Origin of the sequence: Streptomyces sp. NPDC059906, assembly GCF_042730645.1 — a bacterium.
Taxonomy (GTDB): Bacteria; Actinomycetota; Actinomycetes; order Streptomycetales; family Streptomycetaceae; genus Streptomyces; species Streptomyces rubrogriseus.
In genome coordinates this window covers 1-57,671 of the sequence record NZ_JBHWKU010000002.1, presented here as the reverse complement: position 1 = coordinate 57,671, position 57,671 = coordinate 1, and the positions used below count along the sequence as shown (strand labels likewise).

The 57,671-nt window shown below is 71.8% G+C and carries 43 protein-coding genes, 2 rRNA genes and 2 pseudogenes (1 of these 47 running past the window's edge); 28 read left to right on the top strand and 19 right to left on the bottom strand.

The features are described 5' to 3' along the window. The 5 genes from ACFV9J_RS03140 to ACFV9J_RS03120 form a co-directional block, all read left to right on the top strand. Positions 1 to 732: the end of a CDP-glycerol glycerophosphotransferase family protein gene (locus tag ACFV9J_RS03140; protein ID WP_385349033.1), read on the top strand. 1,554 nt of this gene lie to the left of the window's left edge; 732 of the gene's 2,286 nt are visible here — the last part of the coding sequence; its start codon lies beyond the left edge, outside the window; its stop codon occupies positions 730 to 732. 40 nt (positions 733 to 772) lie between these two features. Next, complete coding sequence (locus tag ACFV9J_RS03135; RefSeq protein ID WP_385349030.1) at positions 773 to 2,992, top strand: CDP-glycerol glycerophosphotransferase family protein; 2,220 nt, start codon at positions 773 to 775, stop codon at positions 2,990 to 2,992. A 7-nt stretch (positions 2,993 to 2,999) separates the two neighbouring features. Further along, on the top strand, positions 3,000 to 5,237 hold the full coding sequence (locus ACFV9J_RS03130) for a CDP-glycerol glycerophosphotransferase family protein (protein WP_385349027.1): 2,238 nt from the start codon (positions 3,000 to 3,002) through the stop codon (positions 5,235 to 5,237). Beyond that, positions 5,234 to 6,577, top strand: coding sequence for a hypothetical protein (locus ACFV9J_RS03125; protein ID WP_385349024.1), 1,344 nt, complete (start codon positions 5,234 to 5,236; stop codon positions 6,575 to 6,577). The genes ACFV9J_RS03130 and ACFV9J_RS03125 overlap by 4 nt, the downstream gene beginning before the upstream one ends. A gap of 130 nt (positions 6,578 to 6,707) precedes the next feature. Beyond that, positions 6,708 to 8,261: a hypothetical protein gene (locus ACFV9J_RS03120; RefSeq protein WP_385349021.1), complete on the top strand. Its 1,554-nt coding sequence runs from the start codon at positions 6,708 to 6,710 to the stop codon at positions 8,259 to 8,261. Positions 8,262 to 8,282: 21 nt separating this feature from the next. On the opposite strand, the gene ACFV9J_RS03115 is transcribed toward ACFV9J_RS03120, so the two are convergent. Then, positions 8,283 to 8,696, bottom strand: a complete 414-nt coding sequence (locus ACFV9J_RS03115) for an organic hydroperoxide resistance protein (protein WP_385349018.1) — start codon at positions 8,694 to 8,696, stop codon at positions 8,283 to 8,285. Positions 8,697 to 8,834: 138 nt separating this feature from the next. Between ACFV9J_RS03115 and ACFV9J_RS03110 the strand changes: the two genes are divergently transcribed. Beyond that, positions 8,835 to 9,365, top strand: a complete 531-nt coding sequence (locus ACFV9J_RS03110; protein WP_385349015.1) for a MarR family winged helix-turn-helix transcriptional regulator — start codon at positions 8,835 to 8,837, stop codon at positions 9,363 to 9,365. Positions 9,366 to 9,442: 77 nt separating this feature from the next. After that, positions 9,443 to 10,423, top strand: a complete 981-nt coding sequence (gene galE, locus ACFV9J_RS03105) for a UDP-glucose 4-epimerase GalE (protein WP_385349012.1) — start codon at positions 9,443 to 9,445, stop codon at positions 10,421 to 10,423. Positions 10,424 to 10,435: 12 nt separating this feature from the next. Here galE and ACFV9J_RS03100 read toward each other — a convergent pair whose 3' ends face one another. Then, entirely contained in the window at positions 10,436 to 10,873 is a 438-nt protein-coding gene (locus tag ACFV9J_RS03100; RefSeq protein WP_385349009.1) for a glutaredoxin domain-containing protein, read from the bottom strand. Then, positions 10,870 to 11,481: a DinB family protein gene (locus ACFV9J_RS03095; RefSeq protein WP_385349007.1), complete on the bottom strand. Its 612-nt coding sequence runs from the start codon at positions 11,479 to 11,481 to the stop codon at positions 10,870 to 10,872. Before ACFV9J_RS03095 ends, ACFV9J_RS03100 begins: the two co-directional genes overlap by 4 nt. An 85-nt stretch (positions 11,482 to 11,566) precedes the next feature. Here ACFV9J_RS03095 and ACFV9J_RS03090 point away from each other — a divergent pair, with 85 nt between their 5' ends. From ACFV9J_RS03090 to tgmC, 7 genes and pseudogenes are all read left to right on the top strand, one after another. After that, on the top strand, positions 11,567 to 12,394 hold the full coding sequence (locus ACFV9J_RS03090; protein ID WP_385349004.1) for a M55 family metallopeptidase: 828 nt from the start codon (positions 11,567 to 11,569) through the stop codon (positions 12,392 to 12,394). Between the two features lie 126 nt (positions 12,395 to 12,520). Further along, positions 12,521 to 13,722, top strand: a pseudogene (locus tag ACFV9J_RS03085) (helix-turn-helix domain-containing protein). A gap of 301 nt (positions 13,723 to 14,023) precedes the next feature. After that, complete coding sequence (locus ACFV9J_RS03080; RefSeq protein WP_385349001.1) at positions 14,024 to 14,413, top strand: ATP-binding protein; 390 nt, start codon at positions 14,024 to 14,026, stop codon at positions 14,411 to 14,413. After that, positions 14,410 to 15,135: a hypothetical protein gene (locus ACFV9J_RS03075; RefSeq protein ID WP_385348998.1), complete on the top strand. Its 726-nt coding sequence runs from the start codon at positions 14,410 to 14,412 to the stop codon at positions 15,133 to 15,135. Before ACFV9J_RS03080 ends, ACFV9J_RS03075 begins: the two co-directional genes overlap by 4 nt. Before the next feature lie 49 nt (positions 15,136 to 15,184). Continuing rightward, positions 15,185 to 15,445 (top strand): putative ATP-grasp-modified RiPP, encoded by a 261-nt coding sequence (gene tgmA / locus ACFV9J_RS03070; protein ID WP_385348995.1) that lies wholly within the window; start codon positions 15,185 to 15,187, stop codon positions 15,443 to 15,445. After that, positions 15,445 to 16,410 (top strand): ATP-grasp ribosomal peptide maturase, encoded by a 966-nt coding sequence (tgmB, locus tag ACFV9J_RS03065; RefSeq protein WP_385348992.1) that lies wholly within the window; start codon positions 15,445 to 15,447, stop codon positions 16,408 to 16,410. The genes tgmA and tgmB overlap by 1 nt, the downstream gene beginning before the upstream one ends. Then, entirely contained in the window at positions 16,407 to 17,573 is a 1,167-nt protein-coding gene (gene tgmC / locus ACFV9J_RS03060; RefSeq protein ID WP_385348990.1) for an ATP-grasp peptide maturase system methyltransferase, read from the top strand. Before tgmB ends, tgmC begins: the two co-directional genes overlap by 4 nt. Positions 17,574 to 17,897: 324 nt before the next feature. Here tgmC and ACFV9J_RS03055 read toward each other — a convergent pair whose 3' ends face one another. Then, positions 17,898 to 19,028, bottom strand: a complete 1,131-nt coding sequence (locus ACFV9J_RS03055; RefSeq protein WP_385348987.1) for an FAD-dependent oxidoreductase — start codon at positions 19,026 to 19,028, stop codon at positions 17,898 to 17,900. Here ACFV9J_RS03055 and ACFV9J_RS03050 point away from each other — a divergent pair. Further along, a complete protein-coding gene (locus ACFV9J_RS03050; RefSeq protein WP_385348984.1) occupies positions 18,957 to 19,976 on the top strand; it encodes a GNAT family N-acetyltransferase in 1,020 nt (339 codons plus the stop codon). The genes ACFV9J_RS03055 and ACFV9J_RS03050 overlap by 72 nt on opposite strands. Here the strand turns inward: ACFV9J_RS03050 and ACFV9J_RS03045 are convergent. After that, the gene (locus ACFV9J_RS03045) at positions 19,963 to 20,358 is read right to left on the bottom strand and encodes a GNAT family N-acetyltransferase (protein WP_385348980.1); all 396 of its coding nucleotides are present in this window, start codon (positions 20,356 to 20,358) and stop codon (positions 19,963 to 19,965) included. The genes ACFV9J_RS03050 and ACFV9J_RS03045 overlap by 14 nt on opposite strands. 43 nt (positions 20,359 to 20,401) lie before the next feature. On the opposite strand from ACFV9J_RS03045, the pseudogene ACFV9J_RS03040 reads away from it, so the two are divergent. Then, positions 20,402 to 20,877: pseudogene (locus tag ACFV9J_RS03040) on the top strand (hypothetical protein). Between the two features lie 85 nt (positions 20,878 to 20,962). Here ACFV9J_RS03040 and ACFV9J_RS03035 read toward each other — a convergent pair. Next, positions 20,963 to 21,595 carry a TetR/AcrR family transcriptional regulator gene (locus ACFV9J_RS03035; protein WP_385348978.1) on the bottom strand — a complete coding sequence of 211 codons (633 nt, stop codon included), beginning with the start codon at positions 21,593 to 21,595 and terminating at the stop codon, positions 20,963 to 20,965. Between the two features lie 172 nt (positions 21,596 to 21,767). On the opposite strand from ACFV9J_RS03035, the gene ACFV9J_RS03030 reads away from it, so the two are divergent. From ACFV9J_RS03030 to ACFV9J_RS03015, 4 genes are all read left to right on the top strand, one after another. Next, positions 21,768 to 22,724, top strand: coding sequence for an ABC transporter permease (locus ACFV9J_RS03030; RefSeq protein WP_385348975.1), 957 nt, complete (start codon positions 21,768 to 21,770; stop codon positions 22,722 to 22,724). Beyond that, positions 22,717 to 23,628 (top strand): ABC transporter ATP-binding protein, encoded by a 912-nt coding sequence (locus tag ACFV9J_RS03025; protein WP_385348972.1) that lies wholly within the window; start codon positions 22,717 to 22,719, stop codon positions 23,626 to 23,628. Before ACFV9J_RS03030 ends, ACFV9J_RS03025 begins: the two co-directional genes overlap by 8 nt. Positions 23,629 to 23,755: 127 nt before the next feature. Then, complete coding sequence (locus ACFV9J_RS03020; protein ID WP_385348970.1) at positions 23,756 to 26,008, top strand: CDP-glycerol glycerophosphotransferase family protein; 2,253 nt, start codon at positions 23,756 to 23,758, stop codon at positions 26,006 to 26,008. Then, positions 26,005 to 27,720 carry a glycosyltransferase family 2 protein gene (locus tag ACFV9J_RS03015; protein ID WP_385348967.1) on the top strand — a complete coding sequence of 572 codons (1,716 nt, stop codon included), beginning with the start codon at positions 26,005 to 26,007 and terminating at the stop codon, positions 27,718 to 27,720. The genes ACFV9J_RS03020 and ACFV9J_RS03015 overlap by 4 nt, the downstream gene beginning before the upstream one ends. A gap of 217 nt (positions 27,721 to 27,937) precedes the next feature. Here the strand turns inward: ACFV9J_RS03015 and ACFV9J_RS03010 are convergent, their stop codons facing one another. The 3 genes from ACFV9J_RS03010 to ACFV9J_RS03000 form a co-directional block, all read right to left on the bottom strand. After that, on the bottom strand, positions 27,938 to 32,899 hold the full coding sequence (locus ACFV9J_RS03010) for an NAD-glutamate dehydrogenase (protein WP_385348964.1): 4,962 nt from the start codon (positions 32,897 to 32,899) through the stop codon (positions 27,938 to 27,940). A 502-nt stretch (positions 32,900 to 33,401) separates the two neighbouring features. Then, on the bottom strand, positions 33,402 to 34,073 hold the full coding sequence (locus ACFV9J_RS03005; RefSeq protein WP_385348961.1) for an HAD family hydrolase: 672 nt from the start codon (positions 34,071 to 34,073) through the stop codon (positions 33,402 to 33,404). 58 nt (positions 34,074 to 34,131) lie between these two features. Next, the gene (locus tag ACFV9J_RS03000; RefSeq protein WP_385348958.1) at positions 34,132 to 34,635 is read right to left on the bottom strand and encodes a DUF6912 family protein; all 504 of its coding nucleotides are present in this window, start codon (positions 34,633 to 34,635) and stop codon (positions 34,132 to 34,134) included. A gap of 1,128 nt (positions 34,636 to 35,763) precedes the next feature. On the opposite strand from ACFV9J_RS03000, the gene ACFV9J_RS02995 reads away from it, so the two are divergent. After that, entirely contained in the window at positions 35,764 to 36,147 is a 384-nt protein-coding gene (locus tag ACFV9J_RS02995; protein WP_385348955.1) for an Rv3235 family protein, read from the top strand. A 127-nt stretch (positions 36,148 to 36,274) separates the two neighbouring features. Here ACFV9J_RS02995 and secA read toward each other — a convergent pair whose 3' ends face one another. Beyond that, positions 36,275 to 39,118 (bottom strand): preprotein translocase subunit SecA, encoded by a 2,844-nt coding sequence (gene secA / locus ACFV9J_RS02990; protein WP_385348952.1) that lies wholly within the window; start codon positions 39,116 to 39,118, stop codon positions 36,275 to 36,277. Between the two features lie 280 nt (positions 39,119 to 39,398). On the opposite strand from secA, the gene ACFV9J_RS02985 reads away from it, so the two are divergent. Beyond that, a complete protein-coding gene (locus ACFV9J_RS02985; protein ID WP_385348949.1) occupies positions 39,399 to 39,974 on the top strand; it encodes a GNAT family N-acetyltransferase in 576 nt (191 codons plus the stop codon). Positions 39,975 to 40,059: 85 nt separating this feature from the next. Beyond that, positions 40,060 to 41,235, top strand: a complete 1,176-nt coding sequence (locus ACFV9J_RS02980; RefSeq protein ID WP_385348946.1) for a winged helix-turn-helix domain-containing protein — start codon at positions 40,060 to 40,062, stop codon at positions 41,233 to 41,235. Positions 41,236 to 41,279: 44 nt separating this feature from the next. On the opposite strand, the gene ACFV9J_RS02975 is transcribed toward ACFV9J_RS02980, so the two are convergent. The 7 genes from ACFV9J_RS02975 to mtnA all read right to left on the bottom strand — a co-directional run bounded on the left by ACFV9J_RS02975 (position 41,280) and on the right by mtnA (position 50,155). After that, positions 41,280 to 42,038: a response regulator gene (locus ACFV9J_RS02975; protein WP_385348943.1), complete on the bottom strand. Its 759-nt coding sequence runs from the start codon at positions 42,036 to 42,038 to the stop codon at positions 41,280 to 41,282. Between the two features lie 228 nt (positions 42,039 to 42,266). Next, positions 42,267 to 42,959 (bottom strand): ribosome hibernation-promoting factor, HPF/YfiA family, encoded by a 693-nt coding sequence (gene hpf, locus ACFV9J_RS02970; protein ID WP_016326377.1) that lies wholly within the window; start codon positions 42,957 to 42,959, stop codon positions 42,267 to 42,269. Between the two features lie 313 nt (positions 42,960 to 43,272). Beyond that, positions 43,273 to 44,235, bottom strand: a complete 963-nt coding sequence (locus ACFV9J_RS02965) for a ComF family protein (protein ID WP_385348939.1) — start codon at positions 44,233 to 44,235, stop codon at positions 43,273 to 43,275. Between the two features lie 169 nt (positions 44,236 to 44,404). Then, entirely contained in the window at positions 44,405 to 46,252 is a 1,848-nt protein-coding gene (locus ACFV9J_RS02960; protein WP_385348937.1) for an LpqB family beta-propeller domain-containing protein, read from the bottom strand. Further along, entirely contained in the window at positions 46,242 to 48,317 is a 2,076-nt protein-coding gene (gene mtrB, locus ACFV9J_RS02955) for a two-component system sensor histidine kinase MtrB (protein ID WP_385348934.1), read from the bottom strand. The genes ACFV9J_RS02960 and mtrB overlap by 11 nt, the downstream gene beginning before the upstream one ends. Before the next feature lies 1 nt (position 48,318). Next, positions 48,319 to 49,008 (bottom strand): two-component system response regulator MtrA, encoded by a 690-nt coding sequence (gene mtrA, locus ACFV9J_RS02950; RefSeq protein WP_003975799.1) that lies wholly within the window; start codon positions 49,006 to 49,008, stop codon positions 48,319 to 48,321. A gap of 4 nt (positions 49,009 to 49,012) precedes the next feature. Next, the gene (mtnA, locus tag ACFV9J_RS02945) at positions 49,013 to 50,155 is read right to left on the bottom strand and encodes an S-methyl-5-thioribose-1-phosphate isomerase (protein ID WP_385348929.1); all 1,143 of its coding nucleotides are present in this window, start codon (positions 50,153 to 50,155) and stop codon (positions 49,013 to 49,015) included. Between the two features lie 140 nt (positions 50,156 to 50,295). On the opposite strand from mtnA, the gene ACFV9J_RS02940 reads away from it, so the two are divergent. From ACFV9J_RS02940 to ACFV9J_RS02920, 5 genes are read left to right on the top strand one after another with little or no spacing between them, the layout of a single operon-like run. After that, positions 50,296 to 51,702: a glycerophosphoryl diester phosphodiesterase membrane domain-containing protein gene (locus ACFV9J_RS02940; protein WP_385348926.1), complete on the top strand. Its 1,407-nt coding sequence runs from the start codon at positions 50,296 to 50,298 to the stop codon at positions 51,700 to 51,702. Between the two features lie 34 nt (positions 51,703 to 51,736). After that, on the top strand, positions 51,737 to 52,459 hold the full coding sequence (locus ACFV9J_RS02935) for a DUF4129 domain-containing protein (RefSeq protein ID WP_385348923.1): 723 nt from the start codon (positions 51,737 to 51,739) through the stop codon (positions 52,457 to 52,459). After that, the gene (locus ACFV9J_RS02930; RefSeq protein ID WP_385348920.1) at positions 52,456 to 53,673 is read left to right on the top strand and encodes a DUF4350 domain-containing protein; all 1,218 of its coding nucleotides are present in this window, start codon (positions 52,456 to 52,458) and stop codon (positions 53,671 to 53,673) included. Before ACFV9J_RS02935 ends, ACFV9J_RS02930 begins: the two co-directional genes overlap by 4 nt. Further along, positions 53,673 to 54,662 carry an AAA family ATPase gene (locus ACFV9J_RS02925; protein ID WP_385350076.1) on the top strand — a complete coding sequence of 330 codons (990 nt, stop codon included), beginning with the start codon at positions 53,673 to 53,675 and terminating at the stop codon, positions 54,660 to 54,662. Before ACFV9J_RS02930 ends, ACFV9J_RS02925 begins: the two co-directional genes overlap by 1 nt. Further along, on the top strand, positions 54,662 to 55,972 hold the full coding sequence (locus ACFV9J_RS02920; RefSeq protein WP_385348917.1) for a DUF58 domain-containing protein: 1,311 nt from the start codon (positions 54,662 to 54,664) through the stop codon (positions 55,970 to 55,972). Before ACFV9J_RS02925 ends, ACFV9J_RS02920 begins: the two co-directional genes overlap by 1 nt. A 106-nt stretch (positions 55,973 to 56,078) precedes the next feature. Here ACFV9J_RS02920 and rrf read toward each other — a convergent pair. Then, a 5S ribosomal RNA gene (gene rrf / locus ACFV9J_RS02915) occupies positions 56,079 to 56,195 on the bottom strand. A gap of 84 nt (positions 56,196 to 56,279) precedes the next feature. Then, positions 56,280 to 57,671 (bottom strand): 23S ribosomal RNA (locus ACFV9J_RS02910); the annotation flags it as partial.

Sequence of the window (57,671 nt, the reverse complement as noted above, 5' to 3'; positions counted from 1 at the left end):
GGCCAGCCGCGCACCGACGTCCTCCAGCGGGCGACGGCCGCGGACGTGGCCCGGCTGCGCGAGACCCTCGGCGTCCCCGAGGGCACCGTCGCGATCCTGTACGCGCCCACCCACCGCGACTACCGGCGCACCCAGCACTCCGCCCTGGACCTGGAGCGCGTCGTGCGCCGCCTCGGCCCGCGCTTCGTGGTGCTGGCCCGCGCCCACCCCCGGCACGGCGGCCCGCTCGCCACGTCCGCCGGCCGGGTGCTGGACGTCAGCGACCACCCGCACGTGGAGTCGCTGTGCCTGGCCTCGGACGCCCTGGTCACCGACTACTCGTCGCTGATGTTCGACTACGCGGGCCTCGACCGCCCGATCGTGGTCCACGCCGCCGAGCGGGAGGCGTACGAGGCGGCCCGGGGCACCTATGTCGACCTGCGTTCCTTCCCGCCGGGTGCGATCGCGCGGGACGAGGACGAGCTGATCGGCGTGTTCGCGAGCGGCGACTGGGCGGGCACCCGGTCGGCGCGGCTGCGGGCCGCCTTCCGCGAGCGGTTCTGCCCCTACGACGACGGCCGCGCCGCCGAGCGCGTCGTACGCCGGGTGGTGCTGGGCGAGACGGACCTGCCGCCGGTCGTCCCGCTCGCCCGGCGCGGCCCCGCGCCCTCCCCTGCCGCGGCTCTCGCGCGGGCCCCGCTGACCACGGTGCCGCCACCGGCGGGTCCGCGCACCGTCACCGACAGCCTCTGAACCCGAGAGCCCGAGACAAAGACCCGAGAGAAAGAGCAGTATGCCCCGCTTCAGCATCATCGTCCCGTCCCATGGGGTCGCGGGGCGGCTCTCCCAGGCACTGGACTCGGTCCTCGGCCAGTCCTTCGGCGACTTCGAGCTGATCCCGGTCTGCGACGGCCCGGATTGCGCCGCGGCGGACGTCGCCGGGGAGCACGCCGAGCGGGACTCCCGGGTGACGCCCGTGCACTCGCCGCCGACGGCCGGTCTGGCCGGGGCGCGCAACGCCGGGATGCGGGCGGCGACCGGCGCGTACCTGCTGTTCCTCGACGGCGACGACGCCCTCGTGCCGGGGGCGCTGGCGGCCCTGGACGCACGCCTCGCGGACACCGGCGGTGTCGACGTCATGTACTTCGAGTACGAGCGGGTGCCCTGGTGGGAGGGCGAGACCACCAACCCGGCCGCGCCGCTGCTGGCGAAGACCCCGGACGGCGCCTTCGCCCCCGACCGCGCCCCGCACCTGACCGGCGTGCACCTGCCCGCGTGGAGCGCGGTGCACCGCCGTACCTTCCTCACCGAGCGCCGGCTGGACTTCCCCGGGGGCCACTTCACGGACGTCGGCTTCGGCGCCCGGGTCGCTGCGCGCGCCGAGCGGGTGGCGGTGCTGCGCGAGGTGGTCGTACGGCACCGGGTGCGGCGCCAGGGCAACCGGCTGAACCTGCCCGGCGAGCACCACGCGGACCTGCTCGACCAGGCCGAACTCGCCCTCGCGCACGCCGTCGAGCGGGGCCTGCCGCCCGAGCGGCGCGGCCTGCTGTTCGAGCAGCTCTTCGCGGCGGTCCTGAAGACGGCCACCCACCCCCGGCGCCTGACCCGGCGGGGGCGCCGCGCCTTCTACCGCCGGGCCGGCCGCCTGTACCGGCGTCACCGCCCCGCGGGCTTCCGGCCGCCGGGCGGACGGCTCGGCGTGCAGCACCGGCTGCTGGCGTCGGGGTCGTACACCGCCTTCCGCGCGCTGCGCGCCGCCAACCGGACGGCGACCGGCGTCCTGCGCCGCCTGCCGTGGCCGCGCGGGCTGCGCACCCGCCTGCGCTACCGCCGCCACCTGCGCCGCCCGCTGGATGCGAACCTCGTCGTGTACTGCGCCTACTGGGGCCGCGGTTACGCCTGCAACCCGGCCGCGATCCACGCCAAGGCCCGCGAACTCGCCCCGCACCTCAGGTCGGTGTTCCTGGTCGAGCCGGACCAGGCGCACACCCTGCCGGACGGCGTCGACCACGCGGTCGTCGGCAGCCACCGGTACTGGGAGGTGCTGGCCCGCGCCACGTACCTGGTGAACAACGCCAACTTCGCCGAGGGCGTGGTCAAGCGCCCCGGCAGCGTGCACCTGCAGACGCAGCACGGCACGCCGCTGAAGACGATGGGCGTGGACCAGTCGACGTACCCGGTGGTGGCGGCGGCCACCGGCAGCTTCACCAAGCTCCTCGCCCGCGTGGACCGCTGGGACTTCAACCTCTCCGCCAACCGGCACTCCACCCAGATGTGGGAGCGCGCCTTCCCCGGCTCCTACGAGCACCTGGAGTACGGCTACCCGCGCAACGACGTCTACTGCACGGCGACCGCCGGGGACGTGGCCCGGGTGCGGCGCGAACTGGGCGTCCCGGAGGGGAAGACGGCGGTCCTGTACGCGCCCACGCACCGGGACTGGGAGACCGGGTTCGGCGCGGGCGGCCTGGACCTGGAGGCGTTCTGCGAGGCGGCCGGCGAGGACGTCGTGGTGCTGCTGCGCGCCCACTACTTCTACGACCGGGGCGGGAGCCGGGAACGCACCGGCCGGGTCGTCGACGTGACCGGGCACCGCTCCTCGGAGGACGTGTGCCTGGCCGCGGACGCGCTGGTCACCGACTACTCCTCCATCATGTTCGACTACGCCAACCTGGACCGCCCGATCGTCGTGTACGCCGACGACTGGGACGTGTACCGGGAGACCCGCGGCGTCTACTTCGACCTGATGGCGGCACCCCCGGGACCGGTGGCGCGCACGTCCGAGGAGCTGGCCCGCGTCTTCGCCGACGGCACCTGGGCGGGCCCGGAGTCGACGGCGCTGCGGGCGGCCTTCCGGGAGCGGTTCTGCGAGTTCGACGACGGCCGGGCCGCCGAACGCGTCGTGCGCCGGGTGCTGCTCGGCGAGCCGCCCGAGGCGCTGCCGCCGGTGCTCCCGCTCGCGGAGCGCGTCCCGGCCCCCGCCGCCGCCACCCACGAGAGCCTCGCAAGGAGCTGACCCCGCCGTGCCCCGCTTCAGCGTCATCGTCCCCTGCTTCAAGGTGCAGGGCTTCCTGCGCGAGTGCCTCGACTCGGTGCTGGACCAGTCCTTCCGGGACATCGAGGTGATCGCCGTCGACGACTGCTCCCCGGACGGCTCCGGCGCGATCCTGGACGAGTACGCCGCCCGCGACGACCGGGTGCGGGTGCTGCACCTGGCGGAGAACGCCGGCCTCGGCCGGGCCCGCAACGCCGGGCTGCCGCACGCCACCGGCGACTACCTCTTCTTCCTCGACAGCGACGACACCCTCACCCCGGGCGCCCTGCGCGCGATGGCCGACCGGCTCGCGGAGACGGACGGCCCGGACGTGCTGGTCTTCGACTACGCGCGCACCTACTGGTGGGGCGGCACCCGGCGCAACGTCCTGGCCCGGGTGCTCGCGGAGGCGGGCGACGGCACGTTCACGGCGGCCGGGCATCCCGAGATCCTCGACCTGCTGATGGTCGTGTGGAACAAGGTCTACCGCCGCGACTTCGTCGAGCGGGAGGGCCTCACCTTCCCGCCGGGCTACTACGAGGACACGCCCTGGACCTTCCCGGTCATGTTCAGCGCGGAGCGGATCGCCGCGCTGGACCGCATCTGCCTGAACTACCGCCAGCGCCGCCAGGGCAACATCCTGTCCACGACCAGCCGCAAGCACTTCGACGTCCACGCGCAGTACGAGCGGGTCTTCGCCTTCCTGGACGCCCGTCCGGAACTGGCGGCCAGGTGGCGGCCGTTCCTGCACGCCAAGATGGGCGAGCACTGCCTGGACATCCTGTCCAAGCCGGACCGGCTGCCGCCCTGTGACCGGGCCGAGTTCTTCCACCGCACCGCCGGGATGTTCCGCGCCCACCGGCCCGGGGACGCGGCGGTCCCGGCCGAACTCCGGGTGCTGGAGGGGTCGTACGCCGCCTACCGGGTGCGCCGGGAGTCCGGGCGGGCGGCACGGGAGCTGGAGCGCCGGACCCGGCCGGCGCGTACCGCGGCCGCCGGGCGGCTGCGCCGGGCGGCGAGCACCCTGCACGTGCGCCGTCCCCTCGACCCGGACCTCGTCGTGTACTCGGCGTTCTCCCACCGGGGCGTGCTCGGCGACCCCGCCGCGATCCACCGCGCGGCCCGTGAACTCGCCCCGCACCTGCGCGGGGTGTGGGTGGTGCGGGACGAGGAGAGCGCGGCGGACCCCGCGCTGCTGCCGCCGGGCACCGAGCACGTGGTCCTGGGCAGTGCCGCCTACCGGCGGGTGACCGAGCGGGCGGCGTTCTTCGTCAACAACGTCAACTGGCCCGGCACGGTGGCCAAGCGGCAGGGCACCGTCCACCTCCACACCCACCAGGGGACGCCGCTCAAGCGCATGGGCGTCGACCTGCTGGACCGGCCCGGCGCCCGGCACGGGCTGGACGTGCCGCAGATGCTGCGCCGCGCCGACCGCTGGGACCACAGCCTGGTCGCGAGCCGGTACGCGGAGCGGGTCTGGGAGCGGGCCTACCCCTGCCACTTCACGTCCGCGCGCACCGGCAGCCCGCGCAACGACGCCCTGGTCAACGCCGGTCCCGAGGACGGGCGGCGGGTCCGCGAGCGGCTCGGTGTCCCCGACGGCCACACCGTCGTGCTGTACGCGCCGACCCGCCGCGAGTACCGGCGCGGCGGGCTCGTCGAGCGCCTCGACGTGGCCCGGCTCGCCGCCGACCTGGGCGAGGGCCACACCCTGCTCGTCCGCCTGCACCCGTCCCTCGCCACCGGTCCGGCGCGCGGCCTGGGCCTCGCGGAGCTGCACCGGCGGGGCGTGGTGGTCGACGCGACGGACGAACCGCACGTCGAGGACCTGATGCTCGCCTCGGACCTGCTGATCACCGACTACTCCGCCCTGATGTTCGACTACGCCGTCCTGGACCGCCCGATCCTGATCCACGCCGAGGACTGGGGCCCGTACTCGGCGGCCCGCGGCACGTACTTCGACGTCACCGAGGAGGCACCCGGGCACGTCTCGCGCTCCTACCGGGAGCTGGCGTGGCTGCTGGCGTCCGGGGCCTGGCGGGACGAGGAGGCGGCACGGCTGCGGGCGTCCTTCCGCGCCCGGTACTGCGAGTACGAGGACGGGAGGGCCGCCGAACGGGTGGTGCGGACGCTGCTCCTGGGCGAGCCGATGCCCGCGGCGGAGCCCTCCGGCGTCCCCGGCTCCCGCGCCGTCCCGTCCGGACGCGACCTGCTGCCCTCCACATGAGACCCGGCAGCCGGGTGAGCGGTCGGGTGCCGGGGGCTCCGGGGGTGCTGGGGGTGCTGCTCCTGGCCGCCGTGTTCGCCGCCCTCCAGCTGGCGAACGTCACCGGCCGGGACACCCCCGACACCAGGAACTACCTCTCGTACGCCCTGAGTCTGACCGGTGAGAGCAAGCACGCGGCGGCGACGGCCACCATCGACTACGTGTGCGCGGGCCGGGCGGAGCGGGCCCGCCGGGACCAGAGCGTGCACGTGGTCCGCTTCCACCGCCCCGACCCCACCGCCGGGGTGTTGGCCGAGTGCCGCGAGCAGGAGTGGGCGGCGGTCCGGCCGCGGCTGGCGGCCGGGCAGACCGGCGGGCACACCGTGCCGTTCATGTCGGAGCGCTTCATGGCGATCTTCGAGGCGCGGCCGGGCTATCCGGCGTTCCTGGTGCCGTTCGTCCTGGCCTTCGGGGTGACGTGGGGCCTGTGGACGGCGGGCGTCGTCGTGGCGTGCGCGGGCGGCGTCCTGGTCCTCCTGATCCTGCGGACCCTGTCGGTGCCGGTGCCGCTCGCGCTGGCCGGGCAGGCGCTGTACTACGTGCTGCCGTGCGGGACGACCGCGATGCGCCCGATGACCGAGGGCCTGCTGATGGCGCTGACCCTGGCGGCGGTGTGGGGCTGCGCGCTGGTGCTGCGGGCGGGCCGCACCCGTGCCGGGCTGCTGCTGGTGGCCGGGGCGCTGCTCGCCCTGTTCACGGTCAAGCACTCCCAGGCGCTGTTCCTCGGCCTGTGCCTGGCGGCGGCCGGCGGGGTGATCGCCCTGCGGCGGTACCGGCGGCGGGCTCGGCGGCTGCGAGGCCGGGGCGGTCCGGCCTCCCGGGAGGTGTCGGCGCTCGCGGCCGTCGGCCTGGCCGGTGCGGTCGCGACCCTGCTGCTGGCGCGGCTGCTGCACTACCCGTCCGAGGCGGACAGCCTCCAGGACCTGCTCACCGATCACTTCAACCGCCCCGACCGGAAGCATCCGTGGCCGGAGTTCTGGCAGTTGCAGGGCAACTTCTGGGTGGAGTGGCTGCGCCGGCAGGCGTGGCAGCCGCTGTTCGTGGCGGCGCTGGCCGCCGGGGCGTGGGGCGCGCTGCGGCGCGGGGGTGCGGTCGGCGGCTTCCTGGTGGCGGCGGCGTGCACCGGGCTCCTCACCCAGGCCGGGCACCCGGACATCAACATCTGGGGCGAGCGGCTGATCGTGCTGGCGTGGCTGCTGCCGGTGGTGGGGGTGCCGCTGCTGCTGGAGCCGGTGGTGCGCGGCGGGCGGGTGCCGCTGCCGGCGCAGGAGCAGCGGGACCGGGCGGGCGCGGTCGGCTGAGCGTCCCGGGCGTCCTGGGTGTCCCGGGCGTCCGCCGCCCGGGTGACTTGGACCGGTGAGCGATTGGCGGGGGTGACCCCACCGGGAACATACGCCAAATGTCCCGAATGCCCCACACCTCCTCTGCTTCGTGAGCGCCGACGTCCTCGTCCGGCGGCCCGTGCGCGGTGCGACGGCACTGCGCGGCGGACGCGCCTGGCGCCCCACCCCCTACCAGGTCGCCGGATTCCTCTTCTTCCTCGTGCTGACGCTGGCGTACTGGGCGGTGCCGCTGTGCTGCGACGCGGGCCAGCACGCCGCCGTCGTCGAGCGGCTGAAGGCGGACCTGCTCCACCCGCGTCACCCGATGGCCGACCTGCCGGGCGCGGGCAGCGCGTACTACTCGCCGTACGCGGTGGCCGAGGGCGTGTTCGCCCGGCTGACGGGGCTGGGCGGCTGGGAGGTGGTGCGGCTCGCCGGGCCGCTGAACCTGTTGGTGCTGCTGACCGGCCTGAACCGCTTCGTCCGGGTACTGACCCCGCGTCCGTGGGCGCCGGTGCTGGCACTGGGCGCGATGACCCTGCTCTGGGGCACGGAGCGGGCCTGGTGGAGCGGCTACCTCGGGCTGATGTCGATGACGGGCAACCTCGGCTACCCGTCGACCTTCGCGATCGGGCTGACCTTCTGGGCCTGGGCGCTGACCGGGGCGCGGGCACGGGACGGGCGCCGGGTGCGGTACGTGGGGCCGAGCGGACTGCGCGGCCTGCCCGGATACGGGGCGCTGGGCGTCCTGTACGGCCTGATCCTCCTCGTCCACCCGATCACCTCGGTGGCGGCGGCGCTCGGCGCGGTGGCGCTGGTGGCCGGATGGCAGCGCGGGTGGCGCGGGCCGGTCGTGGGGCGGTGGGCGCTGACCGGCGCCGTGGCGGTGGGGGCGGCGGCGGCCTGGCCGTACTTCGACGTGTTCGCGCTGGCCGGCGACGACAGCATCGATGCGATGCACCGGGTCCTGTACCTCGACCTGCCCGGGGAGTTCTGGCTGGCCCTGCTCGGCCTGCCGGCCCTGTGGGCGCGCGGACGCCGCTCGCGCCGGGACCCGCTGGTGCTGATGTTCGCGCTGGACTGCGCGGTGGTGGCGTACGGCTGGTTCAGCGGGCACTACACCTACGGCCGGATCCTCGGGCTCACGCTGGTGCCGTTGCAGTTCGCCCTGGCGGTGGAGCTGGCCGCGCCCCGGCCGTGGGGGCGGTGGCGGGCCGTGCTGGGCTGGACCGCGACCGCGGGCGCCCTGCTGGGGTTCCTCGCGGTCCACGCGGGGGCGGTGGTGCCGCGGGCGCTGGACCCGGTCGGCTTCGAGCAGCCGCCGGACTGGCCGACGTACACGTGGGCGGCGCGGCACATCGGCCCCGGCGAGGTCGTGATCACCGACGGCTACTACGCCGGGCACGCCATCGCCGGGTACGGGCCGAACCTCGCGGCGCCCGCCTGGCCGGACCCGGCACTGGACGAGCGGGAGCGCGGGCGGCGGGTGGCCGACGTCAAGGCGTACCTGGCGCCCGGCTCGACCCGCGCCGAGCGCGCCGCGGTCGTCCGCCGCTACCACGTCCGCTGGCTGCTGCTGACGCGCTGGCACCCGGTGCCCGAGGAGGCGGTGGTGGTGGCGTGGAGCGAGCGGACGGGGGAGGTGCTGGCGCGGGTCGGGTGAGCGCTTGTGGTGCGAGCGTGACTACTCGATGACGAGGTCGACCGGGATGTTGCCGCGGGTGGCGTTGGAGTAGGGGCAGACCTGGTGGGCCTGCTCGACCAGCTTGCGGCCGGTCTCCTCGTCGAGGCCCTCGGGCAGCTCGACCCGGAGGGTGACGGCGAGCGCGAAGCCCTCGCCCTGCTTGCCGATGCCGACCTCGGCGGTCACCGCGGCGTCGCTGACGTCGACCTTCGCCGCCCGGCCGACCACGCCGAGGGCGCTGCCGAAACAGGCCGCGTACCCGGCGGCGAAGAGCTGCTCGGGGTTGGTGCCCTGCCCGTTGCCGCCCATCTCGACGGGGACGCCGAGGGCGAGGTCGAGCGTGCCGTCGGAGCTGACGGCACGGCCGTCGCGGCCGTGGGTGGCGGTGGCGGCGGCGGTGTAGAGCGCGTCCATGGGAGAACCGTCCCTTTCAGGAGTTCGGGAGGGGCCTGTGTGCCCGACAGCCCCAAGTAGAGCACGCCATTTGATTGCACGCAACTAGATTGTGCACAACTAAATAGCGGACAAGGTCGGTCGGCTACCCTGGAGCGCATGACCACGCCCGCGACCGAGCCCGAGGCGGCGCCTGCGGCGGAGCCCGCAATGGAGCCCGCGGCGGAGCCCGCAACCGACTGGCTCCGCCTGGACCAGCAGATCTGCTTCTCGCTGAGCGCCGCGTCGCGCGCCTTCGGCAGCGTCTACCGCGTGGTCCTCAAGGATCTGGGGCTCACCTACTCCCAGTACCTGGTGCTGCTGGTGCTGTGGGAGCACGGCGAGCTGCCCGTGAAGAGGCTCGGCGAGCACCTCCGTCTCGACTCCGGCACGCTGTCGCCGCTGCTCAAGCGGCTGGAGGCGGCCGGTCTGGTCCGGCGCGAGCGCAGCACGCGCGACGAGCGGTCGGTGGAGGTGCGGCTGACCGAACAGGGCACGGCGCTGCGCGGGCGGGCCGTCGAGGTGCCCCGCCGGATCGCCGCGGCGACCGGCCTGGACCTGGCCGAGGTCCAGGGCCTGCGCGCCCGCCTCGACCGGCTCACGGCGGCGCTGGACGGGTACGGCACCGGTCCGGCACCCGAACCGTCCTGAGGGGTGCGGCCGCCCGGCGGGCGCCGCGATGACGGATCATGGCTACCAAGGACCACCGAACGAAGGGGACAGCCGCAATGACCTGGCTGATCACCGGCGGCGCCGGATACATCGGGGCGCACGTCGTACGGGCGATGACCGAAGCGGGCGAGAAGGCCGTGGTCTACGACGACCTGTCCACGGGGATCGCCGAGCGCGTGCCCGACGGTGTGCCCCTGGTGGTGGGCTCGGTCCTGGACGGCGAGCGGGTCGCCCGCGCCCTGGCCGACCACTCCGTCACCGGCGTGGTGCACCTGGCCGCCAAGAAGCAGGTCGGCGAGTCGGTGGACCTGCCGCTGCACTACTACCGGCAGAACGTGGAGGGCCTGCGCGTCCTGCTGGACGCGGTCACCGCGGCCGGGGTCCCGTCCTTCGTCTTCTCCTCCTCCGCCGCGGTGTACGGCATGCCCGACGTCGACCTCGTGACCGAGGAGACGCCCTGCGTGCCGATGTCGCCGTACGGCGAGACCAAGCTGGCCGGCGAGTGGCTGGTCCGGGCCACGGGCAAGGCGACGGGCCTCGCCACGGCCTCCCTCCGGTACTTCAACGTGGCGGGCGCGGCGGGCCCGGACCTGGCCGACACCGGCGTCTACAACCTCGTCCCGATGGTCTTCGAGAAGCTCACGGAGTCCGCGGCCCCCCGGATCTTCGGCGACGACTACGCGACGCCGGACGGCACCTGTGTGCGCGACTACATCCACGTCGTCGACCTGGCCGAGGCCCACGTGGCCGCGGCCCGCGCCCTCCAGTCCTCCCCCGGCCGCACCCTCACCCTCAACATCGGCCGCGGCGAGGGTGTCTCCGTCCGCGAGATGATCGACCGCATCAACGCCGTCACCGGCTACGACCAGCCCCCGACGGTGACCCCGCGCCGCCCCGGCGACCCGGCGCGCGTCGTCGCCTCGGCCGACCGCGCCGCCGTCGAACTGGGCTGGAAGGCCAAGTACGACGTCGAGGACATGATCACGTCGGCGTGGGCGGGCTGGGTACGGCTGCACCCGGAGGCGGCGCGGGACTGACGCCCCGGGGCGTCACCGGGTCGAGGAGACCTGCTCGCGCACCCAGGCCGGGGCGGGATTGGTGTAGGCCCGGCCCGCCACGAGCAGCGTGGGCACGGTCTCGTTGCCGCCGTTGACCTCGCGCACCGCTGCCGCCCCGGCCTCGTCCCGCCAGATGTCGACCCAGTGCAACCGCCGCGCGCTGCGCCCCAGCCGGAGGCGCAGCCGCAGGCAGTAGGTACAGCCCGGCCGCCAGTACACCACCGGCCGCCCGTCCGCGGCACTGCGCCGCCGCGCCTCCAGCGCACCGACAGACCTGGGGAACACCAGGGGCGAGGTCAGCCCGGCCAGCAGCACGAACACCACCAACAGCACGGCACCCGTCCCCGGGCGCCCCTGCACGATCGGCCCGGTCGCGGCCCCCGCCCCGGCGATCAGCAGCAGCACCGGGCCCGTCCACGCCCGCCTCATCGGGCCCGCCCCGGGGTCCCGCGGTGCCCGGCTTCCCGAGCGGCGTGCTCGACCCGGTCCCGGTACGTCTCCCACCACGCCGCGTCGGCCGACGGCACACCCGCGTTGTCCTCGCGCATGCCCACGGCACCGTCCGTCAGCTCCCGGACGATGTCGGCATGACCGGCGTGCCGGTGGGTGTCGGCGATCACGCGGGTGGCGGCATGGTGCAGGGTCACCTCGTCCTTCCCCTCGTCCCACCAGGGCACCCTGCCGACCGTGTCGAGCGCCAGCGCGTCGATCGTGGCGTCCGCGTGGACCCACGCCCGGCGGTACAACTCCACGACGAACGCGCGCGACTCGTCCGCGGTGACCCACATGTCCGCGTTGGGCTCGGCACCGTCCGCGAGCCAGGGCAACGGCTCACCGGACGGCCGCCCGAAGGTGTCGCCGAGATAGCCCAGTTCCACGGTGGCAGCATGCTTCACCAGCCCGAGGAGGTTGGTACCGGTCGGCGTCGCCGGACGCCGTACGTCGTACTCCGAGAGCCCTTCGAGCTTCCAGAGCAGGGCGTCGCGGGCGGACTGGAGGTAGAAGCGGAGATCGGCCTTGGGATCTGTCGGGGTCATGGGGCCAGTTTCCCGCTCCTGTCCGGAACCGTCGATCACTTGGGCAATGTCGTCGAAGTGACGAATCTTCAGAGGAGCTGGCCCAGTGCGGATCTACCTCAGTGTGGACATGGAAGGCATAACAGGGCTCGTCGACGCCGACGACGTCCAGCCCGACGGCCGGGACTACGAACGCGGTCGCCGGATGATGGCGGAGGACGTCAACGCCGCCGTCCGAGGAGCGCTCACAGCCGGTGCCACGCACATCACCGTGAACGACGCGCACGGCCCGATGCGCAACCTCCTGCCGGAGGCGCTGCACCCGGCCGCCCGCCTCGTCCGGGGCAAGCCGAAGAACATGGGCATGCTCCACGGTCTGACCGGCGCGTACGAAGCCGTGGTCTGCGTCGGTTACCACTCCCGGGCCGGTGCGCTCGGTGTGCTGAGCCACAGTTTCATGGGGCACGAGATCGAGGACATGTGGCTCGACGGCCGACCGGTGGGGGAGATCGGTCTCGCCCACGCGACGGCGGCCGCTCTCGGTGTTCCGGTCGCGGTCCTCACCGGCGACGACCGGGCCTGCGAGGAGATGACGGAATGGGACCCCTCGGTCAGCACCGTGGCCGTGAAGTACGCCCACGACCGTTTCGCTGCCGAACTACGTCCGGCGGACGAGGCGCGTAAGGCGATCGAGGAGGCCGTTTCCACCGGCCTGGCCGGATCGAGGCTCCCGGCGGCGAATCCGGACCCGGCCGTCCTCACGGTCCGATGGCAGTCGGCCTCAGTGGCCTCGGCACTTCAGGGAATCCCCGGGGTCACCGCCAAGGACTCCCGGACCGTGCAGGCACAGGGCGCGCTGCCCGGCCTCTACCGTCAGTTCGGAGTCTGGATGCGGGTGGCGGCTTCCATGACCAACCAGCAACCGTATTGCTGACCACAGTGCACGGACCATGGCCGGAGCCCACAGACGAATCCCGCTCCCACAGGAGCGGGATTCGTCCGCGCCCCGCGTAGCCGACCGCGGGTACCGTTCTGGTGTCGAAGCAGAACAGGAGCCAGTATGCACGCCCTGCCTGAAGACCACACCGGCGTCCGGCTCGCGCGCCTGCGCCGAGAGCGCCACCTCACTCAAAGGGCCCTGTCGGACCTCGCAGCGGTCCCCTACAGCACACTGACGAAGACGGAACAGGGAGTTCTGCCCGCCACTCCGCACGTCGTCGCCGCGTGCGCACGAGCCCTGCGCGTGGAGGTCGCCACGATCATGGGGCAGCCCAGCCCTACGCGAGTGAGCTGCGCGCCGATGAACTTGACGTCCTGATAAGGCCGATTCGGGAAGCGCTGGACGTCTACGACCTCGGCCCGGACCCGGACATTCGGCCTCGTCGTCCCGAAGAGTTGCTGGACGAGGCGGAGGCGCTGTGCGCCGCGGTCCGCGCGGGCGAGATCAAGCGAGCCGCGAACGACGTTGCCGGCCTCATCGAAGAGGGAACGACCGCGGCTCACGACAACGCCACCACCGAGGGCTGGCTCACCCTCGCGTCTCTTTACCGGACTGCCTACGACGTCGCCGCCAAGCTCGGCTTTCCAGACTTGGCGCAGCTGTCCCTGACCCGCATGGATTGGGCCGCACAGCGCGGATCCGATGCGGTCCTCGGCGGCATGTACCAGTACCTTCGCGCGCTCACCTACTTGCGGGAGGGCAAGTACCGCACGGGGCGACGGCTCGTGTCGATGGGTCTGTCGACACTGCAGCAGGCGGAGGAGTCCCGGGAACTGCAGGTTGTCAGGGGACAAATGCACCTCGGCGCGGCGGTCATGGCCGGCCGGGCGCACAACGAGCACCAGGCACTTGAGCATCTGAGCGAAGCCGAGCGGATCGCAGCCGGGACGGGTGAGTCGGTCCAGGTGCACTGGCTCGCCTTCGGACCGACCAACGTCCGAGTCCATCGGGTCTCCGTCCTGGCCGAACTGGACAAGTACGGTGAAGCTGTCGAAGCGGGGGGCAGACTGTCCATCCCGCGCGACTGGCCCAAGTCGCGGACCAGCCACCACTTCGCGGAAGTCGCGCGTGCCCAGATGTGGACGGGCAAGACCGACGCATCGTTCAAGAGTCTGCTCATGGCCAGGAGAACGGCCCCGCAACAGGCCAAGTACCACCCCACCGTGCGAGAGACCTATGCCGGTCTGGAAGGCGCGCGCCGTCGGCTCCCCGACAGCTTCCTGTCGTACGGCGCTTGGCTGGGCACTTCTGCATCACACTGAGCCACTCCGGGACGCAACGTCATCCTTTGGCCCCCGCTGTCACCAACGCGTGGTAACTGGCGCCTAGTTGCGTCGGCACCATGTCGTCACTGCCCGCTTCGACATGGAGCCGACCATGACGATGACATCTGTGACGGCCCAGGAGCGCACCTGTCGACGCGCTCCTGCGGACGTCATCCCGAAGCCGTGCCCCACCACGGCCCAACGCCCGGACGGGGAGGTGATGAGCGAGCGTTTAGAAGTACCCCCCTGTCGAGGAGTGGAACTGCTCCGCCGTGAGGACGCATGCCGAGTGGGTGCCATGCGCCGGATCGCAGCGGCGCGGCTGCGGTACTGCGGATTGCAGGCGATGACGGACGACGTCGTGGTCATCGTCTCTGAGCTGCTGACCAACGCACTGCTGCACAGCGGTGCCACGACCATCAGGCTGACCATCACCTTCGAGAACTGTTCGCTGCACATTGCAGTGCACGACGGCATGCCTGGCCGGGCCACGCCAAGAGCAGCGGACGACAGCGACAGCGAGTCCGGGCGGGGCCTGGTTCTCATCAACGCCCTTGCCACGGAAGCCGGCGGTGAGTGGGGAACCGCCGACGACGGCGCAGAGACCTGGTGCCGTCTCCCCGTTTGCGCCGAGGAGCGGCCGTGGACTCCCACCGCCATCGCCAGGTGCCCCCAGGAGGCGACGTGATCGTGCCCCCCCTCCCGTACAGCCCGTTCGGACGGACGAGCAGGACTCCCAGCCCCCCGCGTGCCTCGTCCGAGTACGGCCTGATCCCCTTCGTCACACAGCGGGAAGGGGAGGACGAGGCGCCGGACAACCTCGTCATTCTCGAGAACACTCCTGGGCGGTTCCGCCTCTACTACTCCGACGAGGACCCCGCCCAGGACCGGGACATGCGCGGCGTGCTGGTGACGCGCTGCTCGTTCAACCCCGTCGACAACGACGGCCGTATGACGGGGAAGCCTCTGTGGAAGATGATCCATCCCCACCGGCAGATCATGACAATGCAGAACATGCGCTGTCAGGTCTGCGCCGGACCCGCTCGCACCCGCCTCGGCTACATCTTCCTCTTCGCCCCGAAGGACCTGGCCCCCGATACATCGCACGTTCTGACGAACCAGCCACCCGTCTGTCCGAAGCATGCCCGCGCAGCAGCTGCGCTCTGCCCACCCCTCGGAACCGACCCAACGGTATTCCTGACCCAGAGCGCTCCCCTCTACGGCGTCCACGGCACGCTCTACGGCCCGGGTGCCGAAGGGGTGCTTGCGGTGGACCGGCCGGTCGATCCGCTGCCGTACGGACACCGGGACCTGCCGCGCTTCCTCGCATCGCAGGTGATCCGCCGTCTCGGGTCCTACAGGGCCGTCGGCCTCGGACAACTGCTCCACAGTCTGGCCACGTCCGGCTGAGCACCACCCAAGCGCCCTGCGCCTCACACACCACACACAAGGAGTCCTTGTGACAACCACCGCAACGCAACCCGTCCCGCGTCCCCCTTGGGGCACGGCCCGGCTCTCGCCGTACCCGACCACCATCCACCGCCCGCACACCACAGTCGTCATCGACCCGCGCACACAGCTCGGGGCCTACCGCGACCGTTGCGGAAATGTGGTCGAGATGGGCAAGCACGGCACCAGTTCCGGCACCGAGACATCGACGGTCACGAACTCCGACTCCGCGAACGACCAGGGTCACGACCAGGACAGCCAGCAGGACTGATGGCCGCGCCTGAGAAGAGTCCCGTTCTGGTGGCCACTGATGCGGACGACATCACCGCCGACATGGTGATCACCGAACTGAACCGGCGGGGAGTACCGGTGGTCAGGTTCAATCCAGCGGACATCGGCACGAACCTCACGCTTTCTGCTCGTTTTGGCGCTTGCCCGGCCCTCCTGGCCGGGCAGGTCCGCACTGCGTCGAGGACTGTCGACCTGACCGATGTGCGAGCGGTGTACTGGCGCCGCCCCACGTGGCCCGCCTTCCCGCACCACAATGACGATGACGCGCGATTCGCCTCCGCCCAGGCCCGTCATGGCCTCGGTGGCGCTCTCTACTCTCTTGAGGGCCCGTTGTGGGTCAACCACCCGCTCCGGAACGCCGCCGCCGACTACAAACCCGTTCAATTCGCAGCCGCGGGGCGGCTCGGCCTCGCCGTACCGCCCACGCTCGTCACCAACGACACCGACGAAGCTCGACAATTCATCACCAGTCACGGCGATGTCATCCACAAGACGCCCAGGTGGACCCCGTACCGGCGAGGCGGCGTGCCCGTGACCGGGTGGACAGAGCCGGTCACTGCTGCCGAGATCGACGACGGCGTGAGCGTCACGCCCCATCTGTTCCAGGTCTGTGTGGACAAGGTCGCCGACGTACGGGTCTTGGTGGTGGGCCCCCAGGTCTTTGCAGTACGGATCGAGTCCGGCCTGCTGGACTGGCGCAAGGACTACTCCGCTCTGTCCTACACGGTTGTGGACCTGCCCAGCCAGGTGGAGACGGCACTTCACGCCTTTCTGGGCCACTTCGGGTTGGTGTCGGGGAGCTTCGATCTGGCAGTGGACCGGGAGGGTACTCACTGGTGGCTGGAGCTGAACCCGAACGGCCAATGGGCGTGGCTGGAGGAGGAGACCGGACTACGAATGTCCGCCGCATTCGCCGACCTGCTGACACGAGGAGAAGCCCCGTGACCGATACCGCGCCCGAACGCCGTGTCCTCGCCGACCGGCTGGAGAAGGCCGGCGCCCTCCGGACGCCCCATTGGCGGGCTGCGGTGGAATCCGTACCGCGGGAGCTGTTCCTCCACCCCGGCGTCTTCCTGCCAGTGGACGGTGGCCGCTGGCAGCCGGTCAACGCGCTGGGAACCGCTCCGGCGGAATGGACACGCATCGTCTACCGCAACGAGTCCCTGACGACTCAACTCGACGGCCATCTGACCACCGACCAGACCGATGAACCGGTGACAGGCGTACCCACGTCGTCATCCACCATGCCGACCACCGTGATCGGCATGATCGAGGAACTGGGCGTGGAGGAAGGACATCACGTACTGGAGATCGGCACGGGAACCGGATACTCCTCGGCACTGATGTGCCATCGCCTCGGCGAGGACAACGTGACAACCGTCGAAGTGGATCCGGACATTGCGGCCCGTGCGGACCTGGCACTCGAAACTGCCGGATATTCGACGTGGACCGTCACCGGGGACGGGCTCCTCGGCCACCCGACCCGCGCGCCGTACGACCGCGTCATCGCGACCTGTGCCGTCCGCCGCATCCCCCACACCTGGATCAGGCAGACCAAGCCGGGCGGAATCATCCTGGCCACTCTCGGCTCCTGGCCCTACGGCACCGGTCTCGCGAAGGTCACCGTCGGCGAGGGCGGCATCGCCGAGGGACGGATCATCGGCCGCTCGTCCTTCATGCAGGCGCGTTCGCAGTTCACCGCACCGGTGTCCGGCGATCTGTCGGCGCGGACGGCGTACGCCGACAGCGAGCGGGGAACGAAGCTACCGCCCACGATGCTGCACGAGTGGATGCCGGCCTTCCTCACTCAGCTCGCCGCTCCGGGGGCGCAGTTCATCCGGGCTGTGACGAGTAAAGGCAACCCACTCCTCTACGTCTTCGACCCTGATCGCGAGTCCTTCGCCGAATTCATCGCGAACGACACAGAATGGACAGTCCGCCAAGGTGGCCCCATCTCGCTGTGGGACGACATCGAACAGACGCTCGTCGCGTGGCGGGAGGCCGGGAGCCCCGACATCAGCGCCGTAAGGCTTCGCATCACCGAGCAGTCCCACACGTACTGGATCGGCGGGAGACCGGCGCTGCGCTGGCAGCATCGCGTCGTCTGACGATTGGATCGGTAGGAAGATGACCCGATGAACAGCGGAGGCTGTTTCACCGGCGTTCTCGGACTCGTCAGTAACTCGTCAATAATCTGGCGCGCGAGGGCAGGCTTTCGGACGAACAGGAGTCGTTCCGCCGCAGCAACAACAGCCGGTACGACTCCGCGTATGCCGACCCCTCGACCATCGCCCCCACCGTCTACGAGGACGAGGTGCAGGTCGTAGTCGTGCCATACGCACCGGATTCCGCCTCGGCGGATCAGGATTGACCGCTGCGCGGCACCCGCAAGTCCCACCGGGCGGCAACCTGGTGGGACTTGCGGGTGCCGGCTACCGACCCTGCTCGGTGATCATCTCGAGCATGGCCCGGGCCGTGTTGTTCTCGGAGTCGATGCCGTGGATCTCGGCGCCCTCGAAAGTGACGGCCTCGGCGCTGCGGGCGAACATGGCCTGCTCGTGCTCGGTGAGCGCGGCCTCGACGTCGCGGGGGTGGGCGGCGAGGGCCTTGGCGAGTTCGGCGCCGTCGAGCATGGCCAGGTTGGCGCCCTCGCCGTTCGGAGCCGCGAGGTGGGCGGCGTCGCCGATCAAGGTCACGCCCGGCGTCCGCTCCCATCGGTGCTCGGCCGGGAGCGCGTAGTGCGGGCGCAGCACAGGCGCCGTGTCGGCGTCCGTGAGCAGCGCGGTCAGCTCCGGCGCCCAGCCGTCGAACTCCCGCGCGATGCGGGCGGCCGCGGCGGAGGGGTGGGTGAAGTCGATGGCGGCGAACCACTCCAGCGGCCTGGACAGCGCCACGTAGGCGTGCAGCGTGTCGCCGCTCTCCCGGTGGGCGAAGATCTCCTTGCCCGGCGAGGGCGCGACCATCGACCCGCCGCCGACCATTTTCGCGGTGCCGGTGTGCCGGGTGTCGGCGTCGAACAGGTAGGTCTCGACGAACGACGTACCGACGTACTCGGGTGCGGCGTCCGACAGCAGCGCCCGGACCCGCGACCATGCACCGTCCGCGCCGACCAGCAGACTCGTGACCGCAGTACCGCCGTCGGCGAAGGTCACCTCGTGACGGCCCTCGGCGAGGGCCCGGGCACCGCTGGCCTTGCGCCCCCACTGGACCGTGCCGGCCGGGAGCGATTCGAGCAGGACGCGCCGCAGCTCCGCGCGCTGCACCTCGGGGCGTCCGCCCGTGCCGTCGTCGGCCATCTCGTGCAGGACCGTCCCGTCCTGTTCGACGAGCCGCATCGTCTGACGGCCCTCGATGACGACGGCGCGGAACTCGTCCATCAGGCCGGCCGCCTCCAGGGCGAGCTGCCCGTTGTGGTCGTGGATGTCGAGCATCCCGCCCTGCGCGCGTACCGCGGGGGATGATTCGGCCTCGTGGACGGTGACCGGGATGCCATGGACGTGCAGGACGCGAGCCAGTGTGAGTCCGCCGAGTCCGGCACCGATGATCGTGACGGGAGTGCGCATGGTGGCTCCTCGGGATCGGGGCCGCCCGGTGCTCCGCGGCGGCCGTCTCCGACAAGCTGCCAGGCCGCTCCGACACGGCTCCGACACCGGAACGACAACCACCGACAGCTGACCGACAGACGACGGCTCCCCACTCGGAAGCGCGACGGCCGGGGATGCGCTGACGTGCCGTCGACGCCCTCGGGGACGGCGAGCCCGAGCAGCCGGGCCACGGTGTCCACCGGCTCTTCCCGACTGCGGTCCGCCGCGACCCGCGCCCAGATTCCCCTCAGCACGTCCACGCCGTCGGCCAAAGGGCGTACCTCGGCCCAGAGGTCAGCAGTCCCGTCGGCACAGGGCTACCGTCTCTTCATGAACAAGGGCACCCTCACTGGCCGGACCGTCCGCCTCGTCCCACTCTCCGTGGACCACGCCGCTCCGCTCTTTCCTTCCGCCTCGGACCCGGAGGTGTGGCAGTGGATGCCCAGGCCGCGTCCCGAGTCTCTGACAGAGATGCGGACCATGCTCCGAGCGATGTTGGAGGACCCGGCACGTCAGTGCTTCGCCGTCCAACGCCTGGACGACGAAGCGGTGATCGGCTCGACCAGTCTGTACGAGCTCGACCTGGCACAGGGCCGTGCCGAGATCGGGGCAACATGGTTCGACCGCTCCTGCTGGGGCGGCCCCTTCAACGCCGAGTCCAAGCTCTTGCTGTTCAGTCACGCGTTCGACACCCTCGGCCTCGCCAGAGTCGCCCTGCGTACGGACAACCTCAACGAGCGGTCCCAGAAGGCTTTGACCCGCCTGGGCCTCGTCTACGAGGGGACACTGCGCAGCCACATGGTTCGCCACGACGGCACGCGTCGCGACTCGCTCTACTACAGCCTGCTCGCGGACGAGTGGCCGTTGGTCCGCGACGAGCTGCTCGCCAGGATCGCGGTCAAGGGGCGGCACGTCACAGGGCAATGAGCCCGGCCGACGTTTCCCTGAAGCCGCATGCGTCGAGGTAGAACGGGCGCAGGTCGTCCTCGAAGTCGACGTGCAGCCATTCGCACGCCGCCGCCCGGGCCTGCTCGGCGGCGACCGCGACCAGGTGGGCGCCGACTCCGCGTGACCGGCAGTGCCGGGCGACCACCGTGTCCAGGAGGAAGGCGTGTGCTCCGCCGTCCCAGGCGACGTTGACGAAGCCGACCAGCGAGCCGTCCTCCCAGGCGCAGACCCAGCCGAGGCTGTGCCGCTCCAGCTGGGTCCGCCAGTCGGCCCCGTCGGGCGGGTGGCCGAAGCCGTCGGCGTGCAGCGCGCCGAGGAGCACGTTGTCGACGTCTCCCCGCCACCGGTAGGTGATCGTCACGGTCCGATCGTAGGCCGACCCGGTCATGACGCACACTGCCGACATGGACCAAGAAGCTGGCACCTACGACCTGTTACTCCTCGGCGGCGGCTCCGGCGTCGGCAAGAGCACCGTCGGCTGGGAGGTGTCCGCGCTGCTGCGGGCGGCCGGAACAGCGCACTGCCTGACCGAGGGGGACGGCATGGACCAGATCCATGGGCGAACTACGCGGCGCTCGGTCAGCGCCGGCTGCTCTACACCACCACCGTGAGCATCCTCGAGGCGCCGATGATCGGGCGGGCCATGGGCGGGGACGAGGTCAGGGTCACCTGCGTGCTGCTGACCGCCGACGAGGCCACCGTGCGGCAACGGCTCGCCGTGCGCGAGACCGGATCGCAGCTCGGCGTCCACATCGAGCGGAGTCTGCGCATGGCGCGGCGGCTGGCCGAGGAGGCCCCCGTGGGCACGGTGCGGGTACCCACTGACGGCCGGGCGGTGCCGGACATCGCGACGCAGGTCGTCCGGCTCGCCGGCTGGTGAGGGGGGGGGCGAGCCTGCCCTCGATCCGCCCGGCGCCGACCGGTCAGAGCGCATGGAGCCCCTCGATCCGCTCGGCGCCGACCGCTCAGAGCGCCTTGAGCCCCTCCGCCGTGGCCCGGGCCAGCGATCCCAGGTAGCCCTTGGGCGGCTTCGCCCCGCGGACGACCACCGAGCGCCAGTACAGCGGGCCCGAGATCAGGTCGAGGGCCAGGTCGGTGTCGAGGCCGGGGCCCAGCTCGCCGCGTTCGGCCGCCGCCGCGAGGATCTTGCTGGCGACGCCGTCCTGGCCATCCCGCAGGGTCTTCTGCAGCGCCTGGGCGATGTCGGCGTTGCGGGCCGCCTCCGCCTGGAGGTCGGGGATGATCTGCGAGGCCACCGGGTGGCGCAGGGCACGGGACGTCACCTCGTACAGCAGCCGCAGGTCCCCCTCCAGGGAGCCGGTGTCCGGCGCGGGCAGGCCCTGCACGGCGAGCGCGGAGACGATGTCGAGCACCAGGTGCAGCTTGGAGCGCCAGCGCCGGTAGACGGCGGTCTTGCCGACCCTCGCGCGGCGCGCGATGCCCTCGATGGACATGCGGGCGTAGCCCACCGCCGCCAGCTCCTCGAAGACCGCCGCGCGAATGGCCTCGGTCACGTCCTCGCGGAGCACCGCCGCCCCGGCGGGGGCCCGGCGGCGCGGGCGCGGCGTCGGCTCGTCGGCGGCGGCGTTGGTCGTCATGCGGGTCAAGCATAGGGCGTCACGACGAAACGGTTGCGTTCCGGCGTTGCCACGGCCTACGCTCACGTCACGACGATACGGTGCCGTCCCGACGTAGATGAACACACACGGTCACCCAGGTGAACGACGGGCGTCGCCCTCTCGCCCCCTCCCCCGAGCGAAAGCACCGGATGTGAGCCAGGTCCTCGACCCCCCTCCCCCGACCCGGGCATCGACCCAGGCCGGCCCCCGCACCAGCGAATCCGGCCCCGCCGCCGAGACCGACCTCGCGGCGCTCGCCGCCCGGCACGGACTGACGGTCAGCGGTGCCCGCCCCTCCCTGCCCCAGTACGTCCGCGACCTGTGGGCGCGCCGGCACTTCATCGGCGCCTTCTCCACCGCCAAGCTCACCGCCCAGTACAGCCAGGCCAAGCTGGGCCAGGTCTGGCAGGTGATGACGCCCCTGCTCAACGCGGCGGTGTACTACTTCATCTTCGGCATGCTGATGAACACGAGCCGGGGCGTGGAGGACTTCGTCCCGTTCCTGGTCACCGGCGTGTTCGTGTGGACGTTCACGCAGAGCTCGATCATGGCGGGCACCCGCGCCATCTCCGGCAACCTCGGCCTCGTGCGCGCCCTGCACTTCCCCCGCGCCGCGCTGCCGGTGTCGTTCTGCCTCCAGCAGCTCCAGCAGCTGCTGTTCTCGATGGCCGCGCTCCTCGTGATCCTGCTGGCCTTCGGCGTGCCGCCCGCCCCGTCCTGGGTGCTCGCCCTCCCGGCGCTGGTGCTGCAGTTCCTGTTCAACACGGGCGTGGCGATGGTCATGGCCCGGGTGGGCTCGAAGATCCCCGACATGGCCCAGCTGATGCCGTTCCTGCTGCGCACCTGGATGTACGCCTCGGGCGTCATGTTCAGCATCGAGCACATGACCGGCCCGGACAGCGGCCTGCCGTCCTGGGTCGGCACCGCCCTCCAGCTCAACCCCGCCGTCGTCTACATCGACCTGATGCGCTTCGCCCTGATCGACACCTTCGGCTCGAGCCAACTGCCGCCCCATGTGTGGGCGCTCGCGGTGGGCTGGGCCCTGGTCGCCGGGATCGGCGGCTTCATCTACTTCTGGAAGGCCGAGGAGACGTACGGTCGTGGCTGACACCCCCGCTGACAACAGTCCCGCTGACAACAGTCCCGCTGACAACACCCCCGCCGAGCGCGTGCCCACCGTCGTCGTCGACGGCGTCGACATCGTCTACCGGGTCAACGGCACCGGCGCCGGACGCGGTACCGCGACCGCCGCCCTCAACCGCATCCTGCGCCGCAAGAAGACCGAGAAGGCCGCGGGCGTGCGCCGGGTGCACGCCGTGAAGAACGTGTCCTTCGTGGCGTACCGGGGCGAGGCCATCGGCCTGATCGGCACCAACGGTTCGGGCAAGTCGACGCTGCTCAAGGCGGTCGCGGGCCTGCTTCCCGTGGAGAACGGCCGCATCCACACCGACGGGCAGCCCTCCCTGCTCGGCGTCAACGCCGCCCTGATGAACGACCTGACCGGCGAGCGCAACGTGTACCTCGGCGGTCTGGCGATGGGCATGTCCCGCGCCCAGGTCAAGGAGCGGTACCAGGAGATCGTCGACTTCTCCGGGATCAACGAGAAGGGCGACTTCATCACCCTGCCGATGCGCACGTACTCCTCCGGCATGGCGGCCCGCCTGCGGTTCTCCATCGCCGCCGCCAAGGACCACGACGTCCTCCTCGTCGACGAGGCCCTGGCCACCGGCGACCGCTCCTTCCAGAAGCGGTCCGAGCAACGCATCCGGGAGCTGCGCAAGCACGCCGGCACGGTGTTCCTGGTCAGCCACAGCAACAAGTCCATCCGCGACACCTGCGACCGGGTGCTGTGGCTGGAGCGCGGTGAACTGCGGATGGACGGGCCCACGGAGGAGGTCCTCAAGGAGTACGAGAAGTTCACCGCGGGCCCGGGCCCGGCGGCGAAACCCAAGCCGCAGGCCAAGGCCGCGCCGAACGCGCCGAAGGCACCGAAGGCGCCGACAGCCGCGTGAGCGCAGCGTCCCGTCGCCCGGGAGGCGTACTCACAATTAACCCTTTTGCCCGATTGATGTCACGATGACCGAATAGCAGTCGACCACAGGAGTGCTCCGGGAGCGAGAAGGCGAAGGAGTCCCCGCGATGTCCGTCACCGCGATGCCCGAGACGGCCCCCGAGACGGCCCCCGACCTCAGCGTCATCGTCCACGGCCGCAACGTCCAGGACCACCTGCCCGCCCTCCTCGACTCCCTGGACGCCCATCCCCTCACCGGCGTCGAGGTGATCGTCGCCGCCGTCGGGGACTGGGCGCGGGAGGTCGCCGAGCGGCACGCCCCCGCCTTCACCGTGCTGCCCCTGCCGGACGGAGCCGGTGACGCGGCGGCCCGTTCGGCGGGGGCGGCCCGGGCGCGGGGCCGGTGGCTGCACTTCGTGCACGCCAAGGACGGGCTGCCCGTCGGCGCCCCGCCCGCCGTCGCCGAGCGCGCCGGTGCCCTCCCCGACGCCGTGGAGGTGCTGCTCCTCGACCACGTCCGCAGCTCCTGGCGGGTCTCGGGTCTGCCCTCCCCCGACGGCCCCCGCCTCGCCCGCGCGGGCCGCGCCGTGGAGGGCCTGGCCCTCGACGACCGCGCGGGGCTGCTCCGCCTCACCCCGCTGCTCGGCAACCGCGCCGTGCGCGCCGGCTTCTGGCGGGCCCACGAACGGCTCCTGACCACCGAGGACGAGCCCTTCGCCGCGTACGCCGCGCTGCTGCTCGCCGACCGCGTCGCCTGCCTGCCCCTCCCGGCGTACGAGGACCGCGGGCTGCGCCCCGAGAGCCTGCCGCCGCCCACAGCCGCGCAGCGGTACGCGCTGGTCGACCGCTACGAGGCGCTCCTGGGCCTCACCGCCGGCCGGCCCGCCGTCCACGGCGTCCTGTACGACCTGATGATCCGCGACTGCCTGCACACCTTCGCCCGCGCCGGAATGCCGGACGACGTGGCGCGGGAGTTCTTCCACCGGGCGTCGGTGACCGCCCGGCGCCACCGCCCCGAAGGGCTGAGGCGCCGGGCCGGACTGGAGGGCGTACGCCGGTCGCTGCTGGAGGAGGGCGCCTACGGCCGGTACCGCGCCCTCCAGACCGCCAGCCACGCCCGCCGCGGGGTGCGCTCCGCCGCGCGCACCGGCAGACGCCGGGCCGGTACCCGGCTGCGCACCCTCCAGTACCGCGCCGCCCTGGCCCGCCCCCTCGACCCGCACCTCGCGGTCTTCTCGGCGTACTGGAACCGCGGGGTGGCCTGCAACCCGGCCGCGATCGCCGCCAAGCTCGCCGAACTCGCCCCGGGCGTCCACCCGGTGTGGGTGGTCACGGCGCAGGGCGCGGCCCTGCTGCCGCCCGGCACCGACCACGTGGTGCCCGGCACCCGCCGCTACTGGGAGGTGCTGGCCCGCGCCAAGTACCTGGTCAACAACGTCAACTTCCCGGACGCGGTGGTCAAACGCCCCGGCACCGTCCACCTCCAGACCCACCACGGGACCCCGCTCAAACGCATGGGCGTGGACCAGCTGCCGTACCCGGCCGCCGCCCACGGCCTGGACTTCCAGGCGCTGCTGGAGCGCGTCGACAAGTGGGACTTCAGCGTCTCGGCCAACAGCCACTCCACCCGCATGTGGCAGGGGGCCTACCCGTCCCGCCACCTCTCCCTCGACCACGGCTACCCGCGCAACGACGTGTACTACACCGCCGGTCCCGCCGAGGTCCGCGCGGCCCGCGAGCGCCTCGGTATCGCGCCCGGCCGCCGTGCGGTCCTGTACGCACCTACCCACCGCGACTACGAGGCCGGCTGGACCCCGCGCCTGGACCTCGCGGCCCTCGCCGACCGGCTCGGTGAAGAAACGGTTCTGCTGGTGCGCGCCCACTACTTCTACGACAGCGCCGCCGCCCCCTCGGCCCCGCTGGCCGGCCTGCGCCGCACCGGCCGCCTCGTCGACGTCTCCTCCTACGAACCCGTCGAGGAGCTGTGCCTGGCCGCCGACGCGCTGGTCACCGACTACTCGTCGATCATGTTCGACTACGCCAACCTCGACCGCCCGATCGTCGTCCACGCCGACGACTGGGAGACCTACCGCACCACCCGCGGCGTCTACTTCGACCTGATGGCCGAGGCCCCCGGGCCAGTCGCCCGCACCCAGGCGGAGCTGACGGAGATCCTCACCTCCGACGCCTGGCACGACGAGCGCGCGACGAAGGCCCGGACCGCCTTCCGGCGCCGGTTCTGCGAGTACGACGACGGCCGCGCCGCCGAACGCGTCGTGCGCCGGGTCTTCCTCGGCGAGGACGAGCGGACGCTGCCCCCGGTCCTGCCGGTCGAGGACCGCACCCCGGCCCCGAACCCCGAGGAGGCGGCCTCGTCATGAGGACAGCCACGAGCACGAGCCCGGCCACGGGCACGCTCCTCCCTTTGGAGATCCCGGACGTCACCGTCACGGTCATCGTCTACAACGACGCCGAGCGCCTCCCCCGCGCGGTCGCGTCCGCGCTGCGCCAGACCCACGCGAACATCGAGGTCGTCATCAGCGACGACCACTCGACCGACGCGACCGAGGAGGTGGCCCGCGAACTGGCCGCCCACGACCCACGGGTCGTCTACCTCCGGCTGCCGGAGAACAGCGGCGGATGCAGCGCCCCGCGCAACCGTGCCCTTAAGATCGCGCGGGCGCCGTACCTGATGTTCCTGGACAGCGACGACGAACTCCCCGAACGCGCCGTCGAGGTCCTGCTCGCCGCCCACCGCGAACGCGACCTGGACTTCGCCATGGGCGCCGTGCACCGCATCCGCGTGGACGGCGGACGCCGCACGACCTGGATGCCGCACCTGGTCGCCGAACGCCGCACCCTCGACGGCATCGAGGCCGACCCGCGCCTGTTCTTCGAGCACCTCTCCACCAGCAAGATGTACGCCCGCGCCTTCCTCGACCGGCACGGCCTGCGCTTCCCCGAGGGCATCCACTACGAGGACCAGCTCTTCTCGGCCCAGGCGTACTGCCTGGCCAAGACGTTCACCGTCGTCCCCGAACCGGTCTACCGCTGGTACATCGCCCCGTACGCGGCCTCCGACGCCGCCTCCATCTCCAACCAGCGCCACAAGCTCACCAACGTCCGCGACCGCGTCCACGTACAGCGCCTCATCGACGCGTTCCTGGCCGAGAGCGGACACGAGGCGCTGCGCGAGGACAAGGACTTCAAGTTCCTCAAGCACGACTTCCGGATGTACGCCGGTGACCTCCCCTACCGGGACGACACCTGGCTGGCCTCCTTCGCGGACCTGATGAACCCCTACCTCGACACGCTCGCCGAGGGCGCCTACGCCCGGCTGCCCCGCGCCGAACGGGTCGTCCTGCGGCTGCTGCGCGACCGGCGCCTGTCCGACGTACGCACGGCGGCCCGCGGCCTCGGCCACGACGTGGCACCGCGCCGGGTGACACCGGACGAGGAGAGCGGCCGCGTGTACTGGGGCGAGGAGGTCCCGGCCTCCCCCGAGGCCCGGCGGGAGCTGGACCTGACCGACCTCGAACTGGACACCCGCCCGTTCTTCACCGCCCTGCTCCGGCACGAGATCACCGAGATCACGCGTGGCCCCGGTGCGTCGGTCGACCTCACCGTCCGCACCTTCGACCCCGCCCTGCGCCTCCCCGTCGGCCCCCAGCGTGCGGTGCTCCACCTCTCCCCCGGCAGCAGGCGCCTCACGGTGCCCTTCCGCCTCTCGCCCGTCCGCCCCGGGCTCTTCGAGGGCCGCGTCCGCCTGGACCTGGCGGCGGCCCGCCTCCCCCTGCACGGCTTCGCGGGCACCCGCCATCCGGTGCTCCGCCTCCGCCATCGCGGCCGCACCCACACGGGCATCCTGCTGGCGCCCCTCGCCTTCCCGCCCCTCACGGCCCGCGTCCCCTACCGCACCGGCCTCACCCCTCACCGCGTCACCCTCCGCCCGGAGGGCCACAACCCGGGCCGCCTCCAGATCACCTGGCAGCCAGTGGGCACGACGGCAAGGATCCTCGGCCCGGCCGCCCGCCGCCTCTCCACCCCTCGCACCCGCAGAGCAGCCCGCTTGGTGTCCAATGTCCTCCGCTGACGCCCGCCCCAACTGCGGACAGTCGTAACCGCCGCCCCCAGCTGCGGGCAATCGTGCCGCTGGGGCGGCACGGGTGGGCGCAGGCGGCACCCCGCCAGCGCCGGGCTGCGCACCCACCCTCACCCAGCCCCCCCCACCCCGCCGCACACGCCAAGGCGCCCCGGACCGAACCCGGCCCAGGGCGCCTCACACGGCGACGGCGCAAACGCCGCCCCACCTACGAATGCGTGCGCAGCAACGTCCGCATCGTCCGCATGGCCACCGAAAGGTTGGACAGATCAAACGCGTCCGACCCCCGGATCTCCTCCAGCGTGGTCCGCGCCCGCCCGAGAATCGCCGCGTTCTTCTCCTCCCACGCCTTGAACCGCTGCTCCGGCGTCGACGATCCGCTGCCCGCCGCCAGGACGTCCGCGGTCAGCGCCGCGTGCGCCGCGTACAGGTCCTCGCGGATCGCCGCACGGGCCATGGACTGCCAGCGGTCGTCCCGCGGCAGGTCACTGATCCGGTCCATCAGCTGGGTGACACCCAGCCGGTCGGCGAGGTCGTAGTACACCTCCGCGACGTCCAGCGGCTCCTTGCCCATGCGGTCGCCCACCGACACGATGTCCAGCGCCGCGAAGACCGAGGAGAACCCGGCCACCCGCGTCGCCGGCTCGTCCGGGACTCCCGCGCCGGTCAGCTCGTCGTAGATGTGCTGGTACCACTCCGCGTCCGCACCGCGCAGCAGCTTCGGCAGCTGCGACCACACCTGCTCGACCCGCTCGGCGAAGAACTCCACCGTCCCGGCCAGCTCCAGCGGCTGCGGCCGGTTGTTGAGCAGCCAGCGCGTGCCGCGCTCGACCAGGCGGCGCGAGTGCAGCCGGATCCGGGTCTGGACGGCGGCGTCGACCTTGGTGTCCAGCTCCTCCACCGCGTCCCACACCGGGGAGGAGCGGAAGATCGCCCGCGCCACGGTCTGCGCCCGCACGATCTCCTCCAGCGACGCGCCGGTCTCCTCGCGCATCCGGTGCAGATACGTCGTACCGCCCGTGTTGACCGTGTCGTTGACCAGGACGGTCGTCGTGATCTCGCGGCGCAGCGGGTGGCCGTCGACCTGCTCGGCGAACTGCTCGCGCAGCGCCGTCGGGAAGTAGGCGTGCAGCAGACCCTTGAGGTACGGATCGTCCGGCAGCGAGGTGTGCAGCAGCTCCTCGGCGACGGTGATCTTCGTGTACGCCAGCAGTACGGCCGTCTCCGGGCCGGTCAGACCGTGTCCGCCGGTCAGCCGCTCCCGGATCTGGCGGTCGGTGGGCAGGAACTCCAGGGCCCGGTTGAGGTGGCCCTCCCTGACCAGGTGCCGCATGAAGCGCTGCTGGGCGTGGAGCATGTCCTTGGACTGGGCGAGCGCGTTGGCGATCGCCGTGTTCTGCGCGTAGTTGTTGCGCAGGACCAGCGCGCCGACCTCGTCGGTCATCTGGGCGAGCAGCTTGTTGCGCTGCTTGACGGTCATGTCGCCGTCCTTGACGAGACCGTTGAGCAGGATCTTGATGTTCACCTCGTGGTCGGAGGTGTCCACGCCCGCGCTGTTGTCGATGGCGTCGGTGTTGATCCGGCCGCCCCGCAGCGCGAACTCGATCCGGCCCAGCTGGGTCAGGCCGAGGTTGCCGCCCTCGCCGACGACCTGGACCCGCAGGTCCTTGCCGTCGACGCGGATGGCGTCGTTGCCCTTGTCGCCGACGTCCGCGTTGGACTCGGTGGACGCCTTGACGTAGGTGCCGATGCCGCCGTTCCACAGCAGGTCCACCGGGGAGCTGAGGATCGCCTTCATCAGCTCGGCCGGGGTCATCTTGGTGATGCCCGACTCGATGCCGAGGGCCTCGCGGACGTGCGCGTTGACCGGGATGGACTTGGCCGTGCGCGGGAAGATGCCGCCGCCCGCCGAGAGCAGCTCGGTGTCGTAGTCCTCCCAGGACGAGCGGGGCAGCTCGAACAGCCGGCGGCGCTCGGCGTAGGAGGTGGCCGCGTCCGGCGTCGGGTCGATGAAGATGTGCCGGTGGTCGAAGGCGGCGACCAGGCGGATCTGCTCGCTGAGCAGCATGCCGTTGCCGAAGACGTCGCCGGACATGTCGCCGATGCCGACGACCGTGAAGTCCTGGGTCTGGGTGTCCACGCCCAGCTCCCGGAAGTGCCGCTTGACGGACTCCCAGGCGCCGCGGGCGGTGATGCCCATGCCCTTGTGGTCGTAGCCCGCGCTGCCGCCGGAGGCGAAGGCGTCACCGAGCCAGAAGTTGTAGGACTCGGCGACCTCGTTGGCGATGTCGGAGAACTTGGCGGTGCCCTTGTCGGCGGCGACGACGAGGTAGGTGTCGTCCTCGTCGTGCCGGACGACGTCGGCGGGGTGCACGACCTCGCCGGCCACCATGTTGTCGGTGATGTCGAGCAGCGCCGAGATGAACGTCTTGTAGCTGGCGATGCCCTCCGCCATCCACGCGTCGCGGTCGACGCCCGGGTCGGGCAGCTGCTTGGCGACGAAGCCGCCCTTGGCGCCGACCGGCACGATGACGGTGTTCTTCACCATCTGCGCCTTGACCAGGCCGAGGATCTCGGTGCGGAAGTCCTCCCTCCGGTCCGACCAGCGCAGACCACCGCGCGCGACCTTGCCGAAGCGCAGGTGCACGCCCTCGACGCGCGGCGAGTACACCCAGATCTCGAACGCCGGGCGCGGCGCCGGGAGGTCGGGGATGGCCTGCGGGTCGAACTTCATGGAGACGTAGTCGTGCGGCTTGCCGCCCGCCGCCTCCTGGAAGAAGTTGGTCCGCAGCGTCGCCTTGATGACGGTGAGGAAGGAGCGCAGGATCCGGTCCTCGTCCAGGCTCGCCACCTGGTCGAGAGCGGCGTCGACCTCTTCGAGCAGGGCGTCGACGATCTCCCGCCCGGCACGCTGCCGCTCCGGCGCCATCCGCGCCTCGAACAGGTTGATGAGCAGGCGCGTGGTGTGGACGTTGTTGCGGAGGGTGTCCTCCATGTAGTCCTGGCTGAAGGTCGAACCGGCCTGCCGCAGGTACTTGGCGTACGCGCGCAGCACCATCGCCTCGCGCCAGGTCAGTCCGGCGCTGAGCACGAGGGCGTTGAAGCCGTCGTTCTCCGCCTTGCCGGTCCAGGTGGCGGCGAAGGCGTCCTGGACGCGCTCGCGGGCGTCGTCGCCGAGGTAGTCGGCGCCACCGGACGGGGCCTTGGGCATCCGCAGGCCGAAGTCGTAGATCCAGGCCGTGGTGCGGTCCGCGCAGCGCAGCTCGTAGGGGCGCTCGTCGGTGACCTCGACGCCGAGCCGGCTGAGCACCGGCAGCACGGCGGACAGGGAGACCGAGCCGCCCTTCTGGTAGATCTTGAAGCGCCGCTCCTCGGGCGCGGCGCCGACCGGCTCGTACAGGCTCAGCGCGAAGGTCTTCTCCTCGTCGAGCTGCTCCAGGTGGCCGAGGTCGGCGACGGCGGAGCGCGGGCTGTGGTCGGCCTTGTAGCCCTCGGGGAAGGCGGACCCGTAGTGGCGCAGCAGCTCGGCGGCGCGTTCCTCGCCGACCTCGGCGGTCAGTGCCTCGCCGAACCCGTCGGCCCAGGAGCGGGCGGCCTCGACCAGACGGGCCTCGACGCGCTCCTTGTCGGCGTCGGACAGGTGCGGCAGCTCCGTGCCCTGCGGGACCCGGACCACGAAGTGCAGCCGGGACAGGATCGACTCGGTGTTCCAGGCCGTGAAGTCGACGCTGGTGCCGCCGAGCTCCTCCTTCAGGATGTCGATGATCCGCAGCCGGACACCGGTGGTGTAGCGGTCGCGGGGGAGGTAGACGAGGGCCGAGTAGTAGCGGCCGTACTCGTCCTGACGCAGGTAGAGGCGCAGGCGGCGCCGCTCCTGGAGGTAGAGCACGGAGGTGACGATGGGCTCCAGCTCCTCGACGGAGGTCTGGAACATCTCGTCGCGCGGGTACGTCTCCAGGATCTGCAGCAGGTCCCGGCCGTCGTGGCTGTTGGGCGAGAAGCCGGCCCGCTGCAGCACCTCCTCCACCTTGCGCCGCACCACCGGCACCCGGCGGACGGACTCGGTGTAGGCGGCGGAGGAGAAGAGTCCGAGGAAGCGCCGCTCGCCGACGACGTTGCCGTTCTCGTCGAACTTCTTGACGCCGACGTAGTCGAGGTACGAAGGACGGTGCACGGTGGCCCGGCTGTTCGCCTTGGTCAGCACCAGCAGGCGGTGCTCGCGGGCCTTGGCCCGGGCGTCGGCGGGCAGCCGCTCGAAGGACGGGCTGACGGGGTGGCTCTCGTCGGCCGCGTGGTGCGGGTCGGAGCGCAGGATGCCGAGGCCGGTACCTGCGACGGCGGCGAGGGAGTCGTCCTCGCGCAGCTCGTACTCGCGGTAGCCGAGGAAGGTGAAGTGGTCGTCGGCCAGCCAGCGCAGCAGCTCGCGGGCCTCCTCCAGCTCGCGCGCGGGGAGGTCCTCGGGGGTGGCCTCGGTCGACAGCTGGTCCGCGATGCGGACGGCCGCGTCCCGCATCTTGCCCCAGTCCTCGACGGTCTCGCGGACGTCGTTCAGGACGCGCAGCAGGTCGGCGGTGATCTGCTTCAGGTCGCCGCGGTCGGTCTCGCGGTCGATCTCGACGTGGATCCAGGACTCGACGTGCGCGTCGTGCGGCAGGTCGGCGGCGGGCGGACCGGCGAGCACCTCGACGAGCCTGCCGGCGACGTCGCGCCGCACCACGATCTGCGGGTGGACGACGACGTGGATGCCGCGGCCCTGGCGGGTCAGCTCGTTGGTCACGGAGTCGACGAGGAAGGGCATGTCGTCGGTGACCACCTCGACGACGGAGTGGCTGCACGTCCAGCCGTTCTCCTCGACCGTCGGGGTGTGCACCCGGACGTTCGCCGTGCCCTGCGGGCGGTTCTCGGCCAGCCGGTAGTGCGAGACGGCGGCCCCGAAGATGTCGACCGGGTCGCGGTCGGCGAGGTCCTCCGGGGCGGTGTGCCGGTAGTAGCGCTGGAGGAACGCGAACACGGATGCGTAGTCCGGGGCGCCGTCCGGGCCGTCCGGGGTGCCCGGAGTTCCCTCGCCCGTCGTCCCGGTCGGTAGGTGCCCCCCGACCGGGCTGTTCTCAGCTACCCGCGCAGCCCTTTCGAGCAGCTCGGCCTTGGCTTCGTCCAGCTTGGTCTGCATTGTCCTCTGACTCCTGTCGCGCGCCGTTGCGTGACGTTGAAGGAAGTACGGTCTCCTGCCTTCCGGCATGACGTCGGGACACGGGGTGTCCGGTCTGCTCCGACGCTATGCCGCAAGATGAGAGGAGCGGGGGCATATCAGCCAATGTCGCCGCTTCCACCGGATGTGACTTCGCTCTCGCCGTCACCGTCCGGGGAGTGCGCGGCGCCGTACCGGGGGTCTTCGATGCCCCGTCCCGCCCGCGAGTATCAGCGACCGCCGCCCGGCCACGGATGTCGTCCGCGGGTGCCGGGCGCAGGGCAGGGGCACCAGTGCCCCCGCGAGCTATCGCGCTGATCACGCCACAAGGCTATCGCCCCGCACGGGCTCCCCGTCATGAGCCGCATGTGTACAAAACCGGGCCCACAACTTGGACGTTCCGCACAGGTACGACGCCGTGCCCGGCGCGCCCCGGTGTCCGGTACGCCTCGGTGTCCGGTACGCCTCGGTGCCAGGCGGCAGGTCATCCCGCCAGCCGCTCCGCCACCGCCACGGCCTCTCCCAGCGTGTCCACCACCGGCACCCCGACGCCCTCGAGGCTGGCCCGGCTGTGCGACCCCCCGGTGTAGAGCACCGCCCCGGCGCCCACGTGGCTCGCCGCCACCGCGTCGTCGGCGGCGTCCCCGATCACCACCGTGCGAGCCGGCTCCACCCCGGACAGCGCCAGCTGCGCGAGGTGCCGCACCATGTGCTCGGCCTTGCTGCCCCCGGACGGCCCGGTCCGGCCGTCGACGCGTATGAAGTGCGTCTCGATCCCGAGGCCCTTGACCAGCGGCACCAGCTCGTCGTGGCCGTACATGCTGAGGATCGACTGGCTGCGCCCCGCCGACCGCCACCGGGCGAGCAGCTCCGTGACACCGTCCGCGAGCGTGCAACGGCTCCGGTGCACGCTGTAGTGGCGCTGGAAGGCCGCGTCCATGACCTCCCACTCGGCGTCGGTGGGCACCCGCCCCATCAGCCGCTCGTAGAACTTCGGCACCGGCACGCAGTACAGCGCCCGGTACCGCTCCAGTGTGATCGGCGCCAGCCCCAGCTCGCCGAACGCCGCGTTCGTCGCTCCGATGATCGCGTCGTTGTCGTGGAACAGCGTGCCGTTCCAGTCCCACACGATGTGTGCGCCCGTCTGCATCCCCATGCCCGAAAACGTACCCGGCGCCACTGACAATCGGGACACCGAGGTACGTTCTTCCTGCTCAGACCAGGTTCGGGAGCTCCTGCGTCGCGTACCAGAGCAGCTCGTGGTCCTCTGCTCCGTCCACGACGAACTGGGCGTCGTCGTCCCCGCCGTCCGCCGCGGCGAGGGCCTCGGCCGCGGCGCGCACGTCCGCCTCGGCGTCGGCGGAGTCGACGTGCACCGCGGCCGCCTTGGCCAGCGGCAGCGGTCCGGCGAGGCGGACCTCGCCCAGCGCCGCCGGATCGGGTCCCCGGTCCGGGTCGGCCACGGTGGCGCCGTCGGGGACGTCTGCGGCGACCACGACCCGGCGCCGCGCCGCGGCCGGGTCGGCCGCCAGCAGCCGCAGCGAGGCCAGGGCGGCCCGGTTGAGGGCGGCGTACTCCAGCTCCTCGATGTCGTCCGACAGGTACCACTCGCGCAGCGCCGGTGTGACGGCGTAGGCGACGAGCGGCCCGGCCCCCAGGTCTCCCGCCCGGTGCGCCTCGGCGAGGCCGGACAGGGTCAGGGGGACGTAGACGCGCATGAGTCTGCCGCTTTCGTGGTCGGGGGCGCCGCCGGAGCGCTCGGCGGCCCGACGGGAGAGCCTTCAGGATACGTGCGGGTGTCCCCTTTCGAGTCCCCACCCGTGACCTCCGACACGTCCACCCCGGTCCCGGAATTCACCCTCCTCACCCCGCGATCCCGGCCGCTCCGCTCCCCCACATCACTCTGATAGGTGAACCTCCCGACCCGCTCGACCCGACCGGCCGCGTCCTTGCCGCGCCGCCCCTCCACCCCGTACAAGATCACCGACCGCGAAGTTACCGCCCGGTATCACCCGGGCCACCGAACGGGGACCCCCATGCGCAAGGTCATGACCCGAACCCAGCCCCACCCCACCGCCCCCACATCCCCTCCCACCTCACCGCCGCCGCCCCACGACGCCCCGGGTGCCACGTCCTCCTACACCCCAGGGGCCACGCCGTCGTACGGCCCGGGGGTCTCGCCGCCGTACGGCCCAGCGGCCTCGCCGTCGCACGGGCCGGGTGCCACGGCCTCCTACACCCCGGGGACCATGCCGTCGTACGGCCCGGGTGCCACGGCCTCCTCCGCCCCAGGGGCCACGCCCTCGTACGGCCAGGCGGCCACGCCGCCCGGCGGGCCCGGCGGCGCTCCGCTCCGTAGGCCCGGCGGCACCGACCCCCACGTGTCCGGCGGACCCGGCGGCGTCCCGTCCGGCGGACCCGGCGGCACCCTGTCCGACGGACCCGGTGGTACCCCGCCCCGTGCGCCGGGCGGTGTGCCGCCTCGCAGGCCGGGGGCGCGTGGGGCGCGTGCTGCGGCGTCCGGTGGGCGCCCGCCGGGGTCTCCAGGCCGGTCCCAGCGGTCGCGTACGCGGCCGGCGGACACCCGCCCGCCCACGGCCGGACCTGGCCGGGGCGCAGGGCCCGCCCCGGTCGCGGGGCCCCCGGGCGGCCCCGCCACGGGTTCTGCGCCGGAGCCGACCACGGCCTCCGCCCCCGGCCGCCCGACCACGGCGACCGTCGACGGCCGCCCGGGCACGGCCTCCGCCGCCGCCCGCACCGCGAGCGCCGCCTCGGCCCCTGTCACAGCCCTCTCCCTGGGGCGGATCGCACCCGGGAGCCACCGAAGGGTCGCCCGGCCCTCCGCGGTGCCCGTCGTCCCCGCTCAGACGCCTCGCCGGCCCGTCCCACAGCTGCGCCCCACCGACCACTTCGCCGAGCTGCTGCTCGGCGTCCTCAGCGGTCGGCGCCCCGTTCACTCGATGCTCCGCCACACCGTCGGCCGGGCCTACGACGACCTGGCCCACCTCGCCGAACGCGGCCCGCTGCGCACCCGCGGAACCTCCCCCGTCGTCCGCGACATCGGGTACTTCGAGCCACGGCCGGGCGCCCTGGAGGTCTTCGCGCGCATCGGCGCGGGCGACCGGCTGCGGGCCATGGCGTTCCGCCTGGAGCGGGGCCGGGACCTGCGCTGGCGCTGCACGGCGGTGGAAGTGGGCGGACCCCGCAGGACCCGCGCGGACGACGACTGACCGTCCAGGCCGGCCCGCCGGAACAAGGCCGCCGGGAGACACGACCGCCGCCGGGACAGGCCGAAGGGCCGGTCACCCCGGGTGACCGGCCCTTCCCACCGCCACGGCGCCCACGGGCGCCGCGCCGTTACTTCTTGCGGCGCCGCCCGCCCTTGGCCTGCTTGCGGCGCTCCGCGCGCGTGAGTCCGTCGGACTGGGCCTGGGCGGGCTCGCCGTCGGAGAACTCGCCCTCGACGACACCTCCCTCGCCGTCCACGGTCGGCGCGGAGAAGTGCAGGTCACGGCGCTGCGGCGCGTCGAGACCCTTGGCCCGGATCTCCGGACGGGCGCCCGCCTGGGCCGGAACCGCGTCCTGCGCGCCCTTGTCGAGCGACGGCGCCGCGTCCTCGACCGGAACCTCCTCGACCTGCTGCTCGACCTGGACCTCCAGGTTGAACAGGTAGCCGACGGACTCCTCCTTGATGCCCTCCATCATGGCCTGGAACATGTCGAAGCCCTCGCGCTGGTACTCGACCAGCGGGTCCTTCTGCGCCATCGCGCGCAGGCCGATGCCCTCCTGGAGGTAGTCCATCTCGTAGAGGTGCTCGCGCCACTTGCGGTCCAGGACCGACAGGACGACCCGGCGCTCCAGCTCGCGCATGATCTCGGAGCCGAGCTGCTTCTCCCGCGCCTCGTACTGCTCCTGGACGTCGTCCTTGATGGACTCCGCGATGTAGTCGGCGGTCAGTCCGGCCCGGTCGCCCGCCGCCTCCTCCAGCTCCTCGACGGTGACCTTCACCGGGTAGAGCTGCTTGAAGGCGCCCCACAGCCGGTCGAGGTCCCAGTCCTCGGGGAAGCCCTCGGCGGTCTCGGCCTGTACGTAGGCGTCGATCGTGTCGTTCGTGAAGTGCTGGATCTGCTCCTGCAGGTCCTCGCCCTCAAGGACGCGGCGACGCTCGCCGTAGATGACCTCGCGCTGGCGGTTGAGGACCTCGTCGTACTTCAGGACGTTCTTGCGGGTCTCGAAGTTCTGCGTCTCGACCTGCGACTGGGCGGACGCGATCGCCCGCGTCACCATCTTGTTCTCGATCGGCACGTCGTCCGGCACGTTCGCCATGGACATCACGCGCTCGACCATCTGGGCCTTGAACAGCCGCATCAGGTCGTCGCCCAGCGAGAGGTAGAAGCGGGACTCGCCGGGGTCGCCCTGACGGCCGCTGCGGCCGCGCAGCTGGTTGTCGATACGGCGCGACTCGTGCCGCTCGGTGCCCAGGACGTAGAGGCCGCCCAGGTCCTTGACCTCTTCGAACTCGGCCTTGACCGCCTGCTCGGCCCGCTCCAGCGCGGCGGGCAGGGCCGCGGCCCACTCCTCGATGTGCTCCTCGGGGTCGAGGCCGCGCTGGCGCAGCTCGGCCTCGGCGAGGTCCTCCGGGTTGCCGCCGAGCTTGATGTCCGTACCACGGCCGGCCATGTTCGTGGCCACCGTCACGGAGCCCTTGCGGCCGGCCTGGGCGACGATGGTCGCCTCCCGGTCGTGCTGCTTGGCGTTGAGCACCTCGTGCTGGACGCCGCGCTTGCTGAGCTGCTGCGAGAGGTACTCGGACTTCTCGACCGAGGTGGTGCCGACGAGGATCGGCTGGCCCTTGCGGTGCTTCTCCTCGATGTCGTCGACGACGGCCTCGAACTTGGCGACCTCGGTGCGGTAGATCAGGTCCGACTGGTCCTTGCGCACCATCGGCCGGTTGGTCGGGATGGGCACCACGCCGAGCTTGTAGATCTGGTGGAACTCGGCGGCCTCGGTCATCGCCGTACCGGTCATGCCGGACAGACCGGGCTGTTCCTTCTCGTCGTGGTCGTGACGCTTGTAGAGGCGGAAGAAGTTCTGGAGGGTGATGGTGGCGAGCGTCTGGTTCTCGTCCTTGATGTCCACCCCTTCCTTCGCCTCGATCGCCTGGTGCATGCCCTCGTTGTAGCGGCGGCCGGCGAGGATACGGCCGGTGTGCTCGTCGACGATCATGACTTCGCCGTCGAGGACGACGTAGTCCTTGTCCTTCTTGAAGAGTTCCTTGGCCTTGATGGCGTTGTTCAGGTAGCCGACCAGCGGGGTGTTCACCGACTCGTAGAGGTTGTCGATGCCCAGCCAGTCCTCGACCTTGGACACACCCGACTCGTGGATGGCGACGGTGCGCTTCTTCTCGTCGACCTCGTAGTCGCCGGTCTCCTCGATGCCCTTGAGGGTGTTGCCGGCCTCGCCCTTCTTCAGGCGGGTCACCAGCTTGGCGAAGTCGCCGTACCACTTGGTGGCCTGGTCGGCCGGGCCGGAGATGATCAGCGGCGTCCGGGCCTCGTCGACGAGGATGGAGTCGACCTCGTCGACGATGGCGAAGTTGTGGCCGCGCTGGACGAGCTCGTCCTTGGACCACGCCATGTTGTCGCGCAGGTAGTCGAAGCCGAACTCGTTGTTCGTGCCGTAGGTGATGTCGCAGCCGTACATCTCGCGGCGCTGGGCCGGCGTCTGGTTGGCGAGGATGCAGCCGACGTCCAGACCGAGGAACTTGTGGACGCGGCCCATCATCTCGGAGTCGCGCTCGGCCAGGTAGTCGTTGACCGTGACGATGTGCACGCCCTCGCCGGACAGGGCGTTGAGGTAGGCGGGCAGCGTGCCGACGAGGGTCTTGCCCTCACCGGTCTTCATCTCGGCGACGTAGCCCATGTGCAGGGCGGCGCCGCCCATGATCTGCACGTCGTAGTGCCGCTGGCCCAGGACGCGCCTGGCGGCCTCGCGGACGGTGGCGAAGGCTTCGGGCAGCAGGTCGTCAAGGCTCTCACCGTCGGCGTAGCGCTGCTTGTACTCGTCGGTGAGGGCCCGCAGCTCGGCGTCGGAGAGGTCAGCGAAGTCCTCTTCGATGGAGTTGACCTGGTCCGCGATGCGGTGCAGCTTGCGCAGGATCTTGCCTTCGCCTGCACGCATGAGCTTCGAGAGGACGGACACGGGGGTTGGTCTCCTTGCCGGTCGGGCCTGGGACGGTCGGTTTCCTGTGACGGATCGGGCAACGGCCATCGTATGCGAGGACCCCGCTGCCCCGGGAGGCCTGCTGCGACGAGGACCGTCCGCTCCTTGCATCCAGCATCCCGGTCTGCCGTCGCCCCTTTCAACGTCCGGGCCCCGCGGATGGTGCCGCACCTTCCGGCGAATCGCACGAGAGGTGACGGGATGTTCACGCACGGCAAAAATATTGGCGCCTGTGGGGGACGCCGCGCAGAATCGGCCGATGGAACCCGTCACGCTCACCACCGACCGCCTCGTCCTGCGCACGGTCGGCCCCCGGGACGCCGAGGCCGTGCACGCCGCCGCCCAGGATCCCGACATCCAGCGCTGGACGACGATCCCCTCGCCCTACCTCCCGGAGCACGCGCGGGGCTTCACGGAGCAGATGGTCCCCGACGGCTGGGCGAACGACTCGATGTTCACCTTCGGTCTCTTCCTCCCGGCCGGGGACCTGGTGGGCATGCTCGCGGTCACGATGATCTCGCTGGGCACCGGTGAGATCGGGTTCTGGGGCACCAAGGAGCACCGCGGCCGGGGCTACACCACCGAGGCCGCCGTCGCCGCCGCCCGCTGGGCCTTCACCGAGCGGGCGGTGGACCGCCTGGAGTGGCGCGCCGAGGTCGGCAACACGGCCTCCCGCGCGGTGGCCCAACGCGCGGGCTTCGCCATGGAGGGCACGTTGCGCTCCGCGCTCAACAACAAGGGCGTCCGCCGCGACTGCTGGATCGGCTCCCTCCTCCCCTCCGACCTCGCCCTCCCGTCCACGTCCCCGTACCTCCCGACACCGGACGCCGCCTGAACCCCGGGCCACCGCACCCGCCTCCCCGCACCCGCGCCCCGCTCCCGCGCCCCACTGTCAGACCCACCCCCTATCGTGCGGACGTATGACGACCCTCCCGCCCCCCGCCACGGAACTGTCCGCAGACGAGGCCCGCCGCCTGGCACTGCGCGCGCAGGGTTTCCTCGGCGCCCCCGACCGCCGCGCGGGCGTCCGCGGCGTCCTCCGTCACCTGGGCGCGGTGCAGCTCGACACGATCTCGGTCCTGGCCCGCTCCCACGAGCTGATCCCCTACGCCCGCCTCGGCGCGGTCGGCCGCCGGACCGTGGACGACGCCTACTGGACGGACACCCACGCCTTCGAGTACTGGTCCCACGCCGCCTGCATCCTCCCGATCGAGGAGTGGCCCCACTTCGCCTTCCGCCGCCGCGCGTACCGCAACCGCCCGCACTGGAACCACCACCTCCCCGACGGCGACTACGACCGTGTCGTCAAGCAGCTGCGCGAGGAGGGCCCCCTCACCGCGACGGACCTGGGCGGCGCGAAGAGGACCAGCGAGTGGTGGGACTGGTCGGGCACGAAGGTCGCCGTCGAGCGCGCGCTCATGTACGGCGAGGTGGTGTGCGTGGAGCGCCGCGGCTGGAAGCGGGTGTACGACCTGGCCGAGCGCGCCGTCCCCACCGCGCTGCTGCACGACGACCTGGACGACACGGAGTGCCTGCGCCGGCTGGTCCGCCTGGCCGGCCAGTCCCTGGGCGTCGGCACGCGCGCGGACATCGCGGACTACCACCGTCTCAAGGCCGAGCAGGTCGACGCGGTGATCGCCGACTCGGGCCTGGTGCCGGTCACGGTGGCGGGCTGGGGCCGTCCTGCCTGGGCGGACCCCGCGGCGCTGGAGACGGTCCCGCGCGGCCGTCACCGCACGACGCTGCTCTCCCCCTTCGACTCGCTGATCTGGGAGCGGGCGCGCACCGAGCGGATCTTCGGCTTCACCCACCGGCTGGAGGCCTACGTACCCCGGCAGAAGCGGGTGCACGGTTACTTCGCGATGCCGGTCCTGGCCGGCGGCCGGCTCGTCGGCCGGGTGGACCCGGCCCGCGAGGGGCGCACCCTGGTCGCCAAGCAGGTCACGCTGGACGGCCCGAAGGCGGCCCCGGCGGTGGCCCAGGCACTGGTCGAGGCGGCGAGCTGGGTGGACTGCACGAACGTACGCGTGGAGCGGGTCGAGACTCCTGATCTGCGTGAGCCCCTCACCCGGGAGCTGGCCCGGCTGCTCGACTGACCGGGAACGGACTCACCGGGTCACCGAGTCATGGCGTCACCGACTCACCGGATCTCGAGAATCTTCTCCCGCATCGCGTACACCACGGCCTCCATCCTGGAGTGCAGCTGGAGTTTCTCCAGGATGTTGCGCACGTGGTTCTTCACGGTGTTCTCGGAAATGAACAGTTCCTTGGCGATGTCCCGGTTGTTCATTCCCGTGGCGACGAGCTTGAGTACCTCCAGCTCGCGATCCGTGAGCCGCGGCGCGGGCACCAGCCGGCGTTCGTCGGTGCGCTGGATCATCGACTTGAACTCGGTCAGCAGTTTCGAGGCCATGGACGGACTGATCTGGGACTGTCCGTCGGCCACCGCGCGAATGGCGGTGGCCACCTCGTCCGTCGAGATCTCCTTGAGGAGATAACCGGTCGCGCCCGCCTTGATCGCGTCGTAGAGGTCGGCCTCCTCGTCGCTGATCGTCAGCATGATGATCTTGGCACTGGGGGCCACCTCCTTGATGGAGGTGCAGGCCTCGATACCGCCCCGCTTGGGCATCCGCACGTCCATCAGGACGATGTCCGGCAGCAGGTCGGCCGCCTTCTCCACGGCCTCGGCGCCGTCACCGGCCTCTCCGACGACCTGGATGTCCTCCTCGGCCGCGAGCACGATCTCCAGGCCGCGGCGGAAGAGGGCGTGGTCGTCCACGACCAGCACCCTGATCGGCTCCTCGCGTGCGGAGCCCGCGTCCGGGCCCATGCCGGCGGCCCCGTCGTCGATCCCGTGGTCGACGCCCGCGGCCCGCATCGGTCCGAAACTGTCCGCCATCGTTCCTCCCCCTGAAGGCTTTGGCACGTGGTCCTGAGCCATCGCCAACCCAGAGCAACGACCCACCGGTTGGGCCGTTGCCGCCATGATTCCATGCCCGGCGGACAGCGGGGTGACCGAACGGGCAGCTCTGGGGTCGCACACCCTCGCGCACCGTCGCACACCGGTGCCCCTGGGGGCGCACACGCGCTCCAGGGGCACCGAACCGCTGTCACCCGGCGGCGTGTGTCAGCCGCCGAGCGCATCGCCCGCGTCGGGGGCGTGTGCCTGAGTGACCATCGTGTCCGTGGTCAGGTGGATCACGCCGTAGTCGTAGGCGTGCCGCCGGTAGACGACGCTGGGCTCCTTCGTCTCGGAGTCGACGAACAGGTAGAAGTCGTGCCCGACCAGCTCCATCTCGTAGAGCGCCTGGTCGAGGGACATGGGTGCGGCCACATGGGTCTTCTCCCGGACGACGAGCGGACCGTCGCCCTGGACCTCCAGCGAGCCGATCTTCTTGGTGGGTACGCCGTCCTGCTTCTCCGTCGGGACGACGTCGCCGTTCCCGTTGAGCGTCGCCGCGCCGGGTACGTGGTCGGCGACCTCGGCCGCCGAGATCCGGCGCGCGCCGCGGCGCGAGAAGCGCTTGTCGTGCTGCTTGCGCAGTCGTGCGCCAAGCTTCTCCGCCGCCAGGTCGAGCGCCGCGTAGGGGTCGCTCGCCGCCGCCTCCGCCCGGATCACCGGACCGCGGGAGCGGAGCGTGATCTCCACTCGGTCACAGCGGTCGGCCTGCCGGGGGTTCGGCTCCTTGGACACCTCGACGTCGAGGCTGATCACCTTGCCATCGAGCTTCTGGATCTTCTCCAGCTTCAGCTTCTCGGCCACGTGCTTCCGGAACCGCTCGGGCACCTCGGTCTTGCGGCCCTTGACGACGATGTCCACGCAGAACTCCGTTCCCGGATCGCTCCGCTTCGACGGCGGAGCATCTCCCTTTTGCACCAGGTTCCGGTCCATCCCGAAACCTCGGACTCGGTGACGTCCACCTCCTCCCCCGCGGGCGGGATCTCCACTCCACCGGTGCGGGTGATGACGGTAAAACCCGCAGCACGGCATTCGGATTTGAGAGGTGTGGCCTGCGGCTTTGCCTCACAACCGAACATATCTCGCCCGGACGGATGTCGTCACCCTCTACCGCGGCGTACCTCCGTTCCGGTGAATTGACTCCGTCATTACCTGCAACGACGTAAGTTCTCAGTCAGTTCCGGTTTATTTCGAAAGCATCTGGTGAGGCCGCGACCACTGCCGCGCAGATCGCTTCACGGATCACGCCATCGCCTCCATACGGACCCGCCATTCGGGGGCCGGTCTTCCGTTCCTCTCTGCCTTCCCCTGCCGCGGCCGGATACACGGCCGATCTCGCCGTCCCGTACGCAGCCGGCCCCGCCCGCGACTCAACGGCGGCGGCCGTCGCCGCGCGCACCGCACGGGCCGCCTCGGCCAGCGACGCCCCCGTCGTCATCAGGTCGTCGACCAGGACGACCGTCCCGCCCTCGCACAGCGGCCCCGCACCGCCCGGAGCCACCGCCAGCGCGCCGGCGAGATTGTCCAGCCGCCGCCGGGCGTCGAGCCCGGACTGGTCGGCCACGGCGTACCGCTGCCGCAGCACGGCGAGCACCCGGGCGGCCGTCCCGGTGCGCCGCAGCTCCCCCGCCGCCGCGAGGGCGATCCGCCGCACCGGATCGTGCCCCCGCGTCCGCACCGCTCTGCGCGCCGACGGCACGGGCACGAGCAGCACCGGCCCCCTGCCACGCGCGGGACCCGCAGCTCCGACCCCCACCGCACCGGTCCGCACCGCACCGGTCCGCACGTCACCCGCGTCCGTCCACGCCTCCCGGAGGCCCGCCCGCACCGCTTGCGACAAGGCCACCCCGAGCGGTGCCGTGAGGGCGAGCACGCCCCGCTCCTTGTGGGCCAGCAACGCCGCCCGCACCTCGTCCGCGTACGGCGCCGCCGCGTGCACCGCGGGCAGGCCGGGCGGCTCCGGCTCCGGACGCACCCGGCGCGGCGGGGCTCCGCTCAGCGCCGTACGGCACCGGGGGCACAGCACCGCCCGAGCCGTGCCGCAGCCCCCGCACTCGGCTGGCAGCACCAGGTCCGTGAGGTCCGCCCACCCTCTCCGCCATGTCCGCCGTGTCAGGCATGTCCGCAATCCGCGCATGGCCACCACTGTGCCCCTGCCCGCGAAGCCCCGCCAGGCCTGTGGAAAACGTCGGCCGCCCCCTGTGGAAAACCCGGCCGGGCCAAGAATCGGTGGACGCCCCACCCCGCTGGACGGGGCCGCCCCACCCGGCAGGAAGAGACCGCCGACCCGGCCGGACGGGACCGCCTCACCCCGGATAGACCGGCGCGGTCCCCTCCGTCACCTTCTGCCACTGCAGCCCGGACGGCAGCCGCACGATGAGGTCCTCCGAATACGCCACCAGCGGCAGCCGCTCGTCCTCGGTCGCGGCGATCTCCTTGACGCCGGTCAGGGCCGCGGGCACCGATGCCTCCGGCGTCGAGCCGTCGACCTGGACGTACCCGATCTGCTGGACGCCGCCGCGCTCGCGCCCCACCACGACGAGCCGGGCGTCGCCGGCCCAGGACATGGCGGTGACCTCCTCCAGCTCGGGGGTCGCGGAACGCAGTTCGAGCACGGTGACCGCGGGCACGTCGCCCGCCTTCCCGTCCCGTTCGATCCGCCCGATGAGCAGCGACCGCTTGCCGTCCTTCTCCACCACGAGCGCGATCCGCACCCCGTCGGCGGCCACCCGCACGGCCTGGACCCGCCCGTCGAGGCCCGGGGTCCGCACCTCCACCGGATCGCCCGCGCCCTCCTTCAGCAGCAGCAACTGCGGGTCGGCCGGGTTGCGGTCGGCGATCCACAGGTCGCCCTGCGCATCCCAGCTGGGCGGGGTCAGCCGGTCCGACTCCGTCTTGCCCTGGCTGGTCAGCACCGGGTCGCCGAGCGAACCGCCCGACACCAGCGAGCCGACGTACAGCGACTTGTTGTCGAGACCGATCCCGGCCGCGCTGTGTTCGTCGCGCGACACCGCCACCGACCGCAGGGCCTGCCGGCCCTCGCCCAGCGGGCCGGGCACGGGTTCGGCCCGGGTCCCGTTGCTGCCGGCCGCGATCCGGACCAGGCGGTCCTGGTCGTCGACGAAGTACAGGTAGTCGGGCCGCTGCGCGGAGCCGCGCGTAGCGACCGTCTCGGCGCGGTCCGCGGAGAGCGAACACAACTGCTCACCGCCCGAGCGCAGCTCGACCTCCTGCACCGCCGGGGTGAGGTTCTGCAGCGTGAACAGGAGCTGCGCGGCCATCTCGTCGCACTTGTCCGCGTCGGCCCGCGCCGCCTTGTCGTTCAGCGGAACGGTCAGCCTGCTGCGGTCGTCGGGGGTCAGCGAGCCGGCGTTCTTCGCCAGTGCCGTCCCGGTCGGGAAGCTGGACCTGACCACGGGGCCCAGCAGGCTCGTCGGCCCGCTGAGCAGGGAACGCACCACCTGGGTCATCGGATCCACCCGCCGGCGCACGTAGACGGGATCGGCGACGGCCGCCGGCTCCCGCACCGGTCCCGTCTCGGCGTCCGCCCGCACCGGGGTGTTCGAGGCGAAGTAGTACCGGTTGACCGACATGTAGTTGCGCTGGAAGTCCGACTTGCCCATGACGACGCCCGGCGGCAGCGAATCGATGCGCCACTGCTTGGACTTGCCGTCCCTGGTGAGGTGCACCGACTCGCGGTACACGCCGTCGGCCGGCGCGTACGACTGCTGCGCGTCGACCTCGGCGACCCTGGTGCCGGTCAGGGTGACCGAGTAGTCGTTGGCGTCCTCGCGGTTGCCCGAGTGGTCGGACTCCGTTCCCGGCCCGCCCGCGAGCACCGTCGCCGACTCGTCCGGCCGCCAGTTCTTCGCGGCGTCGCCGGTCAGGTACTTGCGAGCCGTCTCGTAGTGCGGATCGTCGCTGGTCAGCGCCTCCAGGAAGCCCTGCACGATGTCGGCGGGCGGGGCGTCCTCCCGCGGCGGCATCGCGAACACCCGCACCTGCGGGTCCTGCCGGGGCGTGGACTCCACGCCCCTGAGGTCCCCGCTGTCGGGCATGGCCGCACATCCGGCCAGCAGTACGACACCGCCGACGGCGTACGCCACCACGCGTGCCGGCCTCCGCCGACCGCCCCTCCCGCGGTCAGCGCCCACGAGATGCCTCCCCCTGCCTGCTCGAGTCCTCGGGACCGGCGTCCTGGCGGCCCGCCGCCTCCGGTGCCGGCCCACCGTCCTGTCTCCGCGCCCCCGACACGGGCCTCGGCACCACGCGCGCGCCGTTGCCCGGCAGTGCCGTCGGGTCCGCGGTGGGTGCCACCGTGGCCTGCCGCGGCGTTATCGGCCCCCGCGCGGACACCGCGGAGACCTGCCCGGCCGGCACCTGCGCCGGGACGCCGACCGACTTGTCCGCGCCGCGCGCCACCGCCGGGTCGGCGAGGCCCGCGTCGTTGAGCCCGCGGTTGCGGCGCGAGTCCGTCGGCTCCAGCGGTATCGGCGACCCCCTGAGCGGCTCGTCCGCCGTCCTGGGCAGCGTCAGCCGGAACTGCGAGCCGCCGCCGGGCTCGCCCCAGGCCTGCAGCCAGCCGCCGTGCAGCCGCGCGTCCTCCAGGGCGATCGACAGCCCCAGCCCCGTACCGCCGGTGGTACGCGCGCGTGCCGGGTCGGCCCGCCAGAAGCGGCTGAAGACCCGGGTGGCCTCGCCCGGCTTGAGTCCGACGCCGTAGTCGCGCACCGCGACGGCGACGGCGCCCCCGGCCGCGGCGAGCTTGACGACGACGTCCCGGCCCTCGCCGTGCTCGACGGCGTTGACGACCAGGTTGCGCAGCACGCGCTCGACCCGCCGGGCGTCCGCCTCGGCGACGACGGGCTGCTGGTCGCCGACGACGCGTATCCCCGTGCCCTTGCGCTCGGCGAGCGGCTCCGCGCCGCTGACGACGCGCCGTACGACCTCCCTGAGGTCTATCGGCTCGGCCTCCAGCGCGGCGGCGCCCGCGTCGAAGCGGCTGATCTCCAGCAGGTCGGCGAGCAGCGTCTCGAACCGGTCCAGCTGGTCGGCGAGCAGTTCGGCCGACCGCGCGGTCACCGGATCGAAGTCCACGCGCGCGTCGTGAATGACGTCGGCCGCCATCCGCACGGTCGTCAGCGGTGTGCGCAGCTCGTGCGACACGTCGGAGACGAACCGCCGCTGCATCCGCGACAGGTCCTCCAGCTGGCTGATCTTGAGCTGGAGGTTCTGCGCCATCTTGTTGAAGGCCTCGCCGAGCCGGGCGATGTCGTCCTCGCCGGTGACCTTCATCCGTTCCTGGAGCCGCCCGGCGGACAGCCGCTCGGCGATGCTCGCCGCCATCCGGACCGGTGTGACGACCTGGCGCACCACGAGCCAGGCGATGGCCCCGAGCAGTACGACCACGAAGAGCCCGGCGGTTGCCAGGGTGCCCCTGACCAGGCTGAGGGACTTCTCCTCCTGGGTGAGCGGGAAGAGGTAGTACAGCTGGTACGGCTCGCCGTTCGGGTCGTTGACCTGCTTGCCGATGACCAGTCCCGGCTGGGACGGCTGGTCGGAGTTGTAGACGATCCGGGTGTAGCTCTGGGCGGCCGCGGTGTCGCCGTCGATCCGCTCCCGCAGGGCCTCGGGGACGCTCACCGCCCAGTCGACCGATCCGGAGGCGCGCGGACCGCGTCCGCTGCCGCTCTCCCCGCCCATGGGGAGGGTGACCACGTCGAAGGCGCTCTGGCCACCGCTGGAGAGCGACTTCACCAGCTCGCTCATCCACTGGATGACGTTCTGCGAGGGACGCCCGTCCGCGGGGGTGCCGTCGTCGCCGTTGGTGCTCGCCGCCTCCTCGGCCTTCTGCTTGGCCGCCGTGAAGCCACCGGTGGCCTGGCTCTGGGAGGCCTTCACCTTGGCGTCCAGCAGTCCGTTGCGGACCTGCCCGATTACCACGAAGCCGAGCAGCAACACCACGCCCAGCGACATCAGCAGGGTGGTGGCGACGACCTTGAGCTGGATGTTGCGCCGCCACAGCCGCATGACCGGCAGCAGGGGGCGGCGCACCCAGCGCATGAACAGACGGAGCACCGGGCTGCCCTGCACCCCGCCGTGCAGCAGCCCGCCCTCCAGCACACGGCCGAAGAGACGGGAGCCGGCGCTCCGGTGGCCGACAGGCCGTCCGGCGCGGGCCCCGGACCCGGGCGCCGAAGCGGCACTGTCCCTGGCCATGTCAGCTCGGTCCGGCCTTGTAGCCGACGCCGCGGACGGTCACCACGATCTCCGGCTTCTCCGGGTCCTTCTCGACCTTGGAGCGCAGCCGCTGGACGTGCACGTTGACCAGGCGGGTGTCGGCGGCGTGCCGGTAGCCCCAGACCTGCTCGAGGAGCACCTCGCGCGTGAACACCTGCCACGGCTTGCGGGCCAGCGCCACCAGCAGGTCGAACTCCAGCGGCGTCAGCGCGATCGACTGCCCGTCCCGCTTCACGGAGTGCCCGGCGACGTCGATGACCAGGTCGCCTATGGCGAGCTGCTCCGGCGCCGGTTCCTCCGACCTCCGCAGCCGCGCCCGGATCCGGGCCACCAGCTCCTTCGGCTTGAACGGCTTCACGATGTAGTCGTCGGCGCCCGACTCCAGACCCACCACGACGTCGACGGTGTCGCTCTTCGCCGTCAGCATCACGATCGGCACACCCGACTCGGCCCTGATCAGGCGGCACACCTCGATGCCGTCCCGTCCGGGCAGCATCAGGTCGAGCAGCACCAGGTCCGGCTTGGTCTCCCGGAAGGCGGCCAGCGCCTTGTCGCCGTCGGCTACGAAAGACGGCTCAAAACCCTCACCACGCAGCACAATGCCGAGCATCTCGGCCAGTGCGGTGTCGTCGTCGACGACAAGGACTCGTCCCTTCATAAACGACATCATCCCATTAGCTAATCGTTACCTGGCGTGACCTGGCACACAGCGCGGCCAGGGCCTCGGTCGTCACGGGCGAAACCACACCCTCCTCGGTGACGATCGCCGTCACCAGTTCGGGCGGAGTCACATCGAACGCCGGGTTGTACGCCTGGGTCCCCAGGGGTGCCACCGGAATCCCGCCTCCCGCTCCCGCCACCGGCACCTGAGGTGCTGTGACCTCGGTCACTTCATATCCGGGGCGCTGTTCCACTTCGATGGACGCCCCGTCCGGCGTGTCCGGATCCACCGTCGTGACCGGAGCCACCACGACGAACGGCACATGGTGGTACCGCGCGAGCACCGCGAGCGGATAGCTCCCCACCTTGTTCGCCACCGAACCGTCGGCCGCGATGCGGTCCGCGCCGATCAGTACCGCGTCCACCTCACCCGCCGCGAACAGCGAACCCGCCGCGTTGTCGGTGAGCAAGGTGTACGCCATGTCGTTGCGGGCCGCCTCGTATGCCGTCAGGCGAGCACCTTGCAGCAAGGGACGCGTTTCGTCCACCCACAGGCGTCGCAGCCGTCCCGACCGGTGCGCCGCGAGCGCCACCGCGAAGGCGGTCCCCTCACCGCCCGACACCAGCGAACCGGTGTTGCAGTGCGTGAGGACGCGGTGTCCTCCGGCGGGCAGCAGCTCGTCGAGCAGCGCGAGTCCGTGCGCGGCCATCCGGGCGCTGGCCTCGGTGTCCTCCCGGTGCAGCGCCCTTGCCGCGGACAGCGCCGCCCGGGCGGCCTGCCCGGTGTCACCGGTCCTGGCGAGCGCCTCCCGGTGCGCGGCCTGCGCCCGGCGCACCCCGACGGCGAGGTTCACCGCGGTCGGGCGCGCCCCCGCCAGCGCCGCCGCCGCCTCCTCGACCTCGAAGCCCCGTACGGCGGCGAGCGCGACGCCGTAGCCGCCCGCGATGCCCAGCAGCGGCGCCCCGCGCACGGCGAGCGAGCGGATCGCCTCCACCAGCGCGGCTGGGTCCGTGCAGACCAGCTCGACCTCCTCGGCGGGCAATCTGGTCTGGTCCAGCAGCACCAGCATCGGGCCTTCGGGGGGTTCCTCCCAGCGAAGGGCCGGTATCCCGGTCGGCCGCTTGTCCTCGCCGTTTCGCGCGTCCTGATCAGCCATGCGGTCAGTCTGCCCCCTGTACGACGGACAATTGAAGGTGCGCAGCCCCTACCGCGCCCGGTCCGCACCCGACGCCCCCATGGCACGATGGCTGCCAACCCGCCGCCGCGACCGCGGACGCGCACCGTGAAGGAGCGACGATGAACGACACTCCGGGCTGGGCATCGCCCGGATCCGCCCCGTCCGACGGGCACGAGCCCGGCGCGTCCGGCCCCGCCGAGCCCGCCGACCGCCCCGCCGGCTCCGGCCAGCCCGCGCCGCCCGCGGACCGGCCGGACGCGGAACCGACGGGCCCCGGCACGAAGTGGTCCAAGGAGCAGCCGCCCCCTGGCCAGTGGTCCGCTCCCACCGGCCCCGCGGACCGCGGCCAGGCCCCGCCTCCCCCACCGCCCGGCCCGGGCTGGGGCACCCCGCCACCCGGACCCCCCGGAGGCGGCTACGGAGGCTACGGCGGCCCCGGCGGATACGGCGGCCCGGGCAGGGGCTACGGCGGCTACGGCGCCCCCGGTGGGCCCGGCGGCTGGGGAGGCGGCTGGGGCGGTCCCCCGCCCGCTGCCAAGCCCGGCGTGATCCCGCTCCGCCCGCTCGGTGTCGGCGAGATCCTCGACGGCGCCGTCTCCACCATGCGCACCTACTGGCGCACCGTCCTCGGCATCTCCCTGACCGTCGCCGTCTTCACCGAGGTCATCGTCGTGCTGCTCCAGGGCCTCGTCCTGGACGACGCCGGCAGCGAGGCGCTCAACGACCCCGACGCCACCCTGAGCGAACTCGGCGACGCGCTGGCCGAGACCACGATCAACTCGGGGGTCGTCTTCCTGATCTCCCTGATCGGCACCGTACTGGCAACGGCCCTGCTCACCACCGTCACCAGCCGCGCCGTACTCGGCAGGCCGGTGACCACCGGCGAGGCCTGGCGTGACGCCCGCCCCCAGGTGCTGAAGCTGTTCGGCCTGATCCTCCTGCTGCTGCTCATCGTCGCCGGACTCCTCACGGTCGGCATGACCCCCGGTCTCCTGGTCACGGCCGCCTCGGGCGTCGGGGCCGGGGTGGCCCTGACCGCCCTGGGCTTCCTGGCGGGCGGCGTCGTCGCGGTCTGGCTCATGGTCCGCTTCTCGCTGGCGTCCCCCGCGCTGATGCTGGAGAAGCAGGGCATCAAGAAGGCGATGGGCCGCTCGGTGAAGCTGGTGCGCGGCTCCTGGTGGCGCGTCTTCGGCATCCAGCTGCTCGCCACGGTCATCGCCAACGTCGTCGCGTCGATCATCGTGATCCCCTTCGCCTTCCTCGCCGCGACCCTCGGCGGCGACGGCGTCGGCGGCTTCCTGGACGGCACCGGCGACCTCGGCTGGACGTTCCTCGTCGTCAGCGGCATCGGCTCGGTGATCGGCTCCATGATCACCTTCCCGATCACGGCGGGCGTGACCGTGCTGCTCTACATCGACCAGCGCATCCGCCGCGAGGCCCTCGACCTCGAACTGGCCCGCGCCGCCGGGGCCCAGGGCTCCGGCCCGCAGGGCTCCGGTGCCTCCGGCGCCGTCCCGGGGAGCTGACGGGGTGAGTCCGGCGGGGGGAGTTCTCACGGAGGTGCTGGCACGCACCGCCGCACGAACGGTGTCGCGCTCCGGCGACGAACCACCGGTGACGATCCCGCGCGACCCCGCGCGGGACGCCGCGCGGCGCGAGCTGTCCAAGCGGATGTACCACGAGAACGACCCCAGCTGGTTCCAGCGGGCCCTGAACGCCTTCTGGGACTGGATCGAGGAGCTGTTCAGCAAGGCGTCCACCGCGACACCCGGGGGAACGCTGGGCCTGGTGGTCGTCGTCGTGGCCGTCCTGGCGGCGCTGGGCGCTCTCTGGTGGCGCCTGGGCACCCCACGCCGCGGACCCGTCTCCGCCCCCGCCCTCTTCGACGACCGCCCCCGCAGCGCCGCCGACCACCGCGCCGCCGCCCAGGCACACGCCGCCCAAGGACACTGGAACCAGGCCGTCCAGGAACGCATGCGGGCCGTCGTCCGCGCCCTCGAGGAACGCGCCCTGCTCGACATCCGCCCCGGCCGCACCGCCGACGAGGCGGCCACCGAGGGGGGCCGGGCCCTGCCGGACCACAGGGACCGGCTGCGCGCCGCCGCACGGGACTTCGACGACGTCGCGTACGGCGGCCGGCCCGGCAGCGAAGAGTCGTACCGGCGCCTCACCGAACTCGACCACGACCTGGACCGCAGCAAGCCGCAACTGGCGAGCAGCACGGCCGGGCGCCGCACCAGCGACGCCACGGACCGGGACACCCGCCGGGGAGCCGCCGAATGACCACCGAGGCCACGCTCCCCACCACCGCGGCCTCGCCCACCGCCCGCCAGGTGTGGACCCGCGCGCGGGGCATCGCACTCGCCCTCGTCCTGCTGCTCGTCGGCGCCGTCGCCCTCGCGGTCGTCCGCTCCGACGCCCGGCACGGAGAACTCGACCCGCGCTCCGCCGATCCCTACGGCAGCCGCGCCGTCGCCGAACTCCTCGCCGACCGGGGGGTCTCCACGCGCGTGGTCACCACCCTGGACGAAGCACGGGCCGCAGCCGGCCCAGACACCACCCTGCTGGTCGCCGTGCCCGACCTCCTGACGGAACGCCAGCAGACGGGACTGCACTCGGCGACGTCCGGCTCCGGTGGCCGCACCGTCCTGGTGGCCCCCGGCGGCGCCGCCGTCGAACGCCTCGCCCCCGGCGTCACCGCCGACCCCGCGCTCAGCGTCGACTCGACGCTGGCCCCCGCCTGCGACCTGCCCGCCGCACGGCGCGCGGGAGACGCCGACACGGGCGGCATCCGCTACAGCACCCACCTCGAAGCCGACGCCTGCTACCCCAGCCGGCGCCTGGCCACCCTCCTGCGCATCCCCGACCCCTCCGCGAAGGCGTCCGCGCAGGACGCCCCGGGCGACACCGTCGTCCTCGGCGCCCGCGACATCCTCTTCAACAACCACCTCGACGAGCACGGCAACGCCTCGCTCGCCCTCCAACTCCTCGGCTCCCGCGACCACCTGGTCTGGTACCTCCCCTCCCTCTCCGACCTCCCGGACCCGGACGACCAACGCGGCTTCTTCGACCTGCTCCCGTCCGGCTGGCTCTGGGGCACCCTGCAACTCTTCATCGCCGCCGCCCTCGCCGCCCTGTGGCGGGCACGCCGACTCGGCCCCCTGGTGCCCGAAAAACTCCCCGTCGCGATCCGCGCCTCCGAAACCGTCGAAGGCCGCGCCCGCCTCTACCGCAAGGCGAACGCCCGCGACCGCGCCGCCACCGCTCTTCGCTCCGCCACCCGCACCCGCCTCGCCCCTCTCGCAGGCGTCCCCGTCGCCCAGGCAGACTCGCCCGAGTCCCTGCTCCCCGCCCTGTCCGCCCACCTCCACGGCGCACCCGGCGACGCACCGGCCCTGCACACCCTCCTCTTCGGCCCGCCGCCCGGCGACGACGCGGCCCTGATCGCACTCGCCGACCAACTCGACGCCCTCGAAAGAGAGGTACGCCGTCCATGATGGACCCGACCACTGACAACGCCGGGCAGACCGCGGCCCCGGGCAACGCCCGCGCCGCCCTCGAAGCCCTGCGCGCCGAGATCGCCAAGGCCGTGGTCGGCCAGGACGCCGCCGTGACCGGCCTCGTCGTAGCCCTGCTCTGCCGCGGCCACGTCCTCCTCGAAGGCGTCCCCGGGGTCGCCAAGACGCTGCTCGTCCGCACCCTCGCCGCGGCCACCGAACTCGACACCAAACGCGTCCAGTTCACCCCCGACCTGATGCCGAGCGACGTCACCGGATCCCTGGTCTACGACGCCCGCACCACCGAGTTCTCCTTCCAGCCGGGCCCGGTCTTCACCAACCTCCTCCTCGCCGACGAGATCAACCGCACGCCCCCGAAGACCCAGTCCTCCCTCCTCGAAGCCATGGAAGAACGCCAGGTCACCGTGGACGGCACGCCCCGCCCACTCCCCGAACCCTTCCTCGTCGCGGCCACCCAGAACCCGGTCGAGTACGAGGGCACCTATCCCCTCCCGGAAGCCCAGCTGGACCGCTTCCTCCTCAAACTCACCGTCCCCCTGCCCACCCGCCAGGACGAGATCGACGTCCTCACCCGGCATGCGGCAGGCTTCAATCCGCGCGACCTGCACGCCGCCGGCGTACGCCCCGTCGCGAGCGCCGCCGACCTGGAGGCCGCCCGCGCGGAGGCCGCCAAGACGACCGTCTCCCCGGAGATCACCGCCTACGTCGTCGACCTCTGCCGTGCCACCCGAGAGTCGCCGTCGCTCACCCTCGGCGTCTCCCCGCGCGGCGCCACGGCACTGCTGTCGACCGCCCGCGCGTGGGCCTGGCTCACGGGCCGCGACTACGTCACCCCCGACGACGTGAAGGCCCTGGCCCTCCCAACTCTCCGGCACCGCGTCCAGCTCCGCCCGGAGGCCGAGATGGAGGGCGTGACCGCGGACTCGGTCATCAACGCGATCCTCGCCCACGTCCCCGTTCCCCGCTGATGGCACTCACCGGACGCGCCGCGCTCATCGCGGCCCTTGCCTCCGTCCCCGTCGGCATCTGGGACCCCAGCTGGACGGGCATCCTCGCGGTCAACGCCCCGCTGGCCGCGGCCTGCGCCTGCGACTTCGCCCTGGCCGCCCCCGTACGCCGGCTCGGTCTCACCCGCTCCGGGGACGCCTCCGCCCGACTGGGCGACACCGCCGACGTGACCCTGACGGTCACCAACCCGTCGGGCCGCCCGCTCCGGGCCCGCCTGCGCGACGCCTGGCCGCCCAGCAGCTGGCAGCCAGGCACCGAGACGGCGGCCTCCCGTCACAGCCTGACCGTGCCCGCCGGCGAACGCCGCCGCGTGACCACCCGCCTGCGCCCCACCCGCCGCGGCGACCGCCACGCGGACCGCGTCACGATCCGGTCGTACGGCCCCCTGGGCCTCCTCACCCGCCAGGGCACCCACCGGGTCCCCTGGACCGTCCGCGTCCTCCCCCCGTTCACCAGCCGCAAGCACCTCCCCTCCAAGCTGTCCCGGCTCCGTGAACTCGACGGCCGCACCAGCGTCCTCACCCGCGGCGAGGGCACGGAGTTCGACAGCCTGCGCGAGTACGTCCCGGGCGACGACACCCGTTCCATCGACTGGCGCGCGACGGCCCGCCACTCCACCGTCGCCGTGCGCACCTGGCGCCCCGAACGCGACCGGCACATCCTGCTCGTCCTCGACACCGGCCGTACCTCGGCCGGTCGCGTGGGAGACGCCCCGCGCCTCGACGCCTCCATGGACGCCGCCCTGCTCCTGGCCGCCCTGGCCTCCCGCGCGGGCGACCGCGTCGACCTCCTCGCCTACGACCGCCGGGTACGCGCCCTGCTCCAGGGCCGCACCGCGGGCGACCTCCTTCCCTCCCTGGTCAACGCCCTGGCGACCGTGGAGCCGGAGCTGGTGGAGACCGATGCGCGTGGCCTCACCGCCACCGCTCTGCGGTCGGCCCCCCGCCGGTCCCTGATCGTCCTGTTCACGACTCTCGACGCGGCTCCGATCGAGGAGGGGCTGCTCCCCGTCCTGCCACAGCTGACCCAGCGCCACACGGTCCTCGTGGCCTCGGTGGCCGACCCGCACATCTCCGCCATGGCCGAAGCCCGCGGCCACACGGATGCCGTGTACGAGGCCGCGGCGGCCGCACAGGCCCAGTCGGAGCGCCGCAACATCGCCGACCAGCTCCGCCGGCACGGCGTCACGGTCGTCGACGCGACCCCGGACGAGCTTCCTCCGGCACTCGCGGACGCCTACCTGGAACTCAAAGCGGCAGGCCGCCTATAGAAAAAGGCGGGGCCTTGTGGCCCCGCCCGGTTCAGTCCCGTTTCAACGGCCCCTGAACGCAGAAAACCCCGCACCGTTCCCGGTGCGGGGTCTTCTCGCAATGATTGTTCGGCGGCGTCCTACTCTCCCACAGGGTCCCCCCTGCAGTACCATCGGCGCTGTAAGGCTTAGCTTCCGGGTTCGAAATGTAACCGGGCGTTTCCCCTACGCTATGACCACCGAAACACTATGAAACTCTCAACCGCACCACGCTATGGACGTGGGGTTGTTCGTGGTTTCAGAACCAACACAGTGGACGCGAGCAACTGAGGACAAGCCCTCGGCCTATTAGTACCGGTCACCTCCACACCTCACGGTGCTTCCAGATCCGGCCTATCAACCCAGTCGTCTACTGGGAGCCTTAACCCCTCAAGGGGGTGGGAGTCCTCATCTCGAAGCAGGCTTCCCGCTTAGATGCTTTCAGCGGTTATCCCTCCCGAACGTAGCCAACCAGCCATGCCCTTGGCAGAACAACTGGCACACCAGAGGTTCGTCCGTCCCGGTCCTCTCGTACTAGGGACAGCCCTTCTCAAGACTCCTACGCGCACAGCGGATAGGGACCGAACTGTCTCACGACGTTCTAAACCCAGCTCGCGTACCGCTTTAATGGGCGAACAGCCCAACCCTTGGGACCGACTCCAGCCCCAGGATGCGACGAGCCGACATCGAGGTGCCAAACCATCCCGTCGATATGGACTCTTGGGGAAGATCAGCCTGTTATCCCCGGGGTACCTTTTATCCGTTGAGCGACGGCGCTTCCACAAGCCACCGCCGGATCACTAGTCCCGACTTTCGTCCCTGCTCGACCCGTCGGTCTCACAGTCAAGCTCCCTTGTGCACTTACACTCAACACCTGATTGCCAACCAGGCTGAGGGAACCTTTGGGCGCCTCCGTTACTCTTTAGGAGGCAACCGCCCCAGTTAAACTACCCATCAGACACTGTCCCTGATCCGGATCACGGACCCAGGTTAGACATCCAGCACGACCAGACTGGTATTTCAACGACGACTCCACCCACACTGGCGTGCGAGCTTCAAAGTCTCCCAGCTATCCTACACAAGCCGAACCGAACACCAATATCAAACTGTAGTAAAGGTCCCGGGGTCTTTCCGTCCTGCTGCGCGAAACGAGCATCTTTACTCGTAGTGCAATTTCACCGGGCCTATGGTTGAGACAGTCGAGAAGTCGTTACGCCATTCGTGCAGGTCGGAACTTACCCGACAAGGAATTTCGCTACCTTAGGATGGTTATAGTTACCACCGCCGTTTACTGGCGCTTAAGTTCTCAGCTTCGCCACACCGAAATGTGACTAACCGGTCCCCTTAACGTTCCAGCACCGGGCAGGCGTCAGTCCGTATACATCGCCTTACGGCTTCGCACGGACCTGTGTTTTTAGTAAACAGTCGCTTCTCGCTGGTCTCTGCGGCCACCCCCAGCTCAGAGTGCAAAACTCGTCACCAGGTGTGGCCCCCCTTCTCCCGAAGTTACGGGGGCATTTTGCCGAGTTCCTTAACCATAGTTCACCCGAACGCCTCGGTATTCTCTACCTGACCACCTGAGTCGGTTTAGGGTACGGGCCGCCATGAAACTCGCTAGAGGCTTTTCTCGACAGCATAGGATCATCCACTTCACCACAATCGGCTCGGCATCAGGTCTCAG

What these genes read in the sequence shown, in the direction of transcription:
- ACFV9J_RS03135 (WP_385349030.1), top strand. Translation starts at nt 773, where the DNA reads ATGCCCCGCTTCAGCATCATCGTCCCGTCCCATGGGGTCGCGGGGCGG.
- ACFV9J_RS03125 (WP_385349024.1), top strand. Translation starts at nt 5,234, where the DNA reads ATGAGACCCGGCAGCCGGGTGAGCGGTCGGGTGCCGGGGGCTCCGGGG.
- ACFV9J_RS03115 (WP_385349018.1), bottom strand. Translation starts at nt 8,696, where the DNA reads ATGGACGCGCTCTACACCGCCGCCGCCACCGCCACCCACGGCCGCGAC.
- ACFV9J_RS03110 (WP_385349015.1), top strand. Translation starts at nt 8,835, where the DNA reads ATGACCACGCCCGCGACCGAGCCCGAGGCGGCGCCTGCGGCGGAGCCC.
- galE (WP_385349012.1), top strand. Translation starts at nt 9,443, where the DNA reads ATGACCTGGCTGATCACCGGCGGCGCCGGATACATCGGGGCGCACGTC.
- ACFV9J_RS03100 (WP_385349009.1), bottom strand. Translation starts at nt 10,873, where the DNA reads ATGAGGCGGGCGTGGACGGGCCCGGTGCTGCTGCTGATCGCCGGGGCG.
- ACFV9J_RS03095 (WP_385349007.1), bottom strand. Translation starts at nt 11,481, where the DNA reads ATGACCCCGACAGATCCCAAGGCCGATCTCCGCTTCTACCTCCAGTCC.
- ACFV9J_RS03080 (WP_385349001.1), top strand. Translation starts at nt 14,024, where the DNA reads ATGCGCCGGATCGCAGCGGCGCGGCTGCGGTACTGCGGATTGCAGGCG.
- tgmB (WP_385348992.1), top strand. Translation starts at nt 15,445, where the DNA reads ATGGCCGCGCCTGAGAAGAGTCCCGTTCTGGTGGCCACTGATGCGGAC.
- ACFV9J_RS03050 (WP_385348984.1), top strand. Translation starts at nt 18,957, where the DNA reads ATGGACGTGCAGGACGCGAGCCAGTGTGAGTCCGCCGAGTCCGGCACC.
- ACFV9J_RS03055 (WP_385348987.1), bottom strand. Translation starts at nt 19,028, where the DNA reads ATGCGCACTCCCGTCACGATCATCGGTGCCGGACTCGGCGGACTCACA.
- ACFV9J_RS03035 (WP_385348978.1), bottom strand. Translation starts at nt 21,595, where the DNA reads ATGACGACCAACGCCGCCGCCGACGAGCCGACGCCGCGCCCGCGCCGC.
- ACFV9J_RS03020 (WP_385348970.1), top strand. Translation starts at nt 23,756, where the DNA reads ATGTCCGTCACCGCGATGCCCGAGACGGCCCCCGAGACGGCCCCCGAC.
- ACFV9J_RS03015 (WP_385348967.1), top strand. Translation starts at nt 26,005, where the DNA reads ATGAGGACAGCCACGAGCACGAGCCCGGCCACGGGCACGCTCCTCCCT.
- ACFV9J_RS03010 (WP_385348964.1), bottom strand. Translation starts at nt 32,899, where the DNA reads ATGCAGACCAAGCTGGACGAAGCCAAGGCCGAGCTGCTCGAAAGGGCT.
- ACFV9J_RS03005 (WP_385348961.1), bottom strand. Translation starts at nt 34,073, where the DNA reads ATGGGGATGCAGACGGGCGCACACATCGTGTGGGACTGGAACGGCACG.
- ACFV9J_RS03000 (WP_385348958.1), bottom strand. Translation starts at nt 34,635, where the DNA reads ATGCGCGTCTACGTCCCCCTGACCCTGTCCGGCCTCGCCGAGGCGCAC.
- ACFV9J_RS02985 (WP_385348949.1), top strand. Translation starts at nt 39,399, where the DNA reads ATGGAACCCGTCACGCTCACCACCGACCGCCTCGTCCTGCGCACGGTC.
- ACFV9J_RS02980 (WP_385348946.1), top strand. Translation starts at nt 40,060, where the DNA reads ATGACGACCCTCCCGCCCCCCGCCACGGAACTGTCCGCAGACGAGGCC.
- ACFV9J_RS02975 (WP_385348943.1), bottom strand. Translation starts at nt 42,038, where the DNA reads ATGGCGGACAGTTTCGGACCGATGCGGGCCGCGGGCGTCGACCACGGG.
- ACFV9J_RS02965 (WP_385348939.1), bottom strand. Translation starts at nt 44,235, where the DNA reads ATGCGCGGATTGCGGACATGCCTGACACGGCGGACATGGCGGAGAGGG.
- mtrB (WP_385348934.1), bottom strand. Translation starts at nt 48,317, where the DNA reads ATGGCCAGGGACAGTGCCGCTTCGGCGCCCGGGTCCGGGGCCCGCGCC.
- mtrA (WP_003975799.1), bottom strand. Translation starts at nt 49,008, where the DNA reads ATGATGTCGTTTATGAAGGGACGAGTCCTTGTCGTCGACGACGACACC.
- mtnA (WP_385348929.1), bottom strand. Translation starts at nt 50,155, where the DNA reads ATGGCTGATCAGGACGCGCGAAACGGCGAGGACAAGCGGCCGACCGGG.
- ACFV9J_RS02940 (WP_385348926.1), top strand. Translation starts at nt 50,296, where the DNA reads ATGAACGACACTCCGGGCTGGGCATCGCCCGGATCCGCCCCGTCCGAC.
- ACFV9J_RS02930 (WP_385348920.1), top strand. Translation starts at nt 52,456, where the DNA reads ATGACCACCGAGGCCACGCTCCCCACCACCGCGGCCTCGCCCACCGCC.
- ACFV9J_RS02925 (WP_385350076.1), top strand. Translation starts at nt 53,673, where the DNA reads ATGGACCCGACCACTGACAACGCCGGGCAGACCGCGGCCCCGGGCAAC.
- ACFV9J_RS02920 (WP_385348917.1), top strand. Translation starts at nt 54,662, where the DNA reads ATGGCACTCACCGGACGCGCCGCGCTCATCGCGGCCCTTGCCTCCGTC.